The sequence below is a fragment of the Pseudomonas fluorescens group sp. genome, from assembly GCF_020093335.1.
GTDB classification, from domain to species: Bacteria; Pseudomonadota; Gammaproteobacteria; order Pseudomonadales; family Pseudomonadaceae; genus Aquipseudomonas; species Aquipseudomonas petroselini.
Map to the genome: position 1 here is coordinate 54,778 of NZ_JAIOKW010000017.1, position 56,324 is coordinate 111,101.

General features: G+C 60.9%; 54 protein-coding genes and 2 pseudogenes (2 of these 56 only partly in view). 19 read left to right on the forward strand and 37 right to left on the reverse strand.

Going from position 1 to position 56,324, the window contains the following annotated elements:
• On the reverse strand, positions 1-604 hold the 5' portion of the coding sequence (trxB, locus tag K7431_RS18495; protein WP_015885836.1) for a thioredoxin-disulfide reductase. The gene continues 359 nt to the left of window position 1, outside the view; the window shows 604 of its 963 coding nt (coding positions 1-604); its start codon is at positions 602-604; its stop codon lies beyond the left edge, outside the window.
• A 295-nt stretch (positions 605-899) separates the two neighbouring features.
• On the opposite strand from trxB, the gene cysZ reads away from it, so the two are divergent.
• Together cysZ and K7431_RS18505 are read left to right on the forward strand one after the other, a co-directional pair.
• Positions 900-1,667 (forward strand): sulfate transporter CysZ, encoded by a 768-nt coding sequence (gene cysZ, locus K7431_RS18500; RefSeq protein ID WP_015885837.1) that lies wholly within the window; start codon positions 900-902, stop codon positions 1,665-1,667.
• A gap of 54 nt (positions 1,668-1,721) precedes the next feature.
• Positions 1,722-2,924 carry a glycosyltransferase family 4 protein gene (locus K7431_RS18505; RefSeq protein ID WP_015885838.1) on the forward strand — a complete coding sequence of 401 codons (1,203 nt, stop codon included), beginning with the start codon at positions 1,722-1,724 and terminating at the stop codon, positions 2,922-2,924.
• Here K7431_RS18505 and K7431_RS18510 read toward each other — a convergent pair.
• The 7 genes from K7431_RS18510 to rplU all read right to left on the reverse strand — a co-directional run bounded on the left by K7431_RS18510 (position 2,893) and on the right by rplU (position 8,587).
• Positions 2,893-3,996: an NADH:flavin oxidoreductase gene (locus K7431_RS18510; protein WP_015885839.1), complete on the reverse strand. Its 1,104-nt coding sequence runs from the start codon at positions 3,994-3,996 to the stop codon at positions 2,893-2,895. The two genes, K7431_RS18505 and K7431_RS18510, sit on opposite strands and share 32 nt — an antisense overlap.
• A 273-nt stretch (positions 3,997-4,269) precedes the next feature.
• Positions 4,270-4,752 (reverse strand): glutathione peroxidase, encoded by a 483-nt coding sequence (locus tag K7431_RS18515; RefSeq protein ID WP_043205883.1) that lies wholly within the window; start codon positions 4,750-4,752, stop codon positions 4,270-4,272.
• Between the two features lie 101 nt (positions 4,753-4,853).
• The gene (locus tag K7431_RS18520; RefSeq protein WP_015885841.1) at positions 4,854-5,318 is read right to left on the reverse strand and encodes a CreA family protein; all 465 of its coding nucleotides are present in this window, start codon (positions 5,316-5,318) and stop codon (positions 4,854-4,856) included.
• A 15-nt stretch (positions 5,319-5,333) separates the two neighbouring features.
• Positions 5,334-6,452 carry a glutamate 5-kinase gene (proB, locus tag K7431_RS18525; protein ID WP_026013771.1) on the reverse strand — a complete coding sequence of 373 codons (1,119 nt, stop codon included), beginning with the start codon at positions 6,450-6,452 and terminating at the stop codon, positions 5,334-5,336.
• 111 nt (positions 6,453-6,563) lie between these two features.
• Entirely contained in the window at positions 6,564-7,787 is a 1,224-nt protein-coding gene (gene cgtA / locus K7431_RS18530; protein WP_015885843.1) for an Obg family GTPase CgtA, read from the reverse strand.
• A gap of 193 nt (positions 7,788-7,980) precedes the next feature.
• On the reverse strand, positions 7,981-8,238 hold the full coding sequence (rpmA, locus tag K7431_RS18535) for a 50S ribosomal protein L27 (protein WP_003176049.1): 258 nt from the start codon (positions 8,236-8,238) through the stop codon (positions 7,981-7,983).
• 34 nt (positions 8,239-8,272) lie between these two features.
• Entirely contained in the window at positions 8,273-8,587 is a 315-nt protein-coding gene (gene rplU, locus K7431_RS18540) for a 50S ribosomal protein L21 (protein WP_007950961.1), read from the reverse strand.
• Positions 8,588-8,826: 239 nt separating this feature from the next.
• On the opposite strand from rplU, the gene K7431_RS18545 reads away from it, so the two are divergent.
• From K7431_RS18545 to K7431_RS18555, 3 genes are all read left to right on the forward strand, one after another.
• A complete protein-coding gene (locus K7431_RS18545; protein WP_015885844.1) occupies positions 8,827-9,795 on the forward strand; it encodes a polyprenyl synthetase family protein in 969 nt (322 codons plus the stop codon).
• 129 nt (positions 9,796-9,924) lie between these two features.
• Entirely contained in the window at positions 9,925-10,266 is a 342-nt protein-coding gene (locus tag K7431_RS18550; RefSeq protein ID WP_015885845.1) for a zinc ribbon domain-containing protein YjdM, read from the forward strand.
• 158 nt (positions 10,267-10,424) lie between these two features.
• Entirely contained in the window at positions 10,425-10,682 is a 258-nt protein-coding gene (locus K7431_RS18555) for a PA4570 family protein (RefSeq protein WP_003194088.1), read from the forward strand.
• Between the two features lie 192 nt (positions 10,683-10,874).
• On the opposite strand, the gene K7431_RS18560 is transcribed toward K7431_RS18555, so the two are convergent.
• The gene (locus tag K7431_RS18560) at positions 10,875-11,492 is read right to left on the reverse strand and encodes an FKBP-type peptidyl-prolyl cis-trans isomerase (protein WP_015885846.1); all 618 of its coding nucleotides are present in this window, start codon (positions 11,490-11,492) and stop codon (positions 10,875-10,877) included.
• A gap of 387 nt (positions 11,493-11,879) precedes the next feature.
• Here K7431_RS18560 and K7431_RS31195 point away from each other — a divergent pair.
• Together K7431_RS31195 and K7431_RS31200 are read left to right on the forward strand one after the other, a co-directional pair.
• Positions 11,880-12,761, forward strand: a pseudogene (locus K7431_RS31195) (methyl-accepting chemotaxis protein); the annotation flags it as partial.
• Positions 12,762-12,959: 198 nt separating this feature from the next.
• Positions 12,960-13,664, forward strand: a complete 705-nt coding sequence (locus K7431_RS31200) for a methyl-accepting chemotaxis protein (protein WP_371318427.1) — start codon at positions 12,960-12,962, stop codon at positions 13,662-13,664.
• 123 nt (positions 13,665-13,787) lie between these two features.
• On the opposite strand, the gene K7431_RS18570 is transcribed toward K7431_RS31200, so the two are convergent.
• Genes K7431_RS18570 through K7431_RS18585 form a run of 4 tightly spaced genes read right to left on the reverse strand, consistent with a single transcriptional unit; the run spans position 13,788 to position 17,887 of the window.
• Positions 13,788-14,156, reverse strand: a complete 369-nt coding sequence (locus tag K7431_RS18570) for a glyoxalase superfamily protein (protein ID WP_010206499.1) — start codon at positions 14,154-14,156, stop codon at positions 13,788-13,790.
• 29 nt (positions 14,157-14,185) lie between these two features.
• Positions 14,186-15,649 (reverse strand): N-acyl-D-amino-acid deacylase family protein, encoded by a 1,464-nt coding sequence (locus K7431_RS18575; RefSeq protein WP_015885849.1) that lies wholly within the window; start codon positions 15,647-15,649, stop codon positions 14,186-14,188.
• Position 15,650: 1 nt separating this feature from the next.
• A complete protein-coding gene (locus K7431_RS18580; RefSeq protein ID WP_015885850.1) occupies positions 15,651-16,511 on the reverse strand; it encodes a MurR/RpiR family transcriptional regulator in 861 nt (286 codons plus the stop codon).
• Between the two features lie 26 nt (positions 16,512-16,537).
• Positions 16,538-17,887, reverse strand: coding sequence for a GntT/GntP/DsdX family permease (locus tag K7431_RS18585; protein WP_015885851.1), 1,350 nt, complete (start codon positions 17,885-17,887; stop codon positions 16,538-16,540).
• Between the two features lie 248 nt (positions 17,888-18,135).
• Here K7431_RS18585 and K7431_RS18590 point away from each other — a divergent pair, with 248 nt between their 5' ends.
• On the forward strand, positions 18,136-18,516 hold the full coding sequence (locus tag K7431_RS18590) for a lysozyme inhibitor LprI family protein (RefSeq protein ID WP_015885852.1): 381 nt from the start codon (positions 18,136-18,138) through the stop codon (positions 18,514-18,516).
• Between the two features lie 119 nt (positions 18,517-18,635).
• Here the strand turns inward: K7431_RS18590 and K7431_RS18595 are convergent, their stop codons facing one another.
• The 5 genes and pseudogenes from K7431_RS18595 to K7431_RS18615 form a co-directional block, all read right to left on the reverse strand.
• Positions 18,636-20,081 carry a SulP family inorganic anion transporter gene (locus K7431_RS18595; protein WP_015885853.1) on the reverse strand — a complete coding sequence of 482 codons (1,446 nt, stop codon included), beginning with the start codon at positions 20,079-20,081 and terminating at the stop codon, positions 18,636-18,638.
• 193 nt (positions 20,082-20,274) lie between these two features.
• Positions 20,275-21,168, reverse strand: coding sequence for an NAD-dependent epimerase/dehydratase family protein (locus K7431_RS18600; protein ID WP_043205888.1), 894 nt, complete (start codon positions 21,166-21,168; stop codon positions 20,275-20,277).
• Positions 21,169-21,271: 103 nt separating this feature from the next.
• Positions 21,272-22,168, reverse strand: coding sequence for a LysR family transcriptional regulator (locus K7431_RS18605; protein WP_015885855.1), 897 nt, complete (start codon positions 22,166-22,168; stop codon positions 21,272-21,274).
• Positions 22,169-22,198: 30 nt separating this feature from the next.
• Positions 22,199-22,279 (reverse strand): annotated as a pseudogene (locus K7431_RS18610) (NADPH quinone reductase MdaB); the annotation flags it as partial.
• Positions 22,276-23,043, reverse strand: a complete 768-nt coding sequence (locus K7431_RS18615; RefSeq protein WP_043206329.1) for a sulfite exporter TauE/SafE family protein — start codon at positions 23,041-23,043, stop codon at positions 22,276-22,278. The pseudogene K7431_RS18610 and the gene K7431_RS18615, both read right to left, overlap by 4 nt.
• A gap of 83 nt (positions 23,044-23,126) precedes the next feature.
• On the opposite strand from K7431_RS18615, the gene K7431_RS18620 reads away from it, so the two are divergent.
• Complete coding sequence (locus tag K7431_RS18620) at positions 23,127-24,023, forward strand: LysR substrate-binding domain-containing protein (protein ID WP_015885857.1); 897 nt, start codon at positions 23,127-23,129, stop codon at positions 24,021-24,023.
• Here K7431_RS18620 and K7431_RS18625 read toward each other — a convergent pair.
• Together K7431_RS18625 and kynU are read right to left on the reverse strand one after the other, a co-directional pair.
• Positions 23,969-25,375 (reverse strand): amino acid permease, encoded by a 1,407-nt coding sequence (locus K7431_RS18625; protein ID WP_015885858.1) that lies wholly within the window; start codon positions 25,373-25,375, stop codon positions 23,969-23,971. The genes K7431_RS18620 and K7431_RS18625 overlap by 55 nt on opposite strands.
• 161 nt (positions 25,376-25,536) lie before the next feature.
• On the reverse strand, positions 25,537-26,787 hold the full coding sequence (gene kynU / locus K7431_RS18630) for a kynureninase (RefSeq protein WP_015885859.1): 1,251 nt from the start codon (positions 26,785-26,787) through the stop codon (positions 25,537-25,539).
• Between the two features lie 144 nt (positions 26,788-26,931).
• Between kynU and K7431_RS18635 the strand changes: the two genes are divergently transcribed.
• Complete coding sequence (locus tag K7431_RS18635; protein ID WP_015885860.1) at positions 26,932-27,405, forward strand: Lrp/AsnC family transcriptional regulator; 474 nt, start codon at positions 26,932-26,934, stop codon at positions 27,403-27,405.
• A gap of 126 nt (positions 27,406-27,531) precedes the next feature.
• Here K7431_RS18635 and catA read toward each other — a convergent pair whose 3' ends face one another.
• The 3 genes from catA to K7431_RS18650 are packed head-to-tail and all read right to left on the reverse strand — an operon-like array spanning position 27,532 to position 29,933.
• Complete coding sequence (gene catA / locus K7431_RS18640; protein WP_015885861.1) at positions 27,532-28,461, reverse strand: catechol 1,2-dioxygenase; 930 nt, start codon at positions 28,459-28,461, stop codon at positions 27,532-27,534.
• 41 nt (positions 28,462-28,502) lie between these two features.
• The gene (gene catC, locus K7431_RS18645; RefSeq protein WP_015885862.1) at positions 28,503-28,793 is read right to left on the reverse strand and encodes a muconolactone Delta-isomerase; all 291 of its coding nucleotides are present in this window, start codon (positions 28,791-28,793) and stop codon (positions 28,503-28,505) included.
• Between the two features lie 12 nt (positions 28,794-28,805).
• Positions 28,806-29,933, reverse strand: coding sequence for a muconate cycloisomerase family protein (locus K7431_RS18650; protein WP_015885863.1), 1,128 nt, complete (start codon positions 29,931-29,933; stop codon positions 28,806-28,808).
• A 114-nt stretch (positions 29,934-30,047) separates the two neighbouring features.
• Here K7431_RS18650 and K7431_RS18655 point away from each other — a divergent pair, with 114 nt between their 5' ends.
• Positions 30,048-30,923, forward strand: coding sequence for a LysR family transcriptional regulator (locus tag K7431_RS18655; RefSeq protein WP_015885864.1), 876 nt, complete (start codon positions 30,048-30,050; stop codon positions 30,921-30,923).
• On the opposite strand, the gene K7431_RS18660 is transcribed toward K7431_RS18655, so the two are convergent.
• Positions 30,920-31,906 (reverse strand): AraC family transcriptional regulator, encoded by a 987-nt coding sequence (locus K7431_RS18660; protein ID WP_043206330.1) that lies wholly within the window; start codon positions 31,904-31,906, stop codon positions 30,920-30,922. The genes K7431_RS18655 and K7431_RS18660 overlap by 4 nt on opposite strands.
• Positions 31,907-32,217: 311 nt before the next feature.
• Here K7431_RS18660 and antA point away from each other — a divergent pair, with 311 nt between their 5' ends.
• The 4 genes from antA to K7431_RS18680 all read left to right on the forward strand — a co-directional run bounded on the left by antA (position 32,218) and on the right by K7431_RS18680 (position 36,808).
• Entirely contained in the window at positions 32,218-33,609 is a 1,392-nt protein-coding gene (gene antA, locus K7431_RS18665) for an anthranilate 1,2-dioxygenase large subunit (RefSeq protein ID WP_015885866.1), read from the forward strand.
• On the forward strand, positions 33,609-34,100 hold the full coding sequence (gene antB, locus K7431_RS18670) for an anthranilate 1,2-dioxygenase small subunit (RefSeq protein ID WP_015885867.1): 492 nt from the start codon (positions 33,609-33,611) through the stop codon (positions 34,098-34,100). Before antA ends, antB begins: the two co-directional genes overlap by 1 nt.
• Before the next feature lie 225 nt (positions 34,101-34,325).
• Positions 34,326-35,333, forward strand: a complete 1,008-nt coding sequence (gene antC, locus K7431_RS18675) for an anthranilate 1,2-dioxygenase electron transfer component AntC (RefSeq protein ID WP_015885868.1) — start codon at positions 34,326-34,328, stop codon at positions 35,331-35,333.
• Positions 35,334-35,404: 71 nt separating this feature from the next.
• Positions 35,405-36,808 (forward strand): amino acid permease, encoded by a 1,404-nt coding sequence (locus K7431_RS18680; protein WP_043205891.1) that lies wholly within the window; start codon positions 35,405-35,407, stop codon positions 36,806-36,808.
• Positions 36,809-36,948: 140 nt separating this feature from the next.
• On the opposite strand, the gene kynA is transcribed toward K7431_RS18680, so the two are convergent.
• Both kynA and kynB read right to left on the reverse strand, forming a co-directional pair.
• Entirely contained in the window at positions 36,949-37,806 is an 858-nt protein-coding gene (gene kynA / locus K7431_RS18685) for a tryptophan 2,3-dioxygenase (protein ID WP_015885870.1), read from the reverse strand.
• Complete coding sequence (gene kynB, locus K7431_RS18690; RefSeq protein WP_015885871.1) at positions 37,803-38,453, reverse strand: arylformamidase; 651 nt, start codon at positions 38,451-38,453, stop codon at positions 37,803-37,805. The genes kynA and kynB overlap by 4 nt, the downstream gene beginning before the upstream one ends.
• Before the next feature lie 240 nt (positions 38,454-38,693).
• On the opposite strand from kynB, the gene K7431_RS18695 reads away from it, so the two are divergent.
• Positions 38,694-39,038 (forward strand): cupin domain-containing protein, encoded by a 345-nt coding sequence (locus tag K7431_RS18695; RefSeq protein WP_015885872.1) that lies wholly within the window; start codon positions 38,694-38,696, stop codon positions 39,036-39,038.
• A 162-nt stretch (positions 39,039-39,200) separates the two neighbouring features.
• A complete protein-coding gene (locus tag K7431_RS18700; protein WP_085983637.1) occupies positions 39,201-39,950 on the forward strand; it encodes a hypothetical protein in 750 nt (249 codons plus the stop codon).
• Here K7431_RS18700 and mmsB read toward each other — a convergent pair.
• Together mmsB and K7431_RS18710 are read right to left on the reverse strand one after the other, a co-directional pair.
• Complete coding sequence (mmsB, locus tag K7431_RS18705) at positions 39,937-40,824, reverse strand: 3-hydroxyisobutyrate dehydrogenase (protein ID WP_015885873.1); 888 nt, start codon at positions 40,822-40,824, stop codon at positions 39,937-39,939. The two genes, K7431_RS18700 and mmsB, sit on opposite strands and share 14 nt — an antisense overlap.
• Before the next feature lie 15 nt (positions 40,825-40,839).
• A complete protein-coding gene (locus tag K7431_RS18710; protein ID WP_015885874.1) occupies positions 40,840-42,357 on the reverse strand; it encodes a CoA-acylating methylmalonate-semialdehyde dehydrogenase in 1,518 nt (505 codons plus the stop codon).
• 129 nt (positions 42,358-42,486) lie between these two features.
• On the opposite strand from K7431_RS18710, the gene K7431_RS18715 reads away from it, so the two are divergent.
• Both K7431_RS18715 and K7431_RS18720 read left to right on the forward strand, forming a co-directional pair.
• Positions 42,487-43,434 carry a LysR family transcriptional regulator gene (locus K7431_RS18715; RefSeq protein WP_015885875.1) on the forward strand — a complete coding sequence of 316 codons (948 nt, stop codon included), beginning with the start codon at positions 42,487-42,489 and terminating at the stop codon, positions 43,432-43,434.
• Positions 43,435-43,759: 325 nt separating this feature from the next.
• Positions 43,760-44,050 carry a DUF3077 domain-containing protein gene (locus K7431_RS18720; protein ID WP_043205893.1) on the forward strand — a complete coding sequence of 97 codons (291 nt, stop codon included), beginning with the start codon at positions 43,760-43,762 and terminating at the stop codon, positions 44,048-44,050.
• Between the two features lie 44 nt (positions 44,051-44,094).
• Here K7431_RS18720 and K7431_RS18725 read toward each other — a convergent pair whose 3' ends face one another.
• The 9 genes from K7431_RS18725 to recC form a co-directional block, all read right to left on the reverse strand.
• Positions 44,095-45,042 carry a LysR substrate-binding domain-containing protein gene (locus K7431_RS18725; protein WP_015885877.1) on the reverse strand — a complete coding sequence of 316 codons (948 nt, stop codon included), beginning with the start codon at positions 45,040-45,042 and terminating at the stop codon, positions 44,095-44,097.
• Positions 45,042-45,890, reverse strand: coding sequence for an EamA family transporter (locus K7431_RS18730; protein WP_015885878.1), 849 nt, complete (start codon positions 45,888-45,890; stop codon positions 45,042-45,044). Before K7431_RS18730 ends, K7431_RS18725 begins: the two co-directional genes overlap by 1 nt.
• Positions 45,891-45,943: 53 nt before the next feature.
• Positions 45,944-46,891, reverse strand: a complete 948-nt coding sequence (locus K7431_RS18735) for a TauD/TfdA family dioxygenase (protein ID WP_015885879.1) — start codon at positions 46,889-46,891, stop codon at positions 45,944-45,946.
• A gap of 333 nt (positions 46,892-47,224) precedes the next feature.
• Positions 47,225-47,716 (reverse strand): OmpA family protein, encoded by a 492-nt coding sequence (locus tag K7431_RS18740; protein ID WP_015885880.1) that lies wholly within the window; start codon positions 47,714-47,716, stop codon positions 47,225-47,227.
• Positions 47,717-47,720: 4 nt separating this feature from the next.
• Positions 47,721-48,983, reverse strand: a complete 1,263-nt coding sequence (locus tag K7431_RS18745) for a diguanylate cyclase domain-containing protein (RefSeq protein WP_015885881.1) — start codon at positions 48,981-48,983, stop codon at positions 47,721-47,723.
• A complete protein-coding gene (locus tag K7431_RS18750; RefSeq protein ID WP_015885882.1) occupies positions 48,980-49,552 on the reverse strand; it encodes a YfiR family protein in 573 nt (190 codons plus the stop codon). The genes K7431_RS18745 and K7431_RS18750 overlap by 4 nt, the downstream gene beginning before the upstream one ends.
• A gap of 12 nt (positions 49,553-49,564) precedes the next feature.
• On the reverse strand, positions 49,565-51,670 hold the full coding sequence (gene recD, locus K7431_RS18755; RefSeq protein WP_015885883.1) for an exodeoxyribonuclease V subunit alpha: 2,106 nt from the start codon (positions 51,668-51,670) through the stop codon (positions 49,565-49,567).
• Positions 51,667-55,341 carry an exodeoxyribonuclease V subunit beta gene (gene recB, locus K7431_RS18760; RefSeq protein WP_015885884.1) on the reverse strand — a complete coding sequence of 1,225 codons (3,675 nt, stop codon included), beginning with the start codon at positions 55,339-55,341 and terminating at the stop codon, positions 51,667-51,669. Before recB ends, recD begins: the two co-directional genes overlap by 4 nt.
• Positions 55,338-56,324, reverse strand: partial view of an exodeoxyribonuclease V subunit gamma gene (recC, locus tag K7431_RS18765; protein ID WP_015885885.1) — the 3' end only. Its footprint extends 2,463 nt past the window's final position; only the last 987 of its 3,450 coding nucleotides appear in the window; its start codon lies off the right edge, out of view; the stop codon is at positions 55,338-55,340. Before recC ends, recB begins: the two co-directional genes overlap by 4 nt.

Sequence of the window (56,324 nt, forward strand, 5' to 3'; positions counted from 1 at the left end):
GGATGATCTTGCCTTCAGCGACACGGGCGTGCAGCTTGTCGATCAGGATCTTCTCGGCACGGAAGGTCTCGCGGCGGTGAACCAGGGTCACAGTGCTGGCGATGTTGGCCAGGTACAGTGCCTCTTCCACGGCCGTGTTACCACCACCGACCACGGCGACCGGCTTGTTGCGATAGAAGAAACCGTCGCAGGTCGCACAGGCGGAAACGCCCTTGCCCATGAACGCTTCTTCCGATGGCAGGCCCAGGTAACGGGCGCTGGCGCCGGTGGCGATGATCAGCGCGTCACAGGTGTACACACCGCTGTCGCCGGTCAGGCTGTAAGGCTTCTTGGAGAAGTCGACCTTGTTGATGTGATCAAACACGATCTCGGTTTCAAAGCGCTCGGCGTGCTCTTTCATGCGTTCCATCAGCACCGGGCCGGTCAGGCCGTGGACGTCGCCCGGCCAGTTGTCGACTTCGGTGGTGGTGGTCAATTGACCGCCCGCCTGCATGCCGGTGATCAGCAGCGGCTTGAGGTTGGCCCGGGCAGCGTAGACCGCAGCGCTGTAACCGGCAGGGCCGGAACCGAGAATAATCACTCGCGAATGACGGGTATCAGACATGACTCACTCCTATCGACCGCCCGGACTACAAGGCGGCTGGAATAAAAAAGGGACTACGAAGCACTTGGGGAAGGCTTGAACTCGCAGGCCCTGAAAAATAATGGGTGCAGCGTATCGAGGGGGGCAAGATTAAGGAAATACGGAATAACAATCCAGCTCATAGGTGGTCTCTATGCAGTCGACCAGGTTGATCGACAGGATTCTTGCCTAGATGTTACTTATGATGTCGCCGCTTTCACCCAAGGTTTAAAGCCGGTAAGGTCGGCGCGTTCGTCCCCCTTGCTCGGAGTTCTCCATGCCCGCCCCTGCTCTTTCCGGCCCACAATACCTGCGTGAAGGCCTCAAACTGGTGTTGAGCCCCGGCCTGCGCCTGTTTGTGCTGCTGCCGCTGGCGATCAACCTGGTGCTGTTCGTCGGCTTGATCTATTTCGCCGGCCATCAGTTCAGCCTGTGGGTCGACCACTTGATGCCGACGCTGCCGAGCTGGCTGAGCTTTCTGAATTACCTGCTATGGCCACTGTTTGTGGTGCTGGTAGTGCTGATGGTGTTTTTCACCTTCACCATGCTGGCCAATATTATCGCGGCGCCGTTCAACGGTTTTCTTTCGGAAAAAGTGGAAGTGGTGGTGCGCGGCACCGATGACTTCCCGGCCTTCAGCTGGGGGGAGTTGATCGCCATGGTGCCGCGCACGCTGGCACGGGAAATGCGCAAACTGGGCTACTTCCTGCCACGGGCCATCGGCCTGTTTATCCTGTCGTTCATTCCGGTGGTCAACCTGATCGCTGCGCCGCTGTGGCTGTTGTTTGGCGTGTGGATGATGGCGATCCAATACATCGACTACCCGGCCGACAACCACAAGCTGGGTTGGAACGAAATGCTCGCTTGGCTGCGCCAGAAGCGCTGGCAGAGCATGAGCTTCGGCGGCATCGTCTACCTGGTGCTGCTGGTGCCGGTGGTCAACCTGCTGATGATGCCAGCGGCGGTGGCCGGGGCCACGCTGTTCTGGGTGCGCGAACAAGGTGCCGAGGCCATGGCACCGCAGCAAAAAGTGACCCGGTCATAAATCCATCATCTCGATGACACAATGACGACATGGCCCACGGTGACACTGTGGGTCATGACGACAGCCTCGCTTCACATCACCCTCATTACCGAAACCTTCCCGCCAGAGATCAACGGGGTGGCCAATACCCTTGGCCGCCTGTGCGAGGGTTTGCGTTCACGTGGCCACCAAGTCGAACTGGTGCGCCCGCGCCAAGGCGTCGATCAGAGCCGTCCCAGCGATGACGAATTGCTGCTGTGTCGCGGCTGGCCGCTACCGGGTTATCCGGGCCTGCAATGGGGGCAGTCGTCGATGCACAAGTTGCTGCGGCGCTGGACACGCCAGCGCCCGGACGTGCTGTACATCGCCACGGAGGGGCCATTGGGCCTATCCGCCTTGCGCGCCGCGCGGCGTCTGGGGATCAGTGTGGTCAGCGGCTTTCACACCAACTTCCAGCAGTATTCGAACCAATACGGCCTGAGCCTGCTGAGCCGGATGGTCACCCACTACCTTCGCTGGTTTCATAACCGTTCGACCCTGACCCTGGTCCCCAGCGCCAGCCAGCGCCTGGAACTGGAACGCCGGCATTTCGAGCGTCTGGGGATGTTGGCGCGCGGGGTAGACAGCCAACTGTTTCATCCCGCCAAGCGCGACAATGCACTGCGGGAGAGTTGGGGGTTGAACAGTGAGCAAACCGCCGTGCTCTATGTCGGCAGGCTGGCGCAGGAAAAGAACCTGGGGCTGCTCAAGCGCTGCTTCGAGACCTTGCAGGACAGCTACCCGCTGCGTCAGATGAGACTGGTCGTCGTCGGCGATGGGCCACAACGCGCGATGATGGAAAAGGAACTGCCGGAGGCGATCTTCTGCGGCACCTTGCGCGGTGAAGAACTGGCACGTCATTACGCGTCAGGCGATGTGTTTCTATTCCCCAGCCTGACCGAAACCTTCGGCAACGTGGTACTCGAAGCGATGGCGTCGGGATTGGGCGTGGTGGCCTATGACCAGGCCGCTGCGACCCAGCATATACGCCATGGCTACAACGGCGTGCTGGCGATGCCGGGGGACGAGGATGCATTCTGCGATGCCGCCAACTGGCTGCTGGAGGACGCCGAAAGCCTGCGCCGCATGCGCCTGAATGCACGCCAGCATGCGAGCCGCCAGGGCTGGCCGGCGATTATCGAGCAGTTCGAGCGCCAACTGCGCGGGGTCTGCAAGGACGGGCACCCGGTGCCCGCCCTGTCGCCGCTTACACCAGGCTCGTCAACGCCTCACGACTGAAGGGCAGGATGTCGCCTTCACGGCCTTCGCGCACCTTCACGGCCCAATCCGGATCCACCAGCAGGGCTCGGCCCACGGCGACCAGGTCGAATTCGTCGTTGTTCAAGCGCTCCAGCAACTTCTCCAGGCTGGCCGGTTGCGCGACCTTGTCGGTGTTGACCATGAACTGCAGGAACTCGCCATCCAGGCCGACGCTGCCCACGGTGATGGTCGGCTTGCCGGTAAGCTGGCGGGTCCAGCCGGCCAGGTTGAGGTCGGAACCGTCGAATTCAGGCTCCCAGAAGCGGCGGGTGGAGCAGTGGAAAATGTCCACACCCGCGTCAGACAGTGGCTTGAGGAACTCACCCAGCGCCTCGGGGGTTTGCACCAGGCGCGCGGTGTAGTCCTGCTGTTTCCACTGGGAGAAACGCAGGATGATCGGGAAGTCCGGGCCAACGGCGGCGCGGGTGGCCTGGATCAGCTCGATGGCAAAACGTGAGCGGTTGGCCAAACTGCCGCCGTATTCGTCGGTCCGCTGGTTGCTGCCTTCCCAGAAAAACTGGTCGACCAGATAGCCGTGGGCGCCGTGGATCTCCACGCCGTCCATGCCGATACTCTGGGCATCCTTGGCGGCTTGGGCGAAGGCGTCGATCACCGCCTTGATGTCTTGCTGGGTCATGCCGTGCACGACCACGTTGCCATCTTTGAGTTTTTCCATCGGGCCGTAGGCTGGCACGCTGGCGTCAGGCTCAGTGCCGATACGCCGTACGCTGCCCACGTGCCACAACTGCGGAACGATCTTGCCGCCTTCGGCGTGCACGGCGTCGACCACTTTCTTCCAGCCGGCCAAGGCGGCCTCACCGTAGAAGTGTGGAACATTGGGGTAGCCGTTGGACGCCTGATGGTCGACCACGGTGCCTTCGGTGATGATCAGGCCCACACCGGCGGCAGCGCGGCGGCGGTAGTACTCGATCACCTTGGAATTGGGCACGCCGCCAGGGGAGAACGAGCGCGTCATGGGCGCCATGACGACGCGGGTCGACAGTTGCAATGCACCGAGCTGGAAGGGTTTGAACAAGGCCTGGACGGGCATGGGAGCACTCCACGAGAGACGGGGTTTATGATGGGGATCATATGGGGAGTGCAAAGCGCTGGGTAGCACTATTGATCTGAGTGATTAAGGGGTAAAAGCGGCAGAGCCCGGTTGCCGCTGACCTGTAGTGAGCGGGCTTGCCCCGCGCTGGGTGGCGAAGCCGCCCCAGTAAAAACGCCGCATTCTGTCTAGAAATGCGGCGTCTGATTTTAGGGCGGCTTCGCCACCCAGCGCGGGGCAAGCCCGCTCACCACAAAAGCCTCCTGGACGTGTTCAGGCCAGGGCTTTCTCGATGGCTTGGACGACCGTGGGATCATCCGGCGCGGTGCGCGGGGAGAAGCGTGCGAGCACTCGCCCATCCTTGCCCAGCAGGAATTTTTCGAAGTTCCAGGTGATATCCCCAGGAAACTCGGCGCCTTCGCCCGCCAGCAGGCGGTACAGCTGATGACGATCGGGGCCGTTGACCTCAAGCTTGCTGCCCAGCGGGAACGTCACCCCGTAGTTCAGGCTGCAGAACTGCTGGATCTCCTCTTCGGTACCCGGCTCCTGGCCTGCAAATTGATTGCACGGCAGGCCGAGCACGGTAAATCCCTGGGCCTTGTACTGCTGGTAGAGGTTTTCCAGCGCAGCGTATTGCGGGGTCAAACCACATTTGGAGGCTACGTTGACCACCAGCACCACTTGCCCCTTGAAGGGCGCCAGCGGCAGCTCTTGTCCGTCCAAAGCTTTGAGTTTCAGGTCGTGGAAAGCACTCATGACGAACTCCAGATATCCCATGTTCTTCGCATTGCGGCCCTTCGAGATTACAACCCGCAAGCCTGCAATCATAGACGCCGATTGCAAAACTCGCCTGCGGGTTACTGAGCGGTCGGCCAGGGCAAAATCGGAATGGCCGTCACGGCGTTCTGCGGGCTGCCTTCGATCAGGCGGTCGCTGTAGACCAGGTACACCAGCGTATTGCGCTTCTTGTCGAGGAAGCGCACCACTTGCATGGTCTTGAACACCAGCGAGGTGCGCTCCTTGAACACTTCGTCACCGTCCTTCAGCTCGCCCTTGAAGCGGATCGGGCCCACCTGACGGCAGGCAATCGAGGCTTCAGCGCGGTCTTCGGCCAGGCCGAGGCCGCCTTTGACACCGCCGGTCTTGGCGCGGGACAGGTAGCACGTCACGCCGTCAACCTTGGGGTCGTCGAAGGCTTCGACCACAATGCGGTCGTTGGGGCCGACAAACTTGAACACCGTGGACACTTGGCCAATTTCTTCGGCCGAGGCCAGCAGCGGCATGGCCAGCAGCAGGCCGAGCAATCCCTTCATGACACGCATTGTGTATTCCTTTGGTTAGACCAGGATCAGGTTATCGCGGTGTACCAGTTCCGGTTCCGCCATGTAGCCTAATAGTCCGACAATCGCGTCGGACGATTGTCCAATAATTTTCTGCGCTTCAAGGGCACTGTAGTTGGCCAGGCCGCGAGCAATCTCACGACCGTCCGGCGCCACGCACACCACCATTTCCCCACGGCGGAAACTGCCCTGCACCAACTTGACGCCTACCGGCAGCAAGCTCTTGTTACCCTGGGACAAGGCCGATACCGCGCCATCGTCCAGCACCAGGGTGCCACGGGTTTGCAGATGACCGGCCAGCCATTGTTTGCGCGCGGCGAGCATGCCGCGTTCCGGCGACAGCAGCGTGCCGATGCGCTCACCGGCCTTGAGACGATCCAGCACGCGCTCCAGGCGCCCACCGACGATGATCGTGTGGGCACCAGAGCGTGCGGCCAGGCGCGCTGCGCGCAGCTTGGTCTGCATGCCACCACGGCCCAGGGCGCCGCCAACGCTGCCGGCCACGGCATCCAGCGCCGGGTCATCGGCGCGCGCTTCATAAATAAGCTGGGCGTCGGGGTTGTTGCGCGGGTCGGCGTCGAACATGCCGTCGCGGTCGGTGAGGATCACCAGCAGGTCAGCTTCCACCAAGTTGGCAACCAGGGCGGCCAGGGTGTCGTTGTCGCCGAAGCGGATTTCGTCGGTGACCACGGTGTCGTTCTCGTTGATCACCGGGATCACCTTCAGCTCCACCAGCGCGCGCAAGGTGCTGCGGGCATTGAGGTAGCGCTTGCGGTCGGACAGGTCGTCGTGGGTCAGCAGGATCTGCGCCGTGTGGCGGCCGTGCTCGGCAAAGCTGGACTCCCAGGCTTGCACCAGGCCCATCTGGCCGATGGCGGCGGCAGCTTGCAGTTCGTGCATCGCGCTGGGTCGCGCGGTCCAGCCGAGGCGGCTCATCCCGGCGGCAACCGCCCCGGACGACACCAGCACCAACTCAACACCGGCCTCATGCAAGGCCACCATCTGCTCGACCCAGACGCTCATGGCTGCGCGATCCAGCCCCTTGCCATCCGCCGTCAGCAACGCACTGCCGATCTTTACGACCCAGCGCTGCGCACCTGTCACTTTGCTCCGCATCATCTTCAACCTTAGATTGAGGGTTGCGCGACCCAGCGCCGCCCATAACGTTAAACCCGGATACTAAAACGCCGCTCTCTAAGGAGCGGCGTTCAAGTTTATCGCAACGGATCAGTCACGCACGTAAATGATTTCCGGACCGTCTTCATCATCCACGTCTTCTTCGTCCCAATCATCGTCGCCGATGTCGTGGACCGACTTCACGCCACTGCGGCGCAGGGCACGCTGGTCGTCCAGGGCTTGCAGCTGGGCACGGGCCTCGTCTTCGATCTGCTGGTCAAGCTCGGCGAGTTCGGCCTTGAATACCGGGTCGGCCGCCAGGCGGTCGGCGCGGTCTTCGAGGTAGCGCATGATGTCGCGGGTCAGGCGCTCGGTGCCTTCTTTGGCGATGGCCGAGATCACGTAGACCGGGCCGGTCCATTCCAGGCGATCGACGATTTCCTTGACGCGCTCCTCGTGTTCTTCTTCGAGGATCTGGTCGCACTTGTTCAGCACCAACCAGCGATCACGCTCGGCCAGGGCCGGGCTGAACTTGGTCAGTTCGCTGACGATCACTTCGGCGGCGTCCGGGGCGCTGGTGTCATCCAGCGGCGCCATGTCCACGAGGTGCAGCAGCAAACGGGTGCGCGACAAATGCTTGAGGAAGCGGATGCCCAGGCCGGCGCCATCGGAGGCACCTTCGATCAGGCCGGGAATGTCGGCGATCACGAAGCTTTTCCAGCGGTCGACGCTGACCACGCCCAGGTTGGGTACCAGGGTGGTGAACGGGTAGTCGGCAACCTTTGGCTTGGCAGCCGAGACCGAGCGAATGAAGGTACTTTTGCCGGCGTTCGGCAGGCCCAGCAGGCCCACGTCGGCGAGCACTTTCATTTCCAGCTTGAGGTCACGCTGCTCGCCCGGCTTGCCTGGCGTGGTCTGGCGCGGTGCACGGTTGGTACTGGACTTGAATCGGGTGTTACCCAGACCGTGCCAGCCGCCCTGCACAACCATCAGTTTCTGGCCGGCCTTGGTCAGGTCGCCAATCACTTCCTGGGTAGCGGAGTCGATGATCGTGGTGCCGACCGGCACGCGCAGTACCAGGTCTTCGCCTTTTTTACCGGTGCAGTCGGTGCTGCCGCCGTTGGAGCCACGCTCGGCATCAAAGTGCCGGGTGTAACGATAGTCGACCAGAGTGTTGAGGTTTTCGTCGGCCATCATGTAGATGGAACCGCCGTCACCGCCATCACCGCCGTTTGGGCCACCGTTTTCGATGAATTTTTCGCGACGGAAACTCATGCAACCGTTACCGCCGTCGCCTGCTTTTACTCGGATGGAAACTTCATCAACGAACTTCATAACAAAACGCCTCTCGCCGCACGGACGAGCTTAAGAAACCAAGACATAAGACTCTTGCAAAAATGAGCGCAGCGACCTCAATCAACGACCGCAAATCCAGCGCTTGAGCCCATTACAAACAGCTTTGCAAGAGACTCACCCCACAAACGAAAAAGCCCCGTCGCAAGACAGGGCTTTTCCAGCGATCTCGCAATTAAGCTGCGACAACGCTCACGTAACGGCGGTTGAAAGCGCCTTTTACTTCAAACTTGATCACGCCTTCGATTTTCGCGAAGAGGGTGTGATCTTTACCCATGCCAACACCGTAACCGGCGTGGAATTGGGTGCCGCGCTGACGCACGATGATGTTGCCCGGAATGATTTTCTGGCCGCCATACATCTTCACGCCAAGGCGTTTGGCTTCTGAGTCGCGACCGTTACGGGTACTACCACCAGCTTTTTTGTGTGCCATGAGTCAATTCTCCTAGTGAGGAATTAGGCTGAAATTAAGCCTGAATACCGGTGATTTTGATCTCGGTGTACCACTGGCGGTGGCCCATACGCTTCATGTGGTGCTTACGACGACGGAACTTGATGATGCGGACTTTATCGTGACGACCTTGGGAGATCACTTCAGCCACAACGGTAGCGCCAGCAACAACTGGAGCGCCGATGTTCACGTCATCGCCATTGGCGACCAACAGAACGCGATCAAAAGTAACGGATTCGCCGGTAGCGACTTCCAGTTTTTCGATCTTCAGGTATTCACCTGGGGCGACTTTGTATTGCTTGCCACCAGTAACAATTACTGCGTACGACATGGTATTTCTCCGATAATCCTGCTCACCCAGCGCTTTATAAGAAGAGGTATTGGCTGGCATGGCTGCATGGGATGGACGTCCCGAATGCAATTGCGTAAGGCAGGTGCTGCCCAGGAAGTTCAGGGTGCGCGATTGTACGCAAGCTATGGGAGGCTTGCAAGTGGCCGTCTATCGCGCCTTGACACCTGGGGGCCTGGGTCCTAGCATGCCGCGCAACCCTTCTGGAGCGACTGTCGCTGATGCAACCCCAAGCTTTCTACCGCGCGGTCGCGGACGATTTTAGCGCCGTCGACGGCATCATCAAGAAGCAGCTGACTTCTAAAGTGCCGCTGGTCTCCAAAATTGGCGACTATATTACGTCGGCGGGCGGTAAGCGCCTGCGTCCTTTATTAGTGTTGCTGTGTGGCAAGGCCCTGGGCCGCGAAGGCGATGACCTGCGCCTGCTGGCGGCCACTATCGAATTCCTGCACACCGCGACCCTGCTGCATGACGACGTGGTCGACATGTCCGGCATGCGCCGTGGCCGCGAGACCGCCAATGCCATGTGGGGCAACGCCCCTAGCGTGCTGGTGGGCGACTTCCTGTACTCGCGCTCGTTCGAAATGATGGTTGAACTCGGCTCGATGCCGGTGATGAAGATTCTTTCACAGGCCACGCGCATCATCGCCGAAGGCGAAGTGCTGCAACTGTCAAAGGTCCGCGACGCCAGCACCACTGAAGAAACCTACATGGAAGTGATTCGCGGCAAAACTGCGATGCTCTTCGAAGCCTCCACCCACAGCGCCGCCGCGCTGTGCGGCGCAACGGTCGAACAGGCCGAAGCCCTGCGCACCTTTGGTGATCACTTGGGCGTGGCCTTCCAACTTGTGGACGACCTGCTCGACTACCGTGGCGATGCCGAGACCCTGGGCAAGAACGTCGGTGACGACCTGGCCGAAGGCAAGCCGACCTTGCCGCTGATCTACACCATGCGCGAAGGTACGCCGGAACAGGCTGCCCTGGTGCGCAAGGCGATCCAGAAAGGCGGGATCGAAGACTTGGAGGCCATCCGTGCCGCTGTCGAAGCGTCGGGTTCCCTGGAGTACACCGCGCAACTGGCACGCGATTACGTGGCCCGTGCGATCAAGTGCCTGGAAGCCCTTCCAGCCAGCGAATACCGGGACGCCCTGGTTGAGCTGAGCGAGTTTGCGGTCGCGCGTACGCACTAAAATAATGTGGGAGGGGGCAAGCCCCTCTCTCATTTAGTTTGCATTACCTATCCAAGACCACGCCCTGCCTTGGCTCAATTCCCTATATAATGTGCGACTTTTAGCCATCCTGACTTTCAAGGAGCTGTAGTGAGCACGTTGCCACCCTGCCCGAAATGCAATTCCGAATACACCTACGAAGACGGCGCCCAGCTGATCTGCCCGGAATGCGCCCATGAGTGGTCCGCCAGCGGCGAGGCCGACACGGCCAGCGACGAAACCGTGAAGAAAGACTCTGTGGGCAATGTCCTGCAGGACGGCGACACCATCACCGTGATCAAGGACCTCAAGGTCAAGGGCACCTCCCTGGTGGTCAAGGTCGGCACCAAGGTCAAGAACATCCGCCTGTGCGACGGCGACCACGATATCGATTGCAAGATCGACGGTATCGGCCCGATGAAGCTCAAGTCCGAGTTCGTGCGTAAAGTCTGAACCTGTTGCTTCCATCCCGCGCCCGCCGCGGGATGGCGTTTCGCCCTCCCCGTTGATCGAACGCAATATCCACACAGAAAAAAACACAAATCGCCAATAGGCACTTGCTATTCTACGAATAAGAATTATTCTCATTGAACTCATCAAGGAGAACGACCATGACTTATTTGATAGATGCCTGGCTGGACCGCCCACACCCTTACCTGCGGATCCTGCATCGGGAAACCGGTGAAGTCTGTGCGGTACTGGAAGAAGAAGCGCTGAATGAACTGCAGGACCAGGGCGACCTGGACGTCAACGGGCTGAGCTCGAGTGAACCTGGGGTGCTGAAGGAGGTGGTGCGTAATCTGTTTCTGTTCTGCTATGCCCGAGCGTTGCGCCCGGCGACGGAGCTGAATGGCAAGTTCCATCCATGAACCACCACGCACATTCTGTGAGTACGGACCTTATGTGGGAGCGGGCTTGTTGTGGCGAGCACGCTTGCTTGCGCTGGGGTGCGAAGCGCCCCTAACTGCCGACGACTGCTGCGCAGCCGAGCGGGAGCATGCGCCCTCGCCACAACAAACCCGCTCCCACACAAGCCCAACACCCACAGAAATCAGCAGGTCTTACAGAACGTCGAGCAGCTCGACGTCAAACACCAGAACGCTGTGCGGCGGGATGCTGCCAACGCCTTGAGCGCCGTAAGCCAGTTCGCTCGGCACGTACAGGCGCCATTTGCTGCCGGCATTCATCAGTTGCAGGGCTTCGGTCCAGCCGGCGATCACGCCGCCCACCGGGAATTCTGCAGGCTGGCCGCGATCGTAGGAGCTGTCGAACACAGTGCCATCGATCAGCGTGCCGTGGTAGTGAGTACGCACTTGGTCTTCACGGGTCGGCTTGGCGCCGTCACCGGCCGTCAGCACTTCAAATTGCAGGCCGGAAGCCAGGGTGGTGATGCCATCACGCTTGGCGTTTTCAGCCAGGAATGCCAGGCCAGCGCCAGCCGCCGCTTCAGCCTTGGCGGCCGCTTCGGCTTGCATGATTTCGCGGATCACCTTGAAGCTGGCGGCCATTTGTTCCTGGTCGACACGGCTTGGCTTGCCGGCGAATGCGTCGGTCAGGCCAGCCAGGATCGCGTCCAGGCTGACGCCCGGTGGTGGGTTGTCGCGCAGTTGGTCGCCCAACTGACGGCCGATACCGTAGCTGACGCGGGTTTCGTCGGTGGACAGATTAACTTCGGACATGAAGAGGCTCCGCTGTAGGACAGCACGGTTTCCCGCGCCATCCAGAACTAAAAGGGCCCGCAGACTAGCACACAAGACCCGCCCATGATCAGCCCCCTCCCCCGTCAGCCACTGCGCTGGCACCCCTTCGTCGCTCTGCGACGAAATAGCATTTCAGATTCATCTCTTGTCGCCGATACAGCCCTACACAGCAGCTGGCTCCAAAATCAATAACCGTCCAGCACACCCCCATTTTTTCCTGCGGAGCATTCAATGAACAGCTGGTTCGGCAACATCAGCGTCAACCTCAAACTCGGCCTGGGCTTCGGCCTGGTGCTGGTCCTCACCTCGATCCTGGCCCTCACCGGCTGGACCAGCCTCGGCGGCCTGATCGACCGCAGTAACTGGATGAGCGATATCACCCAGCTCAACGCATCGTTGACCAAACTGCGAATCGTGCGCCTGCAATACATGCTCGCCAACGGCGACGAAGCCGTGGCCCAGAATGTACAGACCAGCCTGGATGCTTTCGCGGCCCAGCAACAAAAACTCCTGGACAGCTTCAAGAGCCCGGAAAACCTCAAGCTGCTCAACGAGCAGAAAGGCGTCATCACCGCCTATCAACAGTCCCTGAACAAAATGCGTGAGGCCTACCGTAACGGCAATGCTTCTCGCCAGGTGATGGGCGACAAGGCCGATATCGCCAACGCACAGATCGAAGCGTTGGACACCAAAGTGCAGCAGATGCCCGAAAGCCCGGAGCGTTTCAGCCAATTCCAGGCCGTGACGCGAGCCAAAGAAGAGTTCATGTTGGCCCGCTATGAAGTGCGTGGCTACATCGCCAACGTCAGCCCGGACACCGAAGCCCGTGCCGCCGCACAAATTGAAAAAGCTATCAGTGGCTTGAAAGGTCTCAGCGCCGTATTCGGTGCGAGCGAGCAAAGCGCTTTGACTGCGCTTGAAACCGCCCTTGGCGCCTACCGCACGGCCGTGCAGAACTACAAGGCAGCCAACGCCAACATCGTCACCGCCCGTGCCGAGATGACCACACAGGGTGCCGACATCGTCACCATCAGCGACAAGCTGTACGAAATTCAACTGAACCGCCGCGATGCCGAAAGCGCCCAGGCCCGTAGCCTGCAATTGATCAGCACCTTGCTGGCGCTGCTGGTTGGCGTCATCGCCGCATGGGTCATCACCCGCCAGATCACCCGACCGATCCAGGAAACCCTGGCCGTGGTAGAACGCATTGCCTCCGGCGACTTGAGCCACAACATCCAGGTCACGCGCCGTGATGAACTGGGCGTGCTGCAACAAGGCATCCAGCGCATGGGCACTACCCTGCGCGAATTGATCAGCGGTATTCGCGACGGCGTGACGCAGATTGCCAGCGCCGCTGAAGAGTTGTCGGCGGTGACCGAGCAAACCAGCGCCGGCGTGAACAGCCAGAAGATCGAGACCGATCAGGTCGCCACCGCGATGCACGAAATGACGGCCACTGTGCAGGAAGTCGCGCGTAACGCCGAACAGGCGTCCCTGGCCGCCGCAGATGCCGATGGTCAAGCCCGCGCAGGCGACAAAGTGGTCGCTGAAGCCATCGCTCAGATCGAGCGCCTGGCCGCGGAAGTGGCCCGTTCCACCGACGCCATGACCCACCTGCAACAAGAGAGCAACAAGATCGGCAGCGTGATGGACGTGATCAAGGCTGTGGCCGAACAGACCAACCTGCTGGCCCTCAACGCGGCGATTGAAGCGGCGCGTGCCGGTGAAGCCGGCCGTGGGTTTGCTGTGGTGGCTGACGAAGTGCGCGGCCTGGCCCAGCGCACGCAAAAATCCACCGAGGAAATCGAAGGCCTGGTCGCCGGCTTGCAGAACGGCACCCAGCAAGTGGCCAACGTGATGAACAACAGCCGCAGCCTCACCGACAGCAGCGTTGAGCTGACGCGCAAGGCCGGTGTATCGCTGGAGAACATCACCCGTACGGTGTCGAACATCCAGTCGATGAACCAGCAGATTGCCGCCGCCGCAGAACAGCAAAGCGCCGTGGCGGAAGAGATCAGCCGCAGCATTGTGAATGTGCGTGATGTGTCGGAGCAGACTGCTACGGCGAGCGATGAGACGGCCAAGTCGAGTGTGGAACTGGCGCGGTTGGGTAGCCAACTGCAGCAGATGGTCAGTCATTTCCGGGTGTAAAACCGCAATCCCTGTGGCAAGGGAGCTTGCTCCCTCGCCACAGGCAAACAACCCCAGCCACTCACGGGGATTGCAAAAAAACCGCCCTACCCAGGCGGTTTTTTATTGCCTGCGATTTGCCCTTCAGCCCTCGCCTTCCTCGACAAACACCACCCGATTTCCAAATGGATCCTTGATGCTCATCTCCCGCGATCCCCAAGGCGTTTCCTCAACCCCGGGCTTGGCATACCGATAGTCCTTGCCCGCCAACTGCTGCTGATAGGCATCCACGCCTTGCGCTTGAATCCGCACCGCCGCACCCGGCGAGGCATCGCCATGGTGCTCAGTCAAATGCAGCACACATTCGCCCAGCGACACCTGTAAATACAGCGGGAAATTCGCCTCGAAACGATGCTGCCAATCCACTTTGAACCCCAGGAAGTCGACGTAGAACTCCAAGGCCTTGGCCTCGTCGAAAATTCGCAGAATGGGGGTGACTTTTCCTAAGTGCATGGTGACCGCTCCGTGTATGAGAACGCCCACTATAGAGACGAAAACCCACGACGCAAATCCCCACTGCGTGCCAGGAAACGACCCGGCCGCTGGCCATTCGCCTGCCCGTCGCTGTAGCTCAACACGCCGTTGACCCATACCCCATCGATGCCCTCGGCCGCGCGCTGCGGTTCCTTGAAGTCCGCCACATCACGCACGCGCAACGGGTCGAACAACACCAGGTCAGCCCAGTGTCCCTCGCGGACTTCACCCCGATCAGCCAAGCCAAAACGCGCCGCGGACAAGCCGGTCATCTTGTGCACAGCGGTGTGCAACGGGAACAACCCCACATCGCGGCTGAAATGCCCCAGCACCCGTGGAAACGCGCCCCACAAACGCGGATGCGGGAACGGATCCTCAGGCAAACCATCCGACCCCACCATCGATAACGGATGCGCCAGGATCCGCCGCACATCCGCCTCGTCCATCCCGTAATACACCGCCCCTGCCGGTTGTAGCCGGCGTGCGGCGTCCATCAACGAAACGTCCCACTCAGCGGCAATCTCCTGCAAATCGCGCCCGCCCATTGCCGGGCACGGCGTCGACCAGGTAATGGTGATACGAAACGCGTCCGTCACTTGCTTGAGGTCCAGGGTCGAAGAACTCGCGGCATAGGGGTAGCAATCACAGCCCACCGGATGGGTTTTCGCCGCCCGCTCCAGCGACGCCAACAGCTGCGGACTACGCCCCCAATTACCGGCACCGGCACATTTGAGGTGGGAAATGATCACCGGCACCTTGGCATGTCGGCCGACCAGAAACGCCTCGTCCATCGCCTCCAGCACCGGTTCGAATTCACTGCGCAAATGGGTGGTGTACACCGCACCGAACGCGGTGAGGGCCTCACTCAGTTGCAGCACTTCGTCGGTCTCGGCATTGAATGCACTGGCGTAGGCCAGGCCTGTGGATAAACCGAGGGCGCCGGCTTCGAGGCTCTCTTGCAACTGCACGCGCATGGCGGCGATTTCATCCGCCGAGGCGGTGCGGTGCAGGTCGTCCATGTGGTTGCTGCGCAACGCGGTATGGCCGATCAACGCCGCGACGTTCACCGCAGGATGTGCACTTTCTACTGCAGCCCGGTAATCGGCAAAACGCGGGTAAACAAACGCCTCACGCGTGCCCAACAGGTTCATCGGGTCCGGCGGATCGCTGCGCAAGCTCACAGGCGACGCGCTGATGCCGCAGTTGCCGACAATCACCGTGGTCACGCCCTGGCTGAGCTTGGGCAACATCTGCGGGTGGCGGATCACCACCGTGTCGTCGTGGGTGTGCACGTCAATGAAACCCGGCGCCAACACGCGGCCGGCGGCATCAATTTCATGCTCGGCCATGGCCGTCGACAAATCGCCAATCGCCTCGATGCGCCCGTCGCGCAGGCCCACATCAGCGACATAGCCGGGCGTGTTGCTGCCATCAATGATCAGCGCCTGGCGTATCAACGTGTCGTACTTCATTTCAGTCTCCAAGCGGCAGGCTGTCAGGGCCGCCGCGATAATCGTCCAGGGCCAGCTTGATCCGGCGCAGGCGCTCCTGGTTGTCGTCCGGCAGGGCCAAGGCCAGCTCGGTAGCGAGCAGGTCGATGGCCAGCAGCATGCCGTAGCGCGCTGCCGTGGGTTTGTAGATAAAGCTGGTTTCGGCCGGTTGCAGCGGCAGCAGCACATCTGTCAGTTGCGCCAAGGGTGAATCCGCAAGGGTGATAGCGACGATGCGCGCGTCGTAGTTGCGCGCCAGTTCCACCACGTCCAGCAGTTCGGGGGTGAGGCCGGTCAAGGAGCACACGATCAGCGCATGCTCCGGCCCCAGGGTCGCGGCCGTGACACGCATCATCACGGGGTCATGACAAGCGGCAATCGGATAGCCCAGACGCACCAGCCGTACCTGCAACTCATCGCTGCACAGGCTCGACGGGCCGCCCATACCGAACGCATGGATCATGCGCGCCTTGCCCAGCAGGTTGACCGCATCAACAAAGCTCGCCTGGTTGAACCCCGACAAGTGCTGCCGCAACGTCGCCTCGATATCCCCCAGGATCTGCCGATGAAACGCCGATTGCTCCGGTAACCCCGCAGGGTCGAGGAAGCGACTGCCGACCCCACTGGCCTGCGCCAATTGCAGGCGCAAGTCACGCAAGTCCCTACACCCCACACTGCGCGCGAACCGCGACAAGGTGGCCGTGCTGACCTCGGCCCGTTGGGACAATGCCTCCAGGCTGGCCGACGCGGCAAAGCCCACATCATCGAGCATCAGCTTGGCGATACGCCCTTCGCCGGCGCTGAAGGAATCCTGACGGGCGCGGATCTGGTAGAGGATGTCCATGGGGTCTCCGGGTTACAAAATGAGGCTCATAAAACAAGAGACAGGCCGTAGGTGAGACCGAATGCCACCACAGAAATCAACGTCTCCAGCACAGTCCAGGTCTTGAAGGTCTGGATCACCGTCATATTGAAGTATTCCTTGATCAGCCAGAAGCCGCCGTCGTTCACGTGGGAAAAGATCACCGAGCCCGCACCGGTGGCCAACACCAGCAATTCGGGGTGTGGATAACCCAGGCCCATGGCGACCGGTGCTACAACACCGGACGCGGTGGTCATGGCAACGGTGGCCGAGCCCGTGGCGATCCGCATCAACGCGGCAAACAGCCACCCCATCACCAGCGGCGACAAGTGGAACGCGTGGGCCAGACCAAGAATTTCGTTAGTCACTCCGGCGTCCACCAGGATCCGGTTCAAGCCGCCCCCCGCCCCCACCAGCAAGGTGATGCTCGCGGTCGGCGCGAGGCATTCATTGGTGAACGTGAGGATCGACTCGCGGTTGAAACCCTGCGCAATACCCAAGGTCCAGAAGCTCACCAAGGTCGCCACCAGCAGCGCAATCACCGAGTTGCCGATAAACAGCAGGAACTGGTTGAAACCGGTGCCCGGCGTGGAAATCACGTTGGCCCAGCCGCCGATCATCATCAGCACCACCGGCAACAGAATGGTGCCCATGGTCAGCGTAAAGCTTGGCAAGCGTGTACGCGGTTCTCGGTCGATGAACTGGCGTTCCAGCGGATTTTCCGCCGGCAGGTGAATGCGCGGCACAATGAATTTGGCGTAGAGCGGGCCGGCGATGATTGCCGTGGGGATACCAATGAGGATCGCATACAGCACGGTCTGCCCCACCGATGCGTTATATGCCAGCACCGCCATCATCGCGGCCGGGTGCGGCGGCACCAGCGCATGCACCACCGACAGGCCGGCGACCATCGGCAAACCGACCATCAGGATCGATACGCCCACACGCCGCGCCACGGTAAAGGCGATCGGCACCAGCAGCACAAAACCCACCTCGAAAAACAGCGGCAATCCCACCAGGAAGGCGATGCACACCATGGCCCAGTGCGCATTGCGCTCGCCAAACCGGTTGATCAACGTACGCGCCACCTGCTCGGCACCGCCGGACTCGGCCATCATCTTGCCAAGCATGGTGCCCAGCGCCACGACCAGGGCGATATGCCCCAGGGTCTTGCCGACGCCCGCTTCGTAAGAGCCCATAATGGTGTCCGCCGGCATCCCGGCCATCAGCGCCAGGCCGATGGACACCAGGGTGATGACGATAAACGGATTGAGCCGGTAACGTGCAATCAGCACGATCAAAGCAATGATGGCGATGGCAGCGTATGCCAATAGCCCGAAGCCCGGTGATGCGGCCATGCGGTACTCCTCGGAAAGGGTCACGTCGAATTGATTGTGAAACTCATAAATCATTACCGAGGAGTGTTTTCAATTTTTATGAAAGTAATTTTCGCCCACGGACAAGCGGTGTCGCGCTGGGATATGCCCGACAACCGTGTATGAAAATTCGAGGGGTGTTCTTACATGAAGATCAGACGATGCCGGAAACTCAACGTGCGCCATCGAGTCATAGAATGCGCCTCCACTCATGCCCAGGAACACCGACCATGATTCGCACCGCCCTTGCCGCCAGCGCCCTGCTTCTCGCCCTCTGCGGCAACGCCTCGGCCGCCGACAACGCCGCCTTGAAAAAATGCATGGACAGCGCCAACACGACCGCAGACATGGTCAGTTGCAACGCCAAGGAAACCAAGGTGCAGGATGCGCGCCTGAACAGGGCCTACAAGACCGCCCTCGCCGCCCAGGAAGGCGCGCGCAAACAGCAACTGCAAGACGTGCAGCGCCTGTGGATAAAATACCGTGACGCCAATTGCGGTTTCGCAGGCTCCGCTACCGGCGGCACCCTCGACCAGGTCAACGGCTCCGGCTGCGTGCTCGACATGACCCAAACCCGCGCCCAAGAGCTGGAAGACCTGGTCGGGCCATAACTGCACAAGCCGACCTCCCGTGGCAAGGGAGCTTGCTCCCGCTGGGCTGCGCAGCGGCCCCAAAAACCTTCGCAGCGCTGCGCTCAGCAGACCAGCCCGGTAATGCGGGAGCGGCTCTATCAGTCGTGGTGAACCTTGGCACGCTTGAGCAACTTCTTGCAGCGCTCGGACAAATGCAGCACCCGCAAGTGCTTGCCCGCCTTGGTGTAACGCTCACGCAGGGTCATCAAGGCGGCAATCGCTGAATAGTCGACAAAACTCAGGTGACGGCAATCCAACGTCACCTGGTCCGGGTCGTTGGCCGGGTCGAACTGATTCAAAAACGGCGTTGTCGAGGCAAAGAACAACGTGCCATGCAGGCGATAGAGCTTGCTGCCATCGGCTTCCAGGTGCTCATCCGCATACAGCTCCCGCGCTTGTTGCCAGGCGAAATTCAGCGCCGCAATCACGATCCCGCACAGCACCGCCGTGGCCAGGTCGGTGAACACGGTGATCACCGTCACCGCGATGATCACCAGCACGTCATTGAGCGGCACCTTGTTGATCACCCGCAGCGACGCCCAGGCAAAGGTCTGCTGGGACACCACGAACATCACGCCCACCAACGCCGCCAGCGGGATCCGCTCGATCAACGGCGACAGGAACAGAATGAACAACAGGATCATCACCCCGGCAAACACCCCGGAGAAACGCCCGCGCCCGCCGGAGCTGAGGTTGATCACGGTTTGCCCGATCATCGCGCAACCGCCCATGCCGCCGAATACGCCCGAAACCATGTTAGCCGCGCCCAGCGCCACGCTTTCACGGTCCGGGTAGCCACGGGTCTCGGTGATTTCATCGGTGAGGTTGAGGGTCAGCAGGGTTTCCAGCAGGCCGACCATGGCCATCAGGAACGCGTAGGGGGCAATGATGCCCAGGGTTTCCAGGTTCCACGGAATCTGCGGTAGCGCGAAGGTCGGCAGGCCGCCGGCGATGTGGGCCATGTCACCCAACGTGCGGGTCGGCAGGCCGAGCAGGTACACCGCCAGGCCGACGCCCAGGATCGCCACCAGCGCGGGCGGCACGGCGCGGGTGATGCGTGGCAGCAGGTAGACGATGGCCATGGTCACCAGCACCAGGCCGGTCATCACGTACAGCGACGTGCCCGTGAGCCAGTGTTCACCGCTCTTGAAATGCTCCAACTGCGCCAGGGCAATGATGATCGCCAGGCCGTTGACGAAACCCAGCATCACCGGATGCGGCACCATGCGCACCAGCTTGCCCAGGCGCAACAGGCCGAAGGCGACCATGATCAGCCCGCCCAGCAATACCGTGGCCAGCAGGTACTCCACGCCGTGCTGAACCACCAACGCGACGATCACCACCGCCATCGAGCCTGCCGCACCGGACACCATGCCAGGGCGACCGCCGAATAACGCGGTCAGTGTGCAGATGATAAAGGCGCCATAGAGCCCCATCAGCGGGTTGAGGTGAGCCACAAGGGCGAAGGCGATGCATTCGGGCAGCAGCGCAAAAGACGTAGTGAGGCCGGCCAGGGCATCGGCGCGCAGACGGGTGAGGTTCATGAGGTACCAGGGTAATGCGGGGGATAAGGCGGGGAATGGTACGGAATTGCGGCGAGGGGAGCTAGTCAGGGAGACCACGTCGAACCCATCGGGGGCAAGCCCCCTCCCACAGTTGACCGAGTTCCACGCTTGGAATGCCAACACATGTGGGAGGGGCGTGCCACAGATGGCGACACCTCGGACTAGGTGAACATCACACCATTTCGTGGCGAATCCACTCCACGACCGACGTACGCTTGGGCACCCAGCCCAGCAACTCACGGGCATGCTTGCCACGCACCCGGCTGTTGGAGCCCAAGCCATAGTTGGCCATTTCATAGCCCCACTCGGCTTCAGCGTCGGCCAAAGGCCAATCCTGCGGTTTGCCCAGGTTCAGGGCTTCGGCAATCGCGGTGGTCATGTCGATAAACGACGCCTCGCCACTTTCCACGAAGTAGAAGGTGCCCGGCACGTTCTTGGTCAGTGCCAGCAGGTACAGCGCCACCACGTCATCGATGTGCACGTTGGACCAGATGTTCTGCCCGCTGCCCACATGACGCACCACGCCGCTTTTGCGTGCCTGCTTGAGCAAACGCGGCAATTGCACGCTGTCGCGCTTCACGCCCAGGCTGTGACCGTAGATCAGGGTGTTGCAAATCACCGCTGAATTCACGCCGTCCTGGGCCGCCGCCAGGATCAGGTTGTCGATGGCCACGCGGGCAGCCTTGTCGACGGTCGGCTCCGGCAGATTGTCTTCAACGTAGATGACATCGCTGGACTTGCCACCCGACGCATCACCGACAATGCTCGAACCGCTGGTGTGCAGGAACGGCTTGTTCGAGCCCTGCAATGCCGCCAACAGGGTTTCCACGGCGACGCGATGGTCGCTGCTCGCGGCATTGATCACCGCGTCAGCCTTCTGCGCTTGTTCGGTCAACACGGCGTCGTCGTCAAGGGTGCCGATCACCGGGGTGATGCCCAAGGCGGTCATCTCAGCCGCTTGCTCAGCGCTGCGCACCAGGCCGGTTACCGTGTGGCCAGCCTTGACCAGGCCGGTGGCGATGGAACCACCGATAAAACCGGCGGCGCCGGTAACGAATACGTTCATGGAGAGTGCTCCTGACTGGGTAAGTGATGCGCTGAGTATCAAGGGCTCATCCCTGACGAATAAGCCCCTGCTGCCCAATTCACTCTTGCGTGCAGATCACGAATCAGCAGGCATACCGCGCCAGTTTGGCCTGGATAAAGTCGAGGAAACACTGGATGCGCAACGCCAACTGCGAGTTGCGATAGAACACCGCGTGGATCGGCTGGCGATAACCGCTGTTGAACGCCTCCAGCACCGGCACCAGGCGACCGGCGTCAATATCGTCGACGGTCATGAAGTTAGACAGGCAGCAGATGCCCTGCCCTTCCAGCGCCAATTGCCGCACGGTTTCGCCGCTGGACGCCGCCACGCGGGGCTGGATCAACCAGCGGTCGCCCTCCACATGGCGCAGCGGCCAGTGGTTGAGGGTTTCGGTCTGGGTGAACCCCAGCAGCGTGTGGCCCGCCAACTCGGCGACCGTGGTTGGCGTGCCGTGTTGCTTGAGGTACTCGGGGCTGGCGAGGATATGCAACGGCGTAGAACCGAGCGCGCGCGCATGCAGGGTGGAGTCAGCCAGGGCGCCAATGCGAATGGCGATGTCCGTGCTCTGTTCCAGCAGGTCGATGATCAAGTCATCGCTGTTCAACTCCAGCAGGATCTCCGGGTAGAGGCTGCGAAACTCGGCGATGTACGGCACGATCCCATGCAGCATGAACGGCACGGCAGCATTGATGCGCAGGCGCCCCGCCGGTTTCTTCTGGCGCGACGACAGGCGCTCTTCCAGCGCCTCCATCTGCACCAGGATCACCTTGGCCTGTTCGAAGAAGTACTTGCCCTCCTCGGTCAGGTCCATGCGCCGCGTCGTGCGGTTGATCAGCGTGGTGTCGAGCTTGGCCTCCAGGCGCGACAAGGTGCGGCTGACCGCCGATGGCGTCTGCCCGACCTGCTCTGCGGCAGCGGAAATCGAACCGCATTCAATCACGCTGACGAAGATCTGTAGCTCATCGGATCGGGCTTTCACGGGCGCGCCTCGTTATCGGTTCACAGCAGCTTACACCGAGAAATTGAACACCTGCGCCAGATGCTGCTCGTAGCGCACCACATGAGCCTTGATCGCCGGGCGCTTCATCACGCCCCACTGATCAGCAGATGGCCGCCGAGCAACGCCATGCCGATGAAGAACACGCGCTTGAACAACAGCGCACTGATGCGCTGGCGCACCACTTGGCCCAGCCACATGCCCAACAGTGCCGGCACCAGCGCCAGCAATGACGCGTTCAGCTCTCCACCGCCCAAAGTGCCGCGCCAGGCCAGACCGGCAGCGAGTGCCAGCGTCGACACGGTGAATGACAGCCCCAGCGCTTGCACCAACTGATCACGGCTCAAGCCGAGGGCTTGCAGATACGGCACGGCAGGAATCACAAACACACCGGTCGCCGAGGTGATGATGCCGGTGATCCCCCCGCACAGCGGGCCCAGCCAGCGTTCGGTGTGCGGCGCTACCTTGAACGAGGGCAGGAACAAGCCGCTCAGTGCATACATCAGCAACGCCCCGCCCAACGCATGAACGACCCAGCCACCCCCGTCCATGCCCAGCCATAACGTGCCAAGCCCGGTGCCGAGGAAGATCAGCAGCAGCATCGGCCAGAGGCGCTTGATCAAGGCGCTCAGGTGACCGCCGAATGCCAGTTGCCACAGGTTGGTGACGGTCGAGGGAATGATCAGCAATGCGGCTGCCTGCGCCGGGAGCATAGCCAGGCCGAGCAGGCCCATGGCGACGGTGGGCAGACCGAGGCCGATCACACCTTTGACGGTACCGGCCAGCAGGAAGGTGCCGATCACCAGCAGCGTCAAGGCGGGGCCGATATGTTGGTAAAACGCGAGGAAGGTATTCATGGGCGGATTGTCGAGCATTGAGGCGCGTTGGAAAATGCGCCATATACTGAGGCAGACTCTCGTTTTGCCTGAGGCTGGTGCCCATGCACTTTGACCTGATAGACCTGCGCCTTTACCTGCACGTCGTCGACACCGGCAACATCACCGCCGGGGCGGCCCGCAGTCATTTGTCCCTGGCCGCCGCCAGTGCGCGTATCCGTGCAATGGAGGCGTCGCTGGGTATCGAGTTTCTTCAACGCGGCCGCCGTGGCGTCACACCCACGCCCGCCGGTAAAGCCCTCGCCCGTCACGCCCGGCTGTTGCTGCAACAGGCCGAGCACCTGCAACAGGACCTGGCGGCATACGCCAACGGCGTCAAAGGCCAGGTGCGCCTGCTGTGCAACACCACCGCCCTCAGCGAATACCTGCCCGAACTGCTGGCGGACTTTTTGCGCGAGCATCCCAACCTCGATATCGACCTGCAGGAACTGCCGAGCCTGCGCATCACCCAGGCCTTGCGCCAGGGCACGGCAGACCTCGGGATCATTTCCGACGCCGTCGACACCCACGGCCTGCAAACCCTGCCGTTTCGCGATGACCCGCTGGTATTGATCATGCCGCTGGACCATCCGCTCACCACGCATCACGTGAGCTTCATCGACAGCCTTCAACACGACTACGTCGGCCTGGCCGCTGACAGCGCCCTGGCGGTGTACCTGGAAGAACAGGCGCTGCACGCCGGTTTCCGCTTGCAGACACGCATCCGTGCCGAGGGGTTTGATGGGGTGATTCGCATGGTCGCCCGTGGCGCCGGCTTGGGTATCGTGCCCCAGGCGGCACTGGAGCGTTGGCTTTCAGAACGTTGCTTCAAGGCCCAGCCGCTCACGGAGGACTGGGCCTGTCGCCGGCTACTGCTCTGCGCGCGCGCGTTTGAGCATCTGCCCGGTTACGCCAAAGCCTTGTTCGACGCCTTGGCCCTGCCCTTGCGGAAAAACCCGTAGTACACCGCCGACAGAATCAGCAGGAACGGCACGCCAAACACCAGGGTCATCTTGAACGCCTCGGTGAAATAGGTGGTGACCATCACCGCGCCCATCAGCACCAGGCCCAACAGCGTGCTGTAGGGAAACAGCCGCAGTTGGAACGACAGCTTCGGCCCGCCATGGCGCCTGCGGTAACGGCGGAAGCACAGGTGCGTGAGGAAGATCATGAACCAGGTAAAGATCGCGCCAAACATCGAGATCGCCATCATCAGGGTGAACGAGCTTTCCGGGTACACCACGTTCAGCAAGGTCGCCAGGGCAATGCCCGAGCTGGACAGCAGCAACGCGTTCAGCGGAATGCCGCTCTTGCTCAAGGCGCCCATGGACTTGGGCGCAAAGCCGGCGCGGGACAGGCTGAACATCATGCGCGTGGTGATGTAAAGCTGGCTGTTCATCGCCGACAGCGCCGCGATCAGGATCACGAAATTCATCACCCCGGTGGCGCCGGGAATACCAATGGTCTGCATCACTGTGACGAACGGGCTCTGGGTTTGCCCGGCTTGGTTCCACGGCACGATGGCCAGCATCAGCGCCAGGGTCAGCAGATAAAACACCACCAGCCGCACGAGGGTGGCGCGGAAGGCTTTCTTCACCGCCTGTTCCGGGTCCGCCGCTTCACCGGCGGCCACCGCGATCATCTCCACACTCAGGTAGCTGAAGATAGACACGATCACCGCGATCCACATGCCGCTCAGGCCATGGGGGAAAAAACCATCGTGGGCTGTGTAGTTCTGCACGCCGTAGTCCGGGTTGCCGGAACCGAATACCACGTACACGGCGAGGAGGATGAAGCCGACGATGGCGCTGATCTTGATCGCCGAGAACCAGTATTCGAAGTTACCGAAGGTCTTCACGCTGATGGCGTTGAGCAGGATCAGCACGCTGGAAAACGACACGATCCACACCCATTCCGGCACGTTGGCGAACCAGTACTTCATGTACATCGCCACCGCCGTGACCTCGGCGCCCACCGCCAGCACAATCGCCGCCCAGTAGGCGTAGCGCACCAGGAAACCGGCCAGCGGGCTGATGTAGAACTCGGCGTAGGCGCCGAAGGAGCCCGAGGTGGAATGGGCCACCGTCATCTCCGCCAGGCACCCCATCAGCAGCAACGTGATCAACGCGCCGATGGCGTAGCTCACCAGCACACTGGGCCCGGCATAACCGATGGCGTAGGCGCTGCCCATGAACAGCCCGGTGCCGATGGCGCCACCGATGGCGATCATGCTCATCTGGCCGGAAGTGAGCTGGCGCCGCAGGCCCAGTTCGCGGTGGGTGATCTCGGCAAAGCCCTTGTCTGGCGTGGTCACGTGGTGTGCCCCTTTATTATTGTGATTGCACCGTTTGGATATTCACGCAGATCCCCTGTGGGAGGGGGCTTGCCCCGATAGCAGTGTGTCAGGTAGCTATAGGTTGACTGGCCCGACGCCATCGGGGGCAAGCCCCCTCCCACAGTTTGATCGGCGTTGTGTCAGGTGACGCTGTTACGGACTTTGTATTGCGGCTGATTCCAGGTGTGGTTGTCGAGGATGTCGCCGAGGATTTCCACGGCGTCCCAGACCTCAGTGAAGCGGGTGTACAACGGCGTAAATCCGAAACGCATGATGCGCGGCTCGCGGTAGTCACCGATCACGCCACGGGCGATCAAGGCCTGGATCACGGCGTAGCCTTCAGGGTGCTCGAAGCTCACATGGCTACCACGCCGGGCGTGCTCACGCGGGGTGATCAACACCAGTTCATGGGCCGCGCAACGCGCTTCCACCAGTGCAATAAACAGGTCGGTCAACGCCAGGGATTTGCTGCGCAGGCTGCCCATGTCGGTCTGGGCGAAAATCTCCAGGCCGCACTCCACCATCGCCAGCGAGGTGATCGGCTGCGTGCCGCACAGGTAGCGTGCGATACCGGCACTCGGTGCGTAAGTCGATTCCATGGCGAACTGCCGAGTGTGCCCGAACCAGCCCGACAGCGGCTGACGCACCAGGTCCACCAACGCCGGGTTGACCCACACAAATGCCTGGGAGCCAGGGCCACCGTTGAGGTACTTGTAGGTGCAGCCGATCGCGTAATCGGCACCGGCCTGATGCAGGTCGATAGGCACTGCGCCCGCCGAGTGCGCCAGGTCCCAGAGGCTCAACGCGCCACACTCATGGCTCAGGGCGGTCAGCGCCTGCATGTCGTACATGTAGCCGGTCTTGTAGTTGACGTGGGTGAGCATCACAACCGCCACGTCCTGGTCAATGGCCTGGGGCAATTCGTCCGGGCTGTTCACCAGGCGCAAGGAATAGCCGTGTTGCAGCAGTTCGGCCAGGCCCTCGGCGATGTACAGGTCGGTGGGAAAGTTGCTCGCCTCGCTGACGATCACCTTGCGATTCGGCTGGCGTTGACGCTGCACGCTCAACGCGGCGCTGAGCACCTTGAACAGGTTGATGGAGGTGGTATCGGTGATCACCACTTCGCCGTCACGCGCACCGATCAGCGGTGCCAGGCGGTTGCCCAGGCGCTGGGACAAGTCCGCCCAACCGGCGCTGTTCCAGCTGCGAATCAGGCCATTGCCCCACTCTTCGACAATCACCGCCTGCGCCCGCGCCAACGCCGCCACCGGACGGGCACCGAGGGAGTTGCCATCGAGGTAGATCACCCCCTCGGGCAAGGCGAACTGACTGCGCAATGGCGCCAGCGAGTCCTGTGCGTCGAGGGCTTGGCAATGGCTTCGAGTGGTCATGGGCTGTCCTGGTTTTTATAAGTAAGAATGGACCAAATTTTGAACGAAGTTTTAGAGAATTTTCGTGCAAAGTGACGGGCAACAGGCTAATTAAGCTGTAGGAAATTCGAATTTAACCCCCAAATACGCGGATTTATTCTAACCATGATTCTTGACGCCACCGACCTGCGCCTCCTGCATTTCCTGCAACAGGATGGCCGCATCAGCAACCAGGAACTGGCGGAAAAAGTCGCGCTGTCGCCCTCCGCGTGCCTGCGCCGTCTGCGTCTGCTGGAGAGCGAAGGCATCATCTGCGGCTACCGCGCGGTGCTGAATGCCGAGCAGTTGGGGATCGAGCTGGAGGCCATCGTGCACCTGTCCCTGCGCCAGGATGTGGAGGATTGGCACGAGACGTTTATCAAGAAGGTGCAGGGCTGGCCGGAAGTCGCCAGTGCGTATGTAATCACCGGTGCCAGCAACTATGTGCTGCGGGTGCAGGCGCGCAACCTCAAGCACTTTTCGGACTTTATCGTGAACCACCTGAACCGCACGGCGGGGGTGATGGATATTCGCTCGGAGATTGTGTTGCAGAAGATCAAGGATAGGGATGAGGTGTTGGACCTGGTGGTACGCAAATAACCGCAACACCATCGGTCAAATGTGGGAGGGGGCTTGCTCCCGATAGCGGCGTATCAGTAGACCTATCAGTGACTGACACACTGCTATCGGGAGCAAGCCCCCTCCCACACTTTTTGACCGCATTGATCAATCTTCCAGGGCACGCACGCGTTGCATACGCTTTTGTTCCACCGGCGCATCGGCCACCTGCAACTCAAAGTCAAAATCAATCTGCGCAAACCGCCCTTCCACGCCAAACTCGCGCGCCAACTGCGGATCCTCACTGAAGCGAATCTCGGCAATCAACTCATCCCGCGTCGCGTAGGCAAAATCATCATGCAGGTACGGGTCGTCCGAGAGGTTGATCTGCGTGGTCAGGTGCCGATGCCCCGGCGCCGAAATGAAGAAGTGGATATGCGCCGGCCGCTGCCCGTGGCGCCCCAGTTGATCGAGCAACTGCTGAGTCGGCCCGGTCGGCGGGCAGCCGTAGCCGGATGGCACGATACTGCGGAATCGGTAGTTGCCCTGGGCATCGGTCTCGATGCGTCGGCGCAGGTTGAATTCGGATTGCGTCGGATCAAACCACGAATACGTACCGCCGGTGTTGGCCTGCCACACGTCCACAATCGCCCCCGCCAGCGGCTTGCCGTCGGTGTCGCGCACCTGCCCACGCATGAACAGCGGCACCGCGTCGTCCTGGCCATCGTCCAGCCGCGCCTCGACCTTCGATAACGGCGCACCGGCCACATACAGCGGGCCTTCGATGGTGCGCGGGGTGCCGCCGGATTTACCGGCTTCTTCATCAGCGGCGTCCATCAGCAAGTCCAGGTAATGCTCCAGGCCCAGCCCGGCGGCGAGCAGACCGGCTTCCTGGTGCTTGCCCAGCTCATTGAGGTAATTGACCGCCTTCCAGAACTCTTCCGGGGTCACGTCGAGGTCTTCGATGATGTTCACGGTGTCGCGCAGGATCCTATAGATCAGCGCCTTGGTGCGCGGGTTGCCGGCGTCGTTAAGGTTACCGCTGGCTTCTTCGAGAAACTGTTGGGCATGGGCAGTCTGGGACAGTCGGGTGGACATGGTGCATTCCTCATCTTGTCATTATTGGGTGCATGACCGGCCTAGCGGTCGTCCTCATGGATCGACGACGGGTGCCGGCACAGGGCGTTCACTTCGATGGCCATGTAGGGGTAAAGCGGCAGTTGCATCAGCAGGTCGTGCAGCTCTTGCACGCTGTCGACGTCGAACACGCTGTAGTTGGCGTAGTGCCCGGCGATGCGCCACAGGTGGCGCCATTTACCCTGCTCCTGCAGCCGCTGCGCCAGCGCTTTTTCGTCAGCCTTGAGGCTGGCAGCGCGCTCGGAGTTCATGTCGACGGGCAGGTTCACGGTCATTTTTACGTGGAACAACATGGCAGGCGCCTCTTAGTGTTTGTCACGACGGAAGAACGCCAAACGCTCTTCATCGATGGCCAGGCCCAGGCCCGGTGCGTTGGAGACATGCAGTTGGAAATCGCGGTACACCGGTGGCTCGGTAAGGATGTCTTCGGTGAGCAGCAGCGGGCCGAACAGTTCGGTGTCCCACGCCAGTTTGTTCAGCGTGAGGAAAGCATGCGCCGACGCCAGGGTGCCGATGCCACCTTCGAGCATGGTGCCGCCATACAGGCCGATCCCCGCTGCCTCGGCAATCGCCGCGGTGCGCAACACCGCGCGCGGGCCGCCGTTCTTGGCGATCTTGAGGGCGAACACCGACGCCGCGCCTTCGCGGGCCAGGTTGAACGCATCCTCGACACACTCGATGGATTCATCCGCCATGATCGGCGCCGGGCTCGACAGATTAAGCCGCGCCATGCCGCCACGGTTGTTGCGTGAGATGGGCTGTTCGATCAGGTCGATGCCGTTGTCGCCGAGCACCTTGCACGCCCGCAGTGCCACTGCTTCGTCCCAGGCTTGATTGACGTCAACGCGCACACTGGCGCGGTCACCCAAGGCCTTTTTGATCGCGAGCACATGGGCCAGGTCATGGCTGACTTCGCCAGCACCGATTTTCAATTTGAAGATGCGATGGCGGCGCAGGTCGAGCATCTTTTCCGCCTCGGCAATGTCCTTTTCGGTGTTGCCGCTGGCCAGGGTCCAGGCCACCGGCAGTGCCTCGCGCACGCGGCCACCGAGCAGTTCGCTGACCGGTAGGTTCAGGCGCTTGCCAAGGGCATCGAGCAAGGCGCTTTCGATACCGGACTTGGCAAACGTGTTGCCGCGAATGCTGCGCTCCAGGCGCAACATGGCGGCGTTGATATTGCTGGCGTTCTGGCCGATCAGCAGCGGCGCGAAGTGGCGGTCGATGTTGACCTTGATGCTGTCGGGGCTTTCATTGCCGTAGCTCAGGCCGCCAATGGTGGTGGCTTCGCCGATGCCCTCGATGCCGTCGGAGCAGCGCAGGCGGATAACCACCAGGGTCTGGTTTTGCAGGGTGTGCATCGCCAGCTTGTGCGGGCGAATGGTCGGGAGGTCGACAATGATCGTGTCGATCGACTCGATGGGGCAAATCGGCATGGCTATACCCGCTGGGTTCTTTTTAGGTTTGAGCCGATTCTGTCCCTTAACTTTAAAGGCTTCCAATATAGAATGGGTCTCAAGCAATACCCGTAAGGTATGAAAGGAGCCATTATGGAACTGCGTCACCTGCGCTATTTCCAGGTGCTGGGGGAAACCCTGAATTTCACCCGCGCCGCCGAACGCCTGCACATCGCGCAGCCGCCGTTGAGCCGACAGATCCAGCAATTGGAGGATGAGCTGGGCGTCATTTTGCTCGAACGTAGCCGACCGCTGCGGCTGACCGAGGCCGGGCGGTTTTTCTATGAACACGCCAATGCGCTGCTGGAACAACTGAACAAGGTCTGCGACAACACGCGACGTATCGGCCTGGGTGAAAAGACCTGGCTGGGCATCGGCTTTGCGCCTTCGACCCTGTACGGCGTGCTGCCGGAATTGATTCGGCGACTGCGCAGCCATGAGGCGCTGGAGCTGGAGTTGGGGCTGTCGGAAATGACCACCTTGCAACAGGTTGAAGCGCTCAAGGCTGGGCGAATCGATGTGGGGTTCGGGCGGATTCGTATCGACGACCCGGCCATTGTCCAGCGCGTGCTGGTCGAGGACCGGCTGGTCGCCGTGCTGCCCGCTGGCCACCCGCTGCTGGGCGCGCCGGCCACGCTTGCTCAACTGGCCGCCGAACCCTTTGTGCTCTACCCCGGCAACCCGCGCCCCAGCTATGCCGACCATGTGATCGCGCTGTTTGATGCCCATGGCTTGGGCCTCAAGGTGGCGCAGTGGACCAACGAGTTGCAGACCGCCATCGGCCTGGTCGGCGCCGGCATGGGCGTGACGCTGGTACCCGCCTCGGTGCAGGTGCTGCACCGCGCGGATATTGGCTATACGCCGATTGTGGAAGCCACGGCGACGTCGCCGATCATTCTCAGCCGGCGGGTGCATGATCAGTCGCCGGGGTTGAGTCATTGCCTGCAACTGGTGGAAGAGTTGATCTAGCCACGCAGGCGGCGCGCATCATTGCGCTGCAACGTCTGGCTCGGCGACTCATCGAACAGCTTGCGGTACTCCGCCGAGAACCGTCCCAGGTGGGTAAAGCCCCAGCCCAGGGCGATCTCGGAGATGGTGCGGGTGGAGCCGTGCTCAAGGATTTCCTGGCGCACGGCGCCTAGCCGGTACTTCTTCAAATAGGCCATGGGCGACAGGGCGAAGTATTTGCGAAAGGCATCGAACAGCTTGAACCGCGACACCCCCGCAGCAGCTTCCAGGTCTTCCAGGTGCACGGCTTCGCGGGCGTTGTCGTGGATGTACTGGCGCGCACGGATCAGGTAATGCGGCAGTTTCACCCCCAGGACATCGCGCAGTTCTTCGGAGTAGTTGTTCGGCTGGGCCAGGATCAGGCCCTTGATCAGCGAGCTTTCCAGGTCACGGGTAAAGGCAGCCTGCTCATACAGCTCGCTGCCGTGCTCCAGCTCGGCGATGAAGTAACGCGCCATGCGCCACCACGACGCCGACGCCCCCTCTACCGCGTCCATCACCGACTCAAAGCGCAACGGCGCTTCAATGGGCCGTTGCAGCAAACCTTCCAGCGACTCACTCATGGCTGCGCGCGTGATCACCACCTGCAACTTGCGGCAGTCGCCGGAGATCGCGAGCACCTGATGCTCGTTGGGCGAGATGATCACGCCCTGGTCGCGGTTGGAACTCAGGCGTTCACCGTTCTTGCTCAGCTCCTGCTCACCCACCAGGGGCAGGCTCAGGCTGTAGCTGCTGAAGTGCTCGGCGTCTTCGATGTCGATGGTCACGTCCGTGCCGTACTCGATCACGCCCAAGGTGGTGGCGCGGGACTTGAACACGTTGGCACTGTGGTGAAAACGCAGGCGCTCAGGCGTGGCGGTGGCCAGGCGATGGGGCCCGCAAATGCCGGACATCCAGCTGCGGGCGCCTTCCAGGTCGAAGCGTTGAATCGTTTGGCTGCTCATCAGGGTGCACCCACGGCGGTTAGGCTGTTGCGCGCTCTGGCGGCGCGTCATTGGTGTAGGACAGCAAGTAATGCGCCACGCCAGCGCAATGGCCACTGGGTGGATAGCAACGGTCGATTAAGTGGATAAGAAGCGGTCTTTTCCGACAATTGCCCTGCCAGACAGTAGCGCATCCCGTCACCGTGCTGCACCGGGTTGGGTATTTGCTGCCCATTTTTCGGCCCAGGTTCCCCCATTAAGCGGATAGCCCGCGCCCTGCCCCGCTGCCTCTAATAAACCACCGATTAGCCCCTATCAAAAAGGTGCCTCCCATGAGTGGTGCAAGAAGCGTCGAGCAGTGGAAAACGTTTATCGAAGGCTGCCTGGACTTTCGCCCGGCAGACGAAGTATTCCGTATCGCCCGCCACATGTTCACCGAGCCGGAACTGTTCGATCTGGAGATGGAACTGATCTTCGAAAAGAACTGGATCTATGCCTGCCACGAAAGCGAACTGGCCCATAACCACGACTTCGTAACGATGCGCGCCGGGCGCCAGCCGATGATCATCACCCGCGATGGCGAAGGCCAGCTCAATGCGCTGATCAACGCCTGCCAGCACCGTGGCACCACCCTGACGCGGGTCGGCAAAGGCAACCAGTCCACCTTTACCTGCCCGTTCCATGCCTGGTGCTACAAGAGCGATGGCCGACTGGTGAAGGTCAAGGCGCCGGGGGAATACCCGGAGGGCTTCGACAAAGCCACACGCGGACTGAAAAAGGCGCGTATCGAGAGCTACAAAGGCTTTGTGTTCATCAGCCTGGACGTGAAGGGCACCGACAGCCTGGAAGACTTCCTGGGCGATGCCACCGTGTTCTTCGACATGATGGTCGCGCAGTCCGCCACCGGTGAGCTGGAAGTGCTGCCCGGCAAATCCTCCTACACCTACGACGGCAACTGGAAACTGCAGAACGAAAACGGCCTGGACGGTTATCACGTCAGCACCGTGCACTACAACTACGTGGCCACGGTGCAGCATCGCCAACAGGTGAACACCGAGCATGGCGCTAGCGCAGGCAGCACCCTGGACTACAGCAAGCTTGGCGCCGGCGACGCCAACACCGATGACGGTTGGTTCGCCTTCAACAACGGCCATAGCCTGTTGTTCAGCGACATGCCCAACCCCAGCGTGCGCTCCGGCTACGCCACCATCATGCCGCGCCTGATTGAAGAACACGGCCAGCAAAAAGCTGAATGGATGATGCACCGCCTGCGCAATTTGAATATCTACCCGAGCCTGTTCTTTCTCGACCAGATCAGCTCGCAACTGCGCATCATCCGCCCCGTGGCGTGGAACAAGACCGAGATCATCAGCCAGTGCCTGGGGGTGAAAAACGAGTCCGACGCCGACCGTGAAAACCGCATTCGCCAGTTCGAGGATTTCTTCAACGTGTCCGGCATGGGCACGCCGGATGACCTGGTGGAGTTCCGCGAAGCCCAGCGCGGTTTCCAGGGCCGGCTTGAACGCTGGAGCGATATCTCACGCGGCAGCCACCGCTGGGAAACCGGCCCCACGCCGAACAGCGAAGCCATCGGCATCCAACCGGCGATGACCGGCACCGAATTCACCCACGAAGGCCTCTATGTGAACCAGCATCGCAACTGGCAGCAGTTCCTGCTCAAGGGCCTCGATAACCAAGCGCTGAAATTGCGGGAGGTGCAATGATGAATGCGCAATTGCAGTACCAGATCGAGCAGTTCTTCTACCGCAAGTCCGAGCTGTGCGATGCGCAGGACTGGGACGCCTATGTGCAGCTGTTCGACCCGCAGAGTGAATTCCACCTGCCGCAGTGGGACTCGGAACACGTCTACACCCGCGACCCCAAGCGCGAGATGTCGCTGATCTATTACGCCAACCGTTCGGGCCTGGAAGACCGCGTATTCCGCCTGCGCACCGGCAAGGCGGCGTCGGCCACGCCGATGCCGCGCACGTTGCACCTGATCAACAACGTGCGCATCGCCGAGCGGGCGGAGGGCACGCTGGAGGTGAAACTGAACTGGCACACGCTGTTCTATCGCCTGGCCACGTCGGAGCAGTTTTACGGCCACGCCACTTACACCCTCAAGCCTGATGGCGACAGTTGGTTGATCACCCGAAAGCACGCGCTGCTGCTCAACGACACCATCAACTCGGTGCTGGATTTCTATCATCTCTAAAGCGCCCTTGTTGTGGTGGTGAGCGTGCTTTTTTGTGGTGAGCGGGCTTGCCCCGCGCTGGGGCGCGCAGCGGCCCCTGGTCCAAACACTGCGGTTTGGCGGGAAAAATGCGGCGACTTTCATGGGGCTGCTTCGCAGCCCAGCGCGGGGCAAGCCCGCCTACCACAAAAAGCACGCTCACCACAACAGGCCGTGCGTACGTCATAAATAGGCAGAGAACAACACATGAATCACAAAGTGGCCTTCAGTTTTGCCGACGGCAAGACCCTGTTTTTCCCGGTGGGCGCGAATGAAATCCTGCTGGATGCAGCGCTGCGCAACGGCATCAAGATCCCCTTGGATTGCCGCGAAGGGGTGTGCGGCACCTGCCAGGGTCGCTGCGAATCCGGCGACTACAGCCAGGACTATGTGGATGAGGAAGCCCTCTCCAGCCTCGACCTGCAACAACGCAAAATGCTCAGTTGCCAGACGCGGGTGAAGTCCGATGCGACGTTCTATTTCGACTTTGATTCGAGCCTGTGCAATGCGCCGGGACCAGTGCAGGTACGTGGCACGGTGAGCGCGGTACAGCAGGTGTCGACCAGTACGGCGATCCTGCAGGTACAGTTGGATCAGGCGCTGGATTTTCTACCGGGCCAATACGCACGGCTGTCGGTACCTGGCACGGACAGTTGGCGCTCGTATTCCTTCGCCAACCTTGCGGGCAATCAGTTGCAGTTTTTGGTGCGACTGTTGCCCGACGGGGTGATGAGCAACTACCTGCGCGAGCGCTGCCAGGTGGGCGATGAGCTGTTGATGGAAGCGCCCCTCGGCGCCTTCTACCTGCGTCACGTCACCAAACCCTTGGTGCTGGTGGCAGGCGGAACCGGGTTATCGGCCTTGCTGGGCATGCTCGACGAACTGGCCGCCAATGGCTGCGACCAACCCGTGCACCTCTACTATGGCGTGCGCGGTGCCGAGGACTTGTGCGAAGCGGCGCGCATCCAGGCCTACGCCTCAAGCATCGCGGACTTCCGCTACACCGAAGTCCTCAGCGCCCCCTCAGCGGATTGGCCCGGCAAGCGCGGCTACCTGACCGAGCATTTTCACCTGGCCGAATTGCGGGACAGATCGGCGGATATGTACCTGTGCGGTCCCCCGCCAATGGTCGAATCCGTCCAACAATGGCTGGCGGATCAGGTACTTGATGGCGTTCAGTTGTATTACGAAAAGTTCACGCAGAGTAATATCTGACCCTCAGCACTTCTGAGGGGCTGATGCGGCGTGCACTCAACCCTGAGAAAAACAAGTAGAAGGGAATGTTAATGGCGGATGACATGGTTAACCCGGTAGGCCTCAAGCGTGGCCTGAAGAACCGGCACATTCAACTGATCGCCTTGGGAGGGGCGATTGGTACGGGGTTGTTCCTCGGCTCGGCCGGGGTACTCAAGTCGGCGGGGCCGTCGATGATCCTGGGCTACGCGATTGCTGGTTTTATCGCGTTCCTGATCATGCGCCAGCTCGGCGAGATGATCGTCGAAGAGCCGGTAGCCGGTTCCTTCAGCCACTTCGCCCACAAATACTGGGGCGGCTACGCAGGCTTCCTGGCGGGCTGGAACTACTGGGTACTTTACGTCTTGGTGGGCATGGCCGAACTGACGGCGGTGGGCAAGTACATCCAGTTCTGGTGGCCGGAAATCCCGACCTGGGTCAGCGCACTGGTGTTCTTCGTGGCGGTGAACCTGATCAACACCCTGAACGTGAAGTTCTTCGGTGAGGCCGAGTTCTGGTTTGCGATCATCAAGGTGGTGGCGATTGTCGGCATGATCGCGCTCGGCTGCTACTTGCTGTTCAGCGGCACCGGCGGCCCACAAGCCTCGGTCAGCAACCTGTGGAGCCACGGCGGGTTCTTCCCGAATGGCGGCATGGGGCTGTTGATGTCCATGGCGTTCATCATGTTCTCGTTCGGTGGCCTGGAGCTGGTAGGCATCACCGCTGCCGAGGCCAGCGAGCCGCGCAAAGTGATCCCGAAAGCGATCAACCAGGTGGTGTACCGAATCCTGATTTTCTACGTCGGCGCGCTCACCGTGCTGCTGTCGCTGTACCCGTGGGACCAACTGCTGCAAACCCTCGGCGCGTCGGGCGATGCCTACAGCGGTAGCCCGTTCGTGCAGATCTTCTCGCTGATCGGTAACGACACCGCCGCGCACATCCTCAACTTCGTGGTGCTGACCGCGGCGCTGTCGGTGTACAACAGCGGCGTGTACTGCAACAGTCGCATGCTGTTCGGCCTGGCCGAGCAAGGCGATGCGCCAAAGGCGTTGATGAAACTCAACAAGCAAGGCGTGCCGCTGCGGGCGCTGGCGATTTCGGCACTGGTGACGATGCTGTGCGTGGTGGTCAACTACGTCGCGCCACAAAGTGCCCTGGAGTTGCTGTTTGCGCTGGTGGTTGCCTCGCTGATGATCAACTGGGCGCTGATCAGCATCACCCACATCAAGTTCCGCAAAGCCATGGGCGAGCAAGGCGTGACGCCGTCGTTCAAGACCTTCTGGTTCCCGTTCAGCAACTACCTGTGCCTGGCGTTCATGCTGATGATCATCAGCGTGATGCTGGCGATCCCGGGGATTCGTGAGTCGGTGTATGCGATGCCGGTGTGGGTGGGGATTATCTACGTGGCCTATCGGTTGCGGGTTCGCAGGAGTAACGCGGTAGTCAACACACAGTGATCCCTGTGGGAGCCGGGCTTGCCCGCGATGCAGGCGACTCGGTTTCCAGTGAGACCGAGGTGATGCGATCGCAGGCAAGCCAGCTCCCACAGTTGATTGCATTTCATAATGAAAAGCCCCGGTAATCCGGGGCTTTTTGTTTAGAGCGTGGAGCGTACTCGCCATAGCTCGGGGAAGAGCACGGTATCGAGCATCTTGCGCAAATACCCCACGCCTTCGGTACCACCGGTTCCTGGCTGGAAGCCAATGATCCGCTCCACCGTGGTCACATGGCGAAAGCGCCACTGGCGGAACGAATCCTCCAGGTCGATAAACTTCTCGGCCAACTGATACAAATCCCAGTAACGGTTCGGGTCGCGATACACCTCCCGCCACGCCGCCTCCACGGATTCATCGTGAACCGTCGCAGCCGTCGGGTCACGCTCGGCACGCTTGGGATCAATCGCCAGGCCCGCCTTGATCATCAGGTTGATCGCCTCGTCATACAGCGACGGCGTGGCAATCGCCACTTTCAGCTCGTTCAACAGCTCCGGCCGGTGGGCGTGAGGCCGCAACAGCGCCGCACTTTTATTGCCGAGGATAAATTCGATCTCGCGGTACTGGAACGACTGGAACCCCGACGACTGCCCCAGGAACGGGCGGATGGCCTTGTACTCCGACGGCGTCATCGTCGCCAGCACCGCCCAGGCGTGCACCAGTTGATCGAAGATCCGCGACACCCGCGCCAGCATCTTGAACGCCGGCGGCAACTCGCCCAGTCGTACGTGCTCGCGGGCAGCTTTGAGTTCGTGGAGCATCAGTTTCATCCACAACTCGGAAGTCTGGTGCTGGATGATGAAGAGCATTTCGTTGTGGTCCGGCGACAGCGGGTGCTGGGCGCTGAGGACTTTGCCCAGGTCCAGGTAATCGCCGTAGCTCATGGACTCGGAAAAATTCAGTTCGGCGTTATGCCATTCTTCGGGCGGCTGGTAATCAGCAGAGAAAGGACATTGGCTCATCGCGTGGGCTCCTTGAGCGGACGGAGAATGGCGCGGACCGGGCTCGCGTCCAGGTGGGCAAAACGCAGCGGCAGCGCGATCAGTTCATAGTCGCCTTCCGGTACGTCATCGAGCACGATGCCTTCGAGAATCGCCATGCCATGGCGAGCCACGGCGTTGTGGGAATCCATGGTCTTGGACTGCTGCGGGTCCAGCGAGGGTGTATCGATACCGATCAGGCGCACCCCCAGGCTGGCCAGCAGCTCGATGGTTTGCGGGGCAATGGCAGTGAAGTCCGCATCCCATTCGGTCAGCGGCGCTTGTGGATAAGTGCGCAGCAACACACGCTCGGGCACGTTATCCACACGCCCTTCCAACTGATGCGGCTGCACCAACGCGCCGCTGTCCAGGCAATGCAGCACCCGGCACGGCCCCATGTACACGTCCAGCGACACTTCACCGATCGGTGCACCGTCGGCGCTGTAATGCAGCGGCGCATCCACATGGGCGCCGGTGTGCGGCGATAGGGTAATGCGCCCGACATTCACCGGGCACTCCGGGCCGAACTGCCACACGCGCTCTTCCTGGAACGGCGTGTCTCCCGGCCAGGTCGGGGTCGCCGTACTCAAGGGCGGGCTGATATCCCACCACGTTTTTATTGGGTTCATTTGCAGGCTCTCGGCGGTTACTGGGGTGAATGATACGAGGGCCAGCTGCGAATTTTCTTGCGAATTCTGGCGTGAAGCGGGAAATCTTTCGCACTTACTGCGAGGAAATAGCGGATTGGTGATGGGTTATATCAAATAAATACCGCTGCGCTTCTGGGCATCCCGATGTCGAGTTCAGACCACTGGTGCAACGCCCAAGGCCTTAGGGTGGATCTTTCCATTCCCTGCCTCGGAGTCATCATGTCCAAGCCCATCACCGTACTGCGCGACACCCACCCACTGCCGGTCCTGGACGCGTGCAAATGGGAAAAACTCGAAGGCGACCCGCACACCGTCAACCTCAACGCCTACACCAGCGAAGACGGCAGCAAGATCATGGGCACTTGGATCTGCACACCGGGCAAGTGGTACGTGGACTACGTGAAGTGGGAATACTGCCACTTCCAGGAAGGCTACTGCATCATCACGCCAGAAGGCATGGAGCCGATTCACCTGCGGGCTGGGGATATCTTCGTGGTGGAACCGGGGATGAAGGGGACGTGGGAAGTGGTCGAGACGGTGCGTAAGTATTTTGTGTTTGCTTGACCCGCTATGCCTTGGCGCACTGAACACGGATTCGGCCCAGTGCGCTCTTTAAGGCCCAAACTCATGGCGTATTAAGTGCTTTCCTACAGGCCTTCCCTGGGCTGATCGACAAGATCTGGACTGACTTCATCAAGCGAATTGAACAGTCGCCAGAGGGTAATCATGATCCGTACCGCGCCCCCAACTGCCTGGCCCTCAGTCATCCACCAACCGCCAGACTCGGTCAGCCAAATTGCCAAAAAGCAGGTGTTTCCCAACTCCTGCGGCGCGGCTGCCCTGCTGTGCGCGGCCAAAGAACTGGGGGTCGATAAAATCCCGGTTCTTACCGGATCAATGTCTGAGCATTTAGGCGTCGACACACTGGAGTTGGACAATCGTTGTGAAAGCGACCTGTACAGGATCACCAGCGGCTGCACAACCGTCAGGCACGGGCAGACCGACCTGGAACAAGCCGGTTATTCGATGCCGGACAGTCTTGTCATCGCGGGAAGGCTGTTGGGCTTGGACATGAAGGTGGAAAAGAACCCGGGCATGCTTGTCGCCGGGTTGAACTGGCTTTATCCGACGATCGAAAACAAGCTCAGAGGCATTGGCTGCCCTATTGACCTGCCGGGTCCCGCACTTGACAGCAACGAGGTAAAACTAGAGGCCATGGCGGTGTCGTGTGTCGGCTTGCCGATCGGATTGCACTGGGTGGTACAGCGGGCAGACGGCAGCTATATGGATCCCGCAACCGGCGAGAACCAAAAAAACTTTTCCGCGTTGAACAATAGGCTTAAAAAAGCCGCGGGCAGGGCACTCGGCTATTACCCTTCGGGGATTTCAATCGTTGCCAAATTGGCCCCCTTAAACACGGGTGTAAAAGCCGGGAGCCAGCCTTACGCCGGCCCCCCTCCCCTTAATTGGTTTTAAGGTAGCTGTTGATAATCGCTGAAAAGTCCTTGCCCCCCTCCCCGCGCTGGCTCATCGCCTGATACAGCTGCTGGGCCACGGCGCCGAGGATCACCGGCTGGTGCACCTGGCGCGCGGCTTCGGTGGCCAGGCCCAGGTCCTTGAGCATCAGGTCGGCACCAAACCCGCCGGTATAGCCACGGGACGACGGCGCGGTTTCAATCACGCCAGGCCATGGGTTGTAGGTGTCGGAACTCCAGCAACGCCCGGTGGAGCTGTTGATAATTCCCGCCAGCACTTGCGTGTCGATACCCAGCGCATCACCCAGCGCCATGGCCTCGCTGACGCCGACCATGCTGATGCCCAACAACAGGTTGTTGCAGATCTTGGCGATTTGCCCGGTGCCCACGTCGCCGCAATGCACAATGTTACGGCCCATCTGCGCCAGCACCGGTTGCAGGGTGGCGAACAGTTCCGGGGTGGCGCCGACCATGAAGGTCAGCGTCCCTGCGGCGGCGCCGCCGGTGCCGCCGGAGACCGGGGCGTCGGCTACGACGACACCTTGCTTGGCCGCCGCAGCCGCTATGTCACGGATGGTTTGCGGGTCGATGGTGCTGCAGTCCACCGCCGGTACACCTTTGCCGATGCCAGCCAAAACGCCGTCGTCATTCAGCCATACGCTGCGCACATGCGCCGCCGCCGGCAGCATGGTAATCACCAGCTCAGCGTCTTTCGCCGCATCGCGTGGCGAAGCGCTGATGGTGCCGCCCAGCTCGGCCAGTTCCTTGAGCACCGTCTGGTTCAAGTCGAACAGGTTCAGCGCGTGGCCGGCCTTGATCAGGTTGCGGGCCATGGGCGCGCCCATGTTGCCCAAGCCGATAAATGCAATCTTCATGGTCGTCTCCCGATCTCAGCGCAGGTTGATGGTGGTGTTAACACCATCATTGACCGTGTCGTCATCGAACCAGCGGCTGGTGACGGTTTTGGTCTGGGTGTAGAACTGCACCACTTGCTTGCCGTACGGGCCAAGGTCGCCGAGCTTGGAACCACGGGAACCGGTGAAACTGAAGAACGGCACCGGCACCGGGATCGGGATATTGATGCCGACCTGGCCGACATCGATTTCGCTCTGGAACTTACGCGCCGCCGCACCGCTCTGGGTGAACAGGCCAGTGCCGTTGCCGAACGGGTTGGCGTTGACCAGCGCGATGGCCTCATCGAGGGTCGCCACTTCCAGCACCACCAGCACTGGGCCGAAGATTTCCTGGGTGTAGATCTGCATGGAGGGGGTCACGCCCGAGAACAGGGTCGGGCCGACAAAGTTGCCTTGCTCGAAGCCCGGCACCTTGATGTCGCGGCCGTCCAGCTCCAGCTTGGCGCCTTCTTTCACGCCGCTCTCGATGAGTTCCAGGATACGTGCCTTGGCGCGCTTGGAAATCACAGGGCCCACATCCGTGCCCGCTTCACTGCCCGCGTTGACCTTGAGCTTTTGCGCCAGGGCCTTGAGGTCTGGCAGCCATTGCTTGGACGCGCCCACCAGCACCACCACCGAGGTGGCCATGCAACGTTGGCCCGCCGCGCCGAAACCGGCGCCGACCAGGGCATTGAGGGTGTGTTCGCGGTTGGCATCCGGCAGCACCACCGCGTGGTTCTTGGCGCCCATCATCGACTGCACACGCTTGCCGTGTTTGCCAGCCAAGTCGTAGACGTGAGTGCCCACTGCGGTCGAGCCCACGAAGGACACGGCCTTGATGTCTTTATGAGTGCACAGCGCATCCACCACATCCTTGCCGCCGTGCACCACGTTGAGCACGCCAGCCGGCACGCCAGCTTCCAGCGCCAGCTCCACCAGCAGCATCGTTGACAGCGGGTCCTGCTCGGACGGTTTGAGAACGAAGGTGTTACCGCAGGCGATGGCCATCGGGAACATCCACAGCGGGATCATCGCCGGGAAGTTGAACGGAGTAATGCCGGCGCACACGCCGATGGGTTGGCGCAGCGTGTAGGTATCGACGCCACCGGCAACGTTTTCAGCGAATTCGCCCATTTGCAGGGTGCCGATGGAACAAGCGTGCTCCACCACTTCCAGGCCACGGAAAATATCGCCCTCGGCATCGGCAATGGTCTTGCCCTGCTCGTTGCTGAGCACCACGGCGATGCGCTTGGAATGTTCACGGATCAAGGCTTGCAGCTTAAGCATGATGCGCATGCGCGCGCCGATTGGCGTCAGCTTCCAGGTTTGGAAGGCGCGGTGGGCGGCGTCGATGGCGGCGTTGACTTCATCGGCGGTGGCGAACGGGACTTTGGCCAGCACCTCTTGGGTAGCCGGGTTGACGATGTCTTGCCACTCGGTGGTCTTGGACTCGACCCACTCGCCGTTGATCAGCAACTTGACCTGTTGCACGGAAATATCGGCAGATGCGTTCATGTGGTCTCCAATCTTATATTTATACAGAGACAAGGCGCGTAACCACCTTGGGAAATGAGGCGTTCGGACTGTTTTTGGAGTATAGATGTGCAAATCTCTAATAAGAACGCACATAAAAGCCGGACCAATATGCAAAAAAACATCACGTCGCTGGGCTCCCTGAACTGGGATGACCTGAAGTTTTTCCTCGAAGTGGCCCGCACCCGCAAGGCCAGCGTGGCCGCCAAGCGCCTGGCGGTGGACTACACCACCGTGTCGCGGCGCATCAGTTCACTGGAAGTGTCCCTCGGCACCCTGCTGTTCGAAAAATCCCGGACCAACGGTTTCGTCCTCACCCCTGAGGGCCAGCGTTTGCTGGGCTACGCCGAGTCCATCGAAAGCACCCTGCACATGGCCTGCGAACAAGTCTCCGGCTCCGGCGTGGCGCTGTCCGGCCACGTGCGCATGGGCTGCACCGAAGGGTTCGGCAGCTTCTTCGTCACCCCGCAATTGAGCCACTTCGTCGACACCTACCCGGCCATCTCGGTGGACATCCTGCCCCTGCCCCACTTCATCAGCCTGTCCAAGCGCGAAGCCGACATCGTCATCGCCCTGGAACGGCCGGAACATGGACCCTATGTGTGCTGCAAATTGTGCGACTACAAACTGCAGCTGTACGCGACCCAGGAATACCTGGACCAACACCCGCCGATCCGCAAACCCACGGATTTGGCCGAGCATCCGTTTATCAGCTACGTGGATGATTTGGCGTTCAGTTCAGAGCTGCTGTACCTGGCGAACGTGGTGCCCGGCGCCAGCGCCAGCCTGCGCAGTACCAGCGTGATCGCGCAGTACGTGGCGGCGCAGCAGGGGCGGTCGATGGCGATATTGCCGTGTTTTTTGGCGGCACAGGATCCACGGTTGCTGCCAGTGCTGGGGGAGCAGATTGCGATTACACGGCAGTTCTGGATGTATTGCCGGGAGGATTTGCGCAAGTTGAAGCGGATTACGTTGTTGTGGGATTACATCAGGGAGGTGACGGAGCAGAATCAGGGGTTGTTGATGGGGGAAACGCGGGAGATCAGGTTCGCGGATTAAAGGGCCATCAACGACGATTCGCTTTAAATTGAAGGACGTTTCCTAGAGACTCTCTACCCCATTGCGCCTTACCGTTTGGGTCACTAGCCTCCTGACTTCGCTGCTCATCAGCGATCGGGTTTAGCGACTCGGATTAGTTGGGATGTGATGCCAAAGTATTGCCAGGCTTTTTATCTGTCTTTACCGTTTATGGCGGCTGTACGCGGGAGACCTTCGGGTCTGCCGGGTTCCCAAATTTACCGGTTCGCTAACCCGTGTACAGCTGCCACCTCTTCATGTTTAGCGACATGCCGTGGTGACCCCTACTGTAAATTTGGGAAACATCATGTCAAAAATCGTCCCCGACCCACCGCTTTCCTCCATCACCACCCTCGGCGTAGCCACCTTCGGCGACTACGGCGAAAATCAAAAACCCTTGTTCCGCGTCAACTCCGGCATGCCGATTGAGGAAGCTTTGGAACACGCCTCCACCTTACTTTTTTACTCCAAGAAACTCGCGATGGAAGCCGCCATGGATGTGCGTGGCGAGCAATACGCATGGGCTGCGCATTACCTGTGTGAGATGGGCAAAGCCGTGGTAGATGACTTGACGCAGGCGATGACGCCGGGCCGTTAAGCGATACCGTTCCAATGTGGGAGGAGCCTTGCGCCTTCCCACATTTAAACCGCACCAGCCCCGGCAATTTGCGGATACCGCGCCCGAACTTCGCGCAGAAACTTACTCGCACTGGTCTTGAGCCATTCAATCAGCCGAGCGATATCCGGCTCTGACTGCCGCCCGCTACGACAAATGATGTAGTAGGCCGCCGGCGACATCATCACGGGGCTTTTCAACGCAACCAACGCACCGTCTTCCAATTGGTCAAACACCAACGCAGTCCTGCCCAGCGCGATCCCTGTGCCTTTCACTGCCAAACTGATCGCCAGGCTCGAATCCGGAAATCGCGGCCCATGGTGATAAGGCGGCGGCGCCAACCCCTGAAAAGCAAACCAGCTTTCCCACCCTGGACATACCTGATCGTCCACCCGATGAATCAGCGGGTACCGAGCGACACCCTCCAGTGAAATATCCCCCTTCAACCGCAGAAACTCCGGTGAACAAACCGGGAACACCGCGTCACGCATCAGCAGCTCAACATGATGATCCGGGTAATCGCCGTACCCCATCACTACCGCGACATCGTATTGATGAGCTTCCAGGCGGGTGTTGTTCATGTCGGCGCTGGTCAGTACCAGATCAAGGTTGAACGAGGCCTCAGTGTGCGACCCATGCAGCCTGGGGATTAGCCACGTCGAACAGAGGGAAGACGTGCATGAGAGGTACAACGGTTGGGATTTACCGGGGTTGAGGGACTGCAGTACCCCATCCAGTGCATTGAAAAAGCCATCGGTAACCGGCAATAAGGCTTGCCCCGCTGCGGTCAGCTTGACGCCGCGTGAATGCCGCTCAAACAACTGCACGCCCCACCACTCCTCCAGGCCTGCAATTTGATGGCTAATGGCACTGGCGGTAAGGTTAAGCTCAGACGCCGCACGCGAAAAACTACCGGTTTGCGCAGCACTGACGAACGCTTGAAGCATCGGTGTGGGAGGCGGACGCTGAGCCATCAGGTGCTCACTTTGATCAAGATGATCCCGCTAACAATGACGAATGCCGACAGCATCCGTCGCCAACCGAACCGTTCATGAAAGAACAGCGCGGCAATAATGGCGCCGATAATAACACTGGTTTCCCGCAGCGCTGAGACCTTGGCCACCGCGTCCAGCGACAACGCAAACAACACCAATCCGTAGGACGCCAGGTAAAAAACACCACCTAATAGGCCGATTCGCCAATGCCCACGTATCGTTTGAGCCAAGGCCGAGCGTTCTTTGGAAAACGCCAGCAGTGGAATTGGAATACTCTGGAACACCGTCAGGTAGATGATGTACTGCAGCACCGTCTCACTGGCTCTTACACCTTTGGCATCCACCACCGTGTAAGACGCAATAAACGCCCCGGCGCACACCGCCATCAGGATCGGCTTGAACCTCTGCGCCGTCATCCTGCGCACAAAGGTCAGGCTGATAATTCCCGCACAAATCAGCAACACTCCGGTTAAGGCCTGGAATGACAACTCTTCATGCAGCAGAAAGTAGGAAAACAGCGCGACCAGTACCGGGGGTACCCCACGCATCACCGGGTAAACCTGACCGAAGTCACCGGTTTCGTAAGCGTGGATCAGAAATAACCGATAGACCGTATTGAGGACCACTGAGACGAAGATATAACTCCCCACCTCCAGGCTCGGCACACTGACAAGCGGCAGCGCCAGCAGGCATATCACCAGCGCAGTGCCATCCACCATCGCCAAGGTCATGAAGCGACTGCTACCGGCGCGGACTACGGCGTTCCAAGTGGCGTGCATAAAGGCAGAGATCAAGACCAGCGTGATCGCAATATCGGAGTTATCCATGGGGCTCGGCTTATGGCGGATAGTGGCGGCTGCACGTTATGTGCGTCGGGGCATCATTGTTTGCGTAACCACATCCGTAGCATGTAGCGATTTAGATCACTCAAGGACTCCGAATCATCAATCACGCCACGTGGCGTATTCGTATCGATAAAGTGCGTACGGGTATGGAGAAACTTATTGTCGGCTGAAATAAGTATCTGCCCTGGCTCGAGCAACACTCGATGCTGAACCGATGACTGATCAAGAACGGTGTCCAGAAAGTTTAGTGCTTGGGATTGAGCCAATGTTAATGGCACTCCCGCCTTAAGGTGAGCTGACTCAATGTAGACGCGGAAGTATCTGATCAGCGGAATACCTTCATTGGAAAAGCTAAGGATGGGCGCTTTGAACAACTTTTCCTCATCTGACATGCCGCGATTTTCAAAAAAAAAGTCGCACTTAAGTTCTTCCAATATTTCTGGAAACGTCATCAACTCCGCGTATACCGCACTTGCATCAATCAGAATGCTCTCACCTCCCAAAAGTGCTTTCTGTCCGCAAGCCAGGATCAGGTAATCGATAGGTAACGGGTCGCTCACTCCATCGTTATGTACATAGGCGCCTTGGCGGGTTTGATGGTATCTCGCACCTTCCTCAATGCTCTTAGCGCCTCTGTCATAAACCTCGATCACCTTATGACCGAGATGGTTCTGCACCATCGGTACACCGAGTAAAGAACCAAACGTCCATATCAGCGATTTGAAACTTTCAAGTTTGTCGACTTCAAAACCTTCAAGAATCAAGACATGGCTTTCGTGATCGATCATGGTTCGGATTCTATCTAGTTCCTCACTTAGGACGGGTAATTGTAGAGGATTGATGTGGGCGACCTTGTTATCGAATCGAATGCCCTGTCTTTCAGACTCGAACAACTCTCTTGCGCTCAACAGCTCATCAAAAGCAACGTTTGAAAGCCTAGCCTTAGAAAATTTCTGGCGGAAATCACTGACGTTTATGCTCATCGCAGTCCTTTACGGTGGTTAGTTGGAGCGGCCATTTGACTAAGCCCACCCTTTGCGAAAAAGCGAAACTTCGTCAGCCTAGCCTTCAAGATTCGTCATGGCAGACTTCTCCTACAGGAAACATGCTTGAAGGTTTTTGCTGAGATTCGGTGGTGGAGCACCAACGCAGGCAATGACAACGGACCGTTAAGCCAACACCAATCAAAAAGTGGGAGGGGGCTTGCTCCCGATGGCGGTGTGACAGTCAGCTTATCGATCACTGACCCACTGCCATCGGGAGCAAGCCCCCTCCCACCTTTTGATCGTATTTCAGATTGAAACGGGTGAAGCCGCTCAGTCCGACATCACCACTATCGACACCCGTCGATTCTCCGTGCGCCCCGCCGCGGTGTCATTGGACGCCACCGGCTCGCTGCTGCCCAAGCCGCGCAGTTGGATGTTTTCTTCCTTCATGCCCACACTCATCAACACCGTCGCCACACTTTTAGCGCGGCGCAGGGACAGTTGCTGGTTGTAGGTTTCCTTGCCCGACGCGTCGGTGTGACCGTCGATGCGGACGCGTTCAATCCCGACGCCCAGCAGGGCCTTGCCGATGCGCTGGACGATGTCGGTGCTGGGTTGGTTGAGCGCCTCGACATCGCTGCCAAACAGCACTTTGCCGGACAAGCCGAATGCCCAGCCTTCGTCGGTCAGTTCAAAGCCTTGCTGCTTGAGAACGGCGACTTGCGCCGGGGTCAGGCCTTTGGGTGGGGCCGTCTGGCAACCGCCGAGGGCGAGCAATGACACGAGCAGGGTGATAAACATGAAACGCGCGGTCGAGAACAAGGGATCAACTCCTGTGTTTAACGTTGACGACGGGGTTCTCCGACTCCGCCGTTTGCTGGCCGCCCGAGGACAAACGCTTGGCCTGGTACATCGCTGCGTCGGCAGCATTGAGTAAGGTGCCAGGGGTGGCGCCATGATCGGGGTAGATGGCGATGCCGATACTGAGAGAGGTCAATACCTGGGTGTTGCCGGGCACGGAGATCGGCAGGTCCATGCTGGCGATGATCTTGTCGGCGATGCGCTCGGCGTCTTCGACCTTGTGCAACGGCGCCAGCAGTATGGCGAACTCGTCGCCGCCCAGGCGCGCCACCAGGTCGTCTTCGCGCAATTGCGCGCGCACACGCTCGGCGACGGCCACGAGGACGGCATCACCGGCGGCGTGGCCAAAGCTGTCATTGATCTCTTTGAAGCGGTCGCTGTCGAGGTACAGCACTGCCACTTGTTCCTTGGCCTTGGCTGCGCTGCGCAGGGCGCGGATCAAACGGCCTTCGAAGAAGGCGCGGTTGGGCAGACCGGTGAGGCTGTCGTGGTTGGCCTGGTGGGCGAGGGATTCGTTTTCGCTTTGCAAGTGGCTTTGCCAGGCTTCCATCTCGCCGAGCAAGGCGTTGAAGTCACTGCCCAGGCTGTCGAGTTCGGCGATTTTTGCCGGCGGTACGCGGCGGTCGAAGTCGCGTTCGCTGCGGGCGGCGTGGGCCACGGCGGCGAGGCTTTGCAGCGGGCCGGTGATGCCGCGCAACAAGCGTCGCGCCAGGTGCAGGGCGATCCACGCGCTGAGGGCGGTGCAGATGAAGATCCCGGCCAGGCCGCTGAGCAGGAAGCGCAACAGGCTACCGCCGTGGCCGATGAGATGGATGCTGCCGATGGTTCGCCCTTGGTGAAGGATCGGCTGGCTGATGGGTTGTTCGAGCAGCGTATGCGCCAGCTCCAGTTCCACACGCGAGAGCAGGCCGGTATCCGGGCGTATCCATTGCGCCAGCAACTTGCCATTGGCATCGAGGACTTCGGCCTGGGCCACCTCTTCGGTGGAGGCAATCAGGCTGAGGGCTTCGGTGGCTGCGGCGCTGTCGTTGAACACCACCGCCGCTTCCACGGTGTAGTTGATGGAGCGCGCGATCAGGTGCAGGTTGTGTTCGGCATACACCCGCAGCGCCAACACACCCAGCAGGGTCAGGGACACGCTGGCCAGGGTCACGGCCAACAGCGCGAGGATCAGATGCCCTCGGCCGATGACCGAGCGCAGCGTCGGTCGCACCTTGGCGCCGCTCATTGCGCGGGCGCCCGGCGACGGGACAGTTGCAAGACGCTGGGGTGAATGCGCACGCCACTGCGGGCCACGGAGTCCAGGTTGACTTCGAAGGACACCTGTTGATCCCCCACCCGCAAGCAGAACAGGCTGCCCACGGTGCACTGGTCGCCGCCTTCGCTGATGCTGAGCACTGGGTGGCCGATTAATGCGGCAAACAGGTGGCTGCGCTCATCCGCGGTGAGTTTGCCGATGTACACCGCATCGCACGCGGTGACGATATCGGGATGGTTGGCCAGCAGGCGCTGCACCACGACCGGACGGCCGGTGGCCTGGGTAGTGCCTTTGATCAGGTCGTCGGTGTACTGGGTCGGGCCGACGATACACAGGCGCAATTGCGCCGGCTCGACTGGCCAGCGGGCATAACTGAGGATGCCAAGCACCACTTGGGTGACCGCCTGGGCGCGCTGGTCTGCAAGGTCTGCGGGATCGGGCGCCTGGGCGAAGGCGTGCGGCGCGAGCACACACAGGAATGCCAGCAGCAGGCGTCTCCAGCTCAAACTTCGCTCTGTGGGCGAGACGGCCACGTTCATGCAGCGATACTCTCAGGTGTTTTCGGGGTGATGCCGCAACGATAGCACAGCGTCGGATATTTCTGACTCCTGACCCAACTCCAGCATCAACCCACTCAAGCGCTTGACCTTGCGCCGCACGGCCTCTTCAAACACGCCGCCCCGGGGTTCGATCAAGCTGAACCAGCGTTTGGCACGGGTGATGCCGGTGTAGATCAACTCTTTGGTGAGCACCGGGTTCAGCGCATCCGGCAGGATCAGCGCCGTGTGGGTGAACTCCGAGCCCTGGGATTTGTGCACGGTCATGGCGTACACGGTTTCCACATCATTCAGACGGCTGGGCAGCACAAAACGCACGCCGCCCTGGCCATCGTTACGTGGGAACGCTACGCGCAGCACTGGGGGGCCGCCGTCGCTTTCGGGCAGTTTCAGCGCGATGCCGATGTCACCGTTCATCAAGCCCAGGCCGTAATCGTTGCGGGTCATCAGCACCGGGCGCCCTTCGTACCATTGCTCGTCGCCTTCGATCAGGCGCACCTTGCGCAGGGCGGCGGTGATGCGCAGGTTGAGGCCTTCAACGCCCCAAGGGCCCTTGCGTACCGCGCAGAGCAGTTGGAAAGCATCGAAGGCTTGCAGCAGTTGTTGCGCCCAGTGGGTCCAGGCGGTGTCTTCGCGCGGGGTGTCGGCGGATGGCCGGGCGCTTTGCAACAGATTGAGGTAATAGCGATAGCCCTCGGCACCATCACCCTGTCCGTCCAGTACCAGACGCTCCAGGGCGTAATCGTGTTCGCCTTTGAGGCTGACGCAAAACAGATCATCGTGACTACGCGCCGCCAGCAGCTTGCGGGCTTCTTCAGCGTTTTGCTGGTTGACCCAGCGCGCCAGTTGGCCGATGCCACTGCCTTCGCCGAAACGGCGTGAGTAACGCAGCATCACCACTTGCTGGGCCAGGGGATGGGTACCGTCGAGGTCTTCCTGCAAGCCACTGGCACTGAGGTCTTCGCCACTGACGGCTTGCAGCCACCGGCGGGTCTCGGCGCTGTAGAAGCCGGCTTCGGCATCACGGCACAAATCACCGAGTACGGCGCCCGCTTCTACCGACGCGAGTTGATCCTTGTCGCCCAGTAATACCAGGCGAGCATGGGGTGGCAAGGCGTCGAGCAGGTTGGCCATCATTTCCAGGTCGATCATCGAGGCTTCATCCACGACCAACACATCCAGGGGCAACGGGTTACCGATGTGGTGACGGAAATGCCGCGTGCCTGGGCGACTGCCCAGTAGCCGGTGGACGGTGGTGACCTGGGTCGGGATTTTTTCCTTCACGTTGTCCGGCACTTTCAGCGACAGCACTTGCTGGCTGATGGACTCGGTGAGGCGTGCGGCAGCCTTGCCGGTGGGCGCGGCCAGGCGAATGCGCAACGGGCTGCCGCTTTCGACAGACGGCGCCTGTAACAGCGCGAGCAGGCGCACCACGGTGGTGGTCTTGCCGGTGCCGGGCCCACCGGTGACGATGCTGAATGCACCGCGAGTGGCCAGGGCGCAGGCGAGCTTTTGCCAGTCGATCACGCCGTCGGGCGGCGGTTGGTCGAACAGGCTGTCCAGGCGCTGCGGCAAATCGGCGGCGACACGTTCCTGGGTGGCGAGCCGCAGGCGCAAGGCGGTGTCGATGCGCCTCTCGTAGGTCCAGTAACGGCGCAGGTACAGGCGTTTGCCGGACAGCACCAAGGGGCGACTTTGGGCGGATTCGCTGCCATCGACTGCCAACGCGACCAAGTGGCTGGCAGCCAGCGCATGGCACCAGTGGGCGCCGTCCAGGCCTTCCAGCAACTGCGACGGCAGCAGCATGGCGCCGGTTTGCAGGTCGCCTTCAGGCGGCAACGACAGGGCAAAGTCCGGTGCCTTGAGGGTTTCGAAGAGGTCGAGGCAGACGTGGCCATGGCCCAATTGATGGCTGGTCAGCGCGGCGGCCAGCAGTACCAGCGGGTCAGCGTGCGGGTCAAGCTCGTGAAGGAAGCCGACGAAGGCTTTGTCCAGGGCGCGCAACCAACCGCGATCGACCCAACGCTCCAGCAGTTGCACCAGGTCGGCGGCGCGACTGAGCGGCATCAACGCCTCCAGCGGTAACGGCGACAGGCTCATAACAGCACTCCTTGTTCCCAGGCGGGCTCAACCTTGGGCGGGAGGGTCTTGCCCTGGAACAGCAGGTCCAGGCCTTCGATCAGGTCCCGTGGCGGTCGGGTGAAATACGCACCCTGGCTCGCGGACCGGGTTCCGCGCAGGAACAGATACAGCGCACCGCCGACATGGCGGTCGTAGTCGTAGTCCGGCAGGCGCGCCTTGAGTTGGCGGTGCAGGGCCAGCAGGTAAAGCACGTATTGCAGGTCGTACCGATGTTCGAGGATCGACTGTTCCATGGCGTCCTGGGTGTAGGCCGAATCGTCGGGGCCGAGCCAGTTGGATTTGTAATCCGCTACGTAATAGCGGCCGTCATGTTCGAAGGTCAAGTCGATAAAGCCCTTGAACATACCGTTGAGCAGCACGGGTTCGGCGGCAACGCGGGACACGCCGCTGTGGGTGTACTGGCAAACCAGTTTGTCGAGGGCGAGTACGTCGACTTTGTGGCTGGCGAACCAGAACTCCATTTCGATCTGGTACTGCTGCAAACCGTTGAGGGAAACGTGACCGTTATCCACCGGCAATGGCGTTTGCAACAGGTGGCCGAGCCAACCGCTGAGGGTGATGATCCAGCCTTCCCAGTTACGACGATTGCAGCGGGCGCCCACGGCCTTTTCGATGGCCTCGGGTGTGACGTTGAAGCCCTCCTCCCCTGCCCACTCGAGCAGACCGTGAAGGAAAGTCCCTGGGTTAGGACCGCGTGGGAAACGGTGGATGTCGCCGCCGGACGCCGCCACTTCGCGGGGGGCATCGGGGTCGAGGCGCTCGTCATCGAACAGCTTCTGGGCCTGGGGGCTTTCCGGCGCTTCGAGCGTGGCGGCACTCATGCTGTCGCCGATACGCAAGGCGCTGTAGGAGGCAATCCACCAGTTTTCCGCGGCCTTGCGCTTGGGCAGCAAGGGCGCCCGCAGTGTGGCTTCGTTGCGGGGTGGGTGGAAGACGATGGGTTGCGCTTCGGGCACCTGCGCATAGTCGATGGCAGGGCAACCTGCTTGCAGGTCCAACAGCCAGCGCGCCAGACCGGCAGACTCCCCCAGCGAAGCACCAGCGCCGAGCAGATAGCCCAACGCCGACAGGTGCAACACGGAGCTATTGCTGTTGCCACGCTTGAGGTCAGCGATGCCCAGCCAGCATGCATGCTTGGCGCGGGTCAGGGCGACATACAACAGGCGCAGGTCTTCGGCCAGGCGCTCGTTGTCGGCCTGGGCGATCAATTCGGGCGTAGGGCGCAGGCTGACGTGGGATTTGCCGTGTTCATCGTGGTAGTGCAGCGGCAAGCGGCTGCCGTCGACCGGTTTGGCCGAGCAGATGAAAGGCAGGAAAACCAGGTCGTACTCCAGGCCTTTCGACTTGTGGATCGTCACCACCTTGACCAGTTGCTCATCACTTTCCAGGCGCAGGATTTGTTCTTCACCCGCCTGGCCGGAGAGTGCCAGGTGTTCCGCCAGGTGTCGGATCAGTGCCTGTTCGCCGTCCAGTTCCGAGGCTGCCTGTTGCAGCAATTCGCTGAGGTGCAGCAGGTTGGTCAGCACCCGTTCGCCATCACTGCGTGCAATCAGGGTTTGCGGCAGTTTGAAGTCGTGCAGCAGGCGGCGCAGCATCGGCAGCACGCCTTGGGTCCGCCAGATCGCGCGGTAGCCACGGAACTGCATGACACGGCTTTCCCACGCAAGCTCATCCTGGTTCAGACGCTCCAGTTCCGGCAACGACAGGTTCAGCGTGACGCAGGCCAAGGCGGCGCGCAGCGGGCGCTCGACATCCGGCTCGGCGCAGGCCTTGAGCCAGGCGAGCAGGTCGTGGGCTTCCTGGGCGGCGAAGACCGAGTCCTTATCGGAGAGGTAGACGCTGCGTACGCCACGGGCTGCCAGTTCGGTGCGCACGGCTTGGGCTTCCTTGCCGTCGCGAACGAGAATGGCGATGTCTGACGGAAGCACACCGGTGAAGCTCACGTCCGGCCGTAGGAAACCGGCGGTACCTTGCTGCCCGCCGTTGAGCAATTCAACAATGTGCGTGGCACAGGCGGCCGCCAATTGCTGACGATAAACCGCATTGGACACTGGCTGGTCGGTAGGTAAGTGCCAGAGGTTCATGGCCGGCAGCGTTTGCCCATTAACCTGCAATTGTTCCTTGCGGCCCTGGGACAGCACCGAGTGGAAAGGCACCGGGTTTTCACCGTTGGGCTCGCGGAACAGGAACGCACCGCGACCTGTTTCTGCACGCTGGAATACGTGATTTACCGCCTCGACCATCGCATGGCTGGAGCGGAAGTTGGTGCCCAATGTGTGGTGGCGACCGGTAGTGGATTGTCGGGCGCGCAGGTAGGTGTAGATGTCGGCGCCACGGAAGGCGTAGATCGCTTGCTTGGGATCGCCGATCAGGAACAGCCCGCTGTCGAGGTGGTTTTCTTCGATGCGATAGATGCTGTCGAAGATGCTGTATTGCACCGGGTCGGTGTCCTGGAATTCATCGATCAAGGCCACCGGAAACTGCTCGCGGATCACACTGGCCAAGCGTTCACCGCCGTCGGCTTGCAGGGCGGCGTTGAGGCGGATGAGCATGTCGTCGAACCCCATCTCGGCGCGGCGACGTTTTTCGTCCTCGAAGCGTTTGCCCACCCAGCCGGCGGCGTGTTGCAACACGGCGGCGTCGGGGGTCGGCAGCGCATCAAGGGCGGCCTTGAGGCCGGCCATGGCGTCGATACCGGGATGCTGCGGCGGCTCGCCCTTCCAGGCTTCGGCCATACCGTCGGGCGTGAGGCGGGTGAAACCGGTACCGATGTCCAGTTGCTCAAGGGTTTCGTCAGCGGCCCAGGCGCTGATCTTTTCGAACCAGGGCTCGAAGTAACGGGCTTGCATCTTGCGGCCGTCGACGGTTTTTGCGGCCACGGCTTGCAGGCAGATATCGCGCAGTTCGGCGGCCCATTGTTGCCAGGGGGCCTTGAGCGTTTGCAGTGCTTCGCGGCGTTCCTGCAGGCACGCGTTGATCAGCTCGGCGGGCTCGCGGGTTTCACCCGTCGGCCGTTCGCTGCCAAATAGCGCACGTACTCGCGGCATTAACGCGGCGGGGCCGCCCCAGTTGCTGCGCACCCAGTTGAGGGCGTCGTCGTGCATCGGGTAGCAGAACAGCCGCCAGTAATCGCGCAACACTTCGCCGAGCAGGTCGCTGTGGTCGGTTTCCAGGGTCTGGGTGAACAGGCTTCCGCTGTCGAAGGCATGTTCGCGCAGCATGCGCTGGCACCAACTGTGGATCGTCGAGACGGCGGCTTCATCCATCCACTGGGCGGCGATGTCCAGTCGGTTGGCGCAGGCAGGCCATTGTTCGGGTGGGTACTCGGCGCGCAGATCGGCGATCAGGGCATCGGGCTGTTCGATTTCTTCGCGAAAAAAGCGTGCGGCTTCGGCCAGGCGGATGCGGATGCGTTCGCGCAGCTCCTTGGTGGCGGCGTCGGTGAAGGTCACCACTAGGATTTGCGGCGGCAGCAATTCACGGCCGAAGCCTGCTTCGTCGCCACCGTGGCCGAGGACCAGGCGCAGGTAGAGGGCGGAGATAGTGAACGTCTTGCCGGTACCCGCGCTGGCTTCGATCAGCTGGCTGCCTTTGAGCGGGAAGGCCAGGGCCAAGGGTTTACGGGTCATGCGCCGTCCTCGCCGGTGAGTGATCGCCATGGTGCGTTGAGCAAGGGGCGATACAGGGTTTCGCACCAACCTTCGAACTCTTCGCTGGCGATCAGTGTGGCGTAGTCGGGGAATCGCCGGGTGAGCGCCGGGGTTTCGCGACGCTCGCCATGGTTGGTCAGGCCATCGCCTTCGTAGGTTTTACTGGCGGCGGCTTCGGCCTTGACTGGGTCGGTTTGGCTGAGCCACGCGAAGGCGGTTTTCACGGCAACGGGTAGCGGTTTGCTCATTCCGGTATGCCAGGCCAGCAGCAGGTTGCAGAGGATTTCCCGTGCATTGGATGTATCCAGTGGTGGCAGGAGCAGGGTGTCGTCGCTGGCCACCAAGCCAGTGCTTAACGGCAAGCCGCAGGCGCAGGCAACCACGTGATTGACCCAGGGGCGAATCAGGCGATGCCACTTGCGGGTCTTGATCGAGCCGATGCTGTTGGGAATGGTGGTGACGCTGAGCAGCCCGCCATCACTGCGCCGATGCAATCCGCTGATCCAGCCTTCCAACTGAACGCCATGATGCTCAAAACTGACGGGTTCGGCGCCGGGGTGCGGGGTGGGCCAAAGGGCCAGTAATTGCTGGTAGCGGCGCAGCAGGTCGGGCAAGGGCTCGATCAGTTCGTTACGCAGGCATTCGCCAAAACCGACCATCGGCAACAGGCCACTGCCTTGCAGACGCAGGGCTTGGGCATTCAGCGCCTGGTCGAGGTGATCGGGTTGGGTGAGTGCAGCGCTGAGCAGGCTGTCGCTCAGGCTGTAGCGTTGCAGTGCGTCGAGAACGAAGGGCTCTTCGTCGGCCAGCGGGACTTCGGCGGCCTCGAAGAATACTTTCAGGCGTTGGCTGAAGAAGTGTTTGACCGGGTTACGCAGGAAGTCTTGGAGCTGGCCGAGGCTCAGGGGCTCTTCCTGTTGGTGGGGAGCCAGGTCGTGTTCGGTTGGGAGGGCATCGGACGC

What these genes read in the sequence shown, in the direction of transcription:
- K7431_RS18545 (WP_015885844.1), top strand. Translation starts at nt 8,827, where the DNA reads ATGCAACCCCAAGCTTTCTACCGCGCGGTCGCGGACGATTTTAGCGCC.
- K7431_RS18730 (WP_015885878.1), bottom strand. Translation starts at nt 45,890, where the DNA reads ATGGATAACTCCGATATTGCGATCACGCTGGTCTTGATCTCTGCCTTT.
- K7431_RS18720 (WP_043205893.1), top strand. Translation starts at nt 43,760, where the DNA reads ATGTCAAAAATCGTCCCCGACCCACCGCTTTCCTCCATCACCACCCTC.
- K7431_RS18715 (WP_015885875.1), top strand. Translation starts at nt 42,487, where the DNA reads ATGCAAAAAAACATCACGTCGCTGGGCTCCCTGAACTGGGATGACCTG.
- K7431_RS18745 (WP_015885881.1), bottom strand. Translation starts at nt 48,983, where the DNA reads ATGAGCGGCGCCAAGGTGCGACCGACGCTGCGCTCGGTCATCGGCCGA.
- K7431_RS18700 (WP_085983637.1), top strand. Translation starts at nt 39,201, where the DNA reads ATGATCCGTACCGCGCCCCCAACTGCCTGGCCCTCAGTCATCCACCAA.
- antC (WP_015885868.1), top strand. Translation starts at nt 34,326, where the DNA reads ATGAATCACAAAGTGGCCTTCAGTTTTGCCGACGGCAAGACCCTGTTT.
- mmsB (WP_015885873.1), bottom strand. Translation starts at nt 40,824, where the DNA reads ATGAAGATTGCATTTATCGGCTTGGGCAACATGGGCGCGCCCATGGCC.
- K7431_RS18710 (WP_015885874.1), bottom strand. Translation starts at nt 42,357, where the DNA reads ATGAACGCATCTGCCGATATTTCCGTGCAACAGGTCAAGTTGCTGATC.
- K7431_RS18595 (WP_015885853.1), bottom strand. Translation starts at nt 20,081, where the DNA reads ATGAACCTCACCCGTCTGCGCGCCGATGCCCTGGCCGGCCTCACTACG.
- catA (WP_015885861.1), bottom strand. Translation starts at nt 28,461, where the DNA reads ATGTCCACCCGACTGTCCCAGACTGCCCATGCCCAACAGTTTCTCGAA.
- K7431_RS18570 (WP_010206499.1), bottom strand. Translation starts at nt 14,156, where the DNA reads ATGCACTTAGGAAAAGTCACCCCCATTCTGCGAATTTTCGACGAGGCC.
- K7431_RS31200 (WP_371318427.1), top strand. Translation starts at nt 12,960, where the DNA reads ATGACGGCCACTGTGCAGGAAGTCGCGCGTAACGCCGAACAGGCGTCC.
- antA (WP_015885866.1), top strand. Translation starts at nt 32,218, where the DNA reads ATGAGTGGTGCAAGAAGCGTCGAGCAGTGGAAAACGTTTATCGAAGGC.
- K7431_RS18650 (WP_015885863.1), bottom strand. Translation starts at nt 29,933, where the DNA reads ATGCCGATTTGCCCCATCGAGTCGATCGACACGATCATTGTCGACCTC.
- K7431_RS18520 (WP_015885841.1), bottom strand. Translation starts at nt 5,318, where the DNA reads ATGCGTGTCATGAAGGGATTGCTCGGCCTGCTGCTGGCCATGCCGCTG.
- K7431_RS18660 (WP_043206330.1), bottom strand. Translation starts at nt 31,906, where the DNA reads ATGAGCAGCCAAACGATTCAACGCTTCGACCTGGAAGGCGCCCGCAGC.
- K7431_RS18590 (WP_015885852.1), top strand. Translation starts at nt 18,136, where the DNA reads ATGATTCGCACCGCCCTTGCCGCCAGCGCCCTGCTTCTCGCCCTCTGC.
- K7431_RS18510 (WP_015885839.1), bottom strand. Translation starts at nt 3,996, where the DNA reads ATGCCCGTCCAGGCCTTGTTCAAACCCTTCCAGCTCGGTGCATTGCAA.
- cgtA (WP_015885843.1), bottom strand. Translation starts at nt 7,787, where the DNA reads ATGAAGTTCGTTGATGAAGTTTCCATCCGAGTAAAAGCAGGCGACGGC.
- K7431_RS18680 (WP_043205891.1), top strand. Translation starts at nt 35,405, where the DNA reads ATGGCGGATGACATGGTTAACCCGGTAGGCCTCAAGCGTGGCCTGAAG.
- K7431_RS18655 (WP_015885864.1), top strand. Translation starts at nt 30,048, where the DNA reads ATGGAACTGCGTCACCTGCGCTATTTCCAGGTGCTGGGGGAAACCCTG.
- kynB (WP_015885871.1), bottom strand. Translation starts at nt 38,453, where the DNA reads ATGAACCCAATAAAAACGTGGTGGGATATCAGCCCGCCCTTGAGTACG.
- proB (WP_026013771.1), bottom strand. Translation starts at nt 6,452, where the DNA reads ATGCGGAGCAAAGTGACAGGTGCGCAGCGCTGGGTCGTAAAGATCGGC.
- antB (WP_015885867.1), top strand. Translation starts at nt 33,609, where the DNA reads ATGAATGCGCAATTGCAGTACCAGATCGAGCAGTTCTTCTACCGCAAG.
- recD (WP_015885883.1), bottom strand. Translation starts at nt 51,670, where the DNA reads ATGAGCCTGTCGCCGTTACCGCTGGAGGCGTTGATGCCGCTCAGTCGC.
- K7431_RS18620 (WP_015885857.1), top strand. Translation starts at nt 23,127, where the DNA reads ATGCACTTTGACCTGATAGACCTGCGCCTTTACCTGCACGTCGTCGAC.
- kynU (WP_015885859.1), bottom strand. Translation starts at nt 26,787, where the DNA reads ATGACCACTCGAAGCCATTGCCAAGCCCTCGACGCACAGGACTCGCTG.
- cysZ (WP_015885837.1), top strand. Translation starts at nt 900, where the DNA reads ATGCCCGCCCCTGCTCTTTCCGGCCCACAATACCTGCGTGAAGGCCTC.
- K7431_RS18725 (WP_015885877.1), bottom strand. Translation starts at nt 45,042, where the DNA reads ATGGCTCAGCGTCCGCCTCCCACACCGATGCTTCAAGCGTTCGTCAGT.
- K7431_RS18750 (WP_015885882.1), bottom strand. Translation starts at nt 49,552, where the DNA reads ATGAACGTGGCCGTCTCGCCCACAGAGCGAAGTTTGAGCTGGAGACGC.
- rpmA (WP_003176049.1), bottom strand. Translation starts at nt 8,238, where the DNA reads ATGGCACACAAAAAAGCTGGTGGTAGTACCCGTAACGGTCGCGACTCA.
- K7431_RS18635 (WP_015885860.1), top strand. Translation starts at nt 26,932, where the DNA reads ATGATTCTTGACGCCACCGACCTGCGCCTCCTGCATTTCCTGCAACAG.
- kynA (WP_015885870.1), bottom strand. Translation starts at nt 37,806, where the DNA reads ATGAGCCAATGTCCTTTCTCTGCTGATTACCAGCCGCCCGAAGAATGG.
- K7431_RS18515 (WP_043205883.1), bottom strand. Translation starts at nt 4,752, where the DNA reads ATGAGTGCTTTCCACGACCTGAAACTCAAAGCTTTGGACGGACAAGAG.
- K7431_RS18555 (WP_003194088.1), top strand. Translation starts at nt 10,425, where the DNA reads ATGACTTATTTGATAGATGCCTGGCTGGACCGCCCACACCCTTACCTG.
- catC (WP_015885862.1), bottom strand. Translation starts at nt 28,793, where the DNA reads ATGTTGTTCCACGTAAAAATGACCGTGAACCTGCCCGTCGACATGAAC.
- K7431_RS18575 (WP_015885849.1), bottom strand. Translation starts at nt 15,649, where the DNA reads ATGAAGTACGACACGTTGATACGCCAGGCGCTGATCATTGATGGCAGC.
- K7431_RS18695 (WP_015885872.1), top strand. Translation starts at nt 38,694, where the DNA reads ATGTCCAAGCCCATCACCGTACTGCGCGACACCCACCCACTGCCGGTC.
- K7431_RS18585 (WP_015885851.1), bottom strand. Translation starts at nt 17,887, where the DNA reads ATGGCCGCATCACCGGGCTTCGGGCTATTGGCATACGCTGCCATCGCC.
- K7431_RS18615 (WP_043206329.1), bottom strand. Translation starts at nt 23,043, where the DNA reads ATGAATACCTTCCTCGCGTTTTACCAACATATCGGCCCCGCCTTGACG.
- rplU (WP_007950961.1), bottom strand. Translation starts at nt 8,587, where the DNA reads ATGTCGTACGCAGTAATTGTTACTGGTGGCAAGCAATACAAAGTCGCC.
- K7431_RS18600 (WP_043205888.1), bottom strand. Translation starts at nt 21,168, where the DNA reads ATGAACGTATTCGTTACCGGCGCCGCCGGTTTTATCGGTGGTTCCATC.
- K7431_RS18560 (WP_015885846.1), bottom strand. Translation starts at nt 11,492, where the DNA reads ATGTCCGAAGTTAATCTGTCCACCGACGAAACCCGCGTCAGCTACGGT.
- K7431_RS18505 (WP_015885838.1), top strand. Translation starts at nt 1,722, where the DNA reads ATGACGACAGCCTCGCTTCACATCACCCTCATTACCGAAACCTTCCCG.
- recB (WP_015885884.1), bottom strand. Translation starts at nt 55,341, where the DNA reads ATGACCCGTAAACCCTTGGCCCTGGCCTTCCCGCTCAAAGGCAGCCAG.
- K7431_RS18580 (WP_015885850.1), bottom strand. Translation starts at nt 16,511, where the DNA reads ATGGACATCCTCTACCAGATCCGCGCCCGTCAGGATTCCTTCAGCGCC.
- K7431_RS18735 (WP_015885879.1), bottom strand. Translation starts at nt 46,891, where the DNA reads ATGAGCATAAACGTCAGTGATTTCCGCCAGAAATTTTCTAAGGCTAGG.